General features: G+C 73.5%; 44 protein-coding genes and 2 tRNA genes (1 of these 46 only partly in view). 17 read left to right on the plus strand and 29 right to left on the minus strand.

The window, feature by feature from the left end:
* Positions 1-156: 156 nt before the first annotated feature.
* Positions 157-822 carry a snapalysin gene (gene snpA, locus ACH5AR_RS27760; RefSeq protein WP_396304249.1) on the minus strand — a complete coding sequence of 222 codons (666 nt, stop codon included), beginning with the start codon at positions 820-822 and terminating at the stop codon, positions 157-159.
* A 292-nt stretch (positions 823-1,114) separates the two neighbouring features.
* On the opposite strand from snpA, the gene ACH5AR_RS27765 reads away from it, so the two are divergent.
* Complete coding sequence (locus tag ACH5AR_RS27765; RefSeq protein ID WP_396304250.1) at positions 1,115-2,092, plus strand: LysR family transcriptional regulator; 978 nt, start codon at positions 1,115-1,117, stop codon at positions 2,090-2,092.
* Between the two features lie 90 nt (positions 2,093-2,182).
* On the opposite strand, the gene ACH5AR_RS27770 is transcribed toward ACH5AR_RS27765, so the two are convergent.
* A complete protein-coding gene (locus ACH5AR_RS27770; RefSeq protein WP_396304251.1) occupies positions 2,183-3,397 on the minus strand; it encodes a low temperature requirement protein A in 1,215 nt (404 codons plus the stop codon).
* Between the two features lie 484 nt (positions 3,398-3,881).
* On the minus strand, positions 3,882-5,588 hold the full coding sequence (locus ACH5AR_RS27775) for an ABC transporter family substrate-binding protein (protein ID WP_396304252.1): 1,707 nt from the start codon (positions 5,586-5,588) through the stop codon (positions 3,882-3,884).
* A 359-nt stretch (positions 5,589-5,947) separates the two neighbouring features.
* Between ACH5AR_RS27775 and ACH5AR_RS27780 the strand changes: the two genes are divergently transcribed.
* From ACH5AR_RS27780 to ACH5AR_RS27795, 4 genes are all read left to right on the plus strand, one after another.
* Positions 5,948-6,928: an ABC transporter permease gene (locus ACH5AR_RS27780; RefSeq protein ID WP_396304253.1), complete on the plus strand. Its 981-nt coding sequence runs from the start codon at positions 5,948-5,950 to the stop codon at positions 6,926-6,928.
* Between the two features lie 16 nt (positions 6,929-6,944).
* A complete protein-coding gene (locus ACH5AR_RS27785) occupies positions 6,945-7,961 on the plus strand; it encodes an ABC transporter permease (RefSeq protein ID WP_396304254.1) in 1,017 nt (338 codons plus the stop codon).
* Positions 7,958-10,042, plus strand: coding sequence for a dipeptide ABC transporter ATP-binding protein (locus tag ACH5AR_RS27790; protein ID WP_396304255.1), 2,085 nt, complete (start codon positions 7,958-7,960; stop codon positions 10,040-10,042). The genes ACH5AR_RS27785 and ACH5AR_RS27790 overlap by 4 nt, the downstream gene beginning before the upstream one ends.
* Positions 10,043-10,102: 60 nt before the next feature.
* Positions 10,103-10,176, plus strand: a tRNA-Lys gene (locus tag ACH5AR_RS27795).
* 139 nt (positions 10,177-10,315) lie between these two features.
* On the opposite strand, the gene ACH5AR_RS27800 is transcribed toward ACH5AR_RS27795, so the two are convergent.
* The gene (locus ACH5AR_RS27800; protein WP_396304256.1) at positions 10,316-11,200 is read right to left on the minus strand and encodes an alpha/beta fold hydrolase; all 885 of its coding nucleotides are present in this window, start codon (positions 11,198-11,200) and stop codon (positions 10,316-10,318) included.
* Positions 11,197-11,985 carry a DUF998 domain-containing protein gene (locus ACH5AR_RS27805; protein ID WP_396304257.1) on the minus strand — a complete coding sequence of 263 codons (789 nt, stop codon included), beginning with the start codon at positions 11,983-11,985 and terminating at the stop codon, positions 11,197-11,199. Before ACH5AR_RS27805 ends, ACH5AR_RS27800 begins: the two co-directional genes overlap by 4 nt.
* A 134-nt stretch (positions 11,986-12,119) precedes the next feature.
* Here ACH5AR_RS27805 and ACH5AR_RS27810 point away from each other — a divergent pair.
* The 3 genes from ACH5AR_RS27810 (at position 12,120) to ACH5AR_RS27820 (ending at position 16,088) form a co-directional block, all read left to right on the plus strand.
* Positions 12,120-12,193: transfer RNA gene (locus tag ACH5AR_RS27810), tRNA-Lys, on the plus strand.
* Between the two features lie 418 nt (positions 12,194-12,611).
* Positions 12,612-14,855, plus strand: a complete 2,244-nt coding sequence (locus ACH5AR_RS27815; protein ID WP_396304258.1) for a transglycosylase domain-containing protein — start codon at positions 12,612-12,614, stop codon at positions 14,853-14,855.
* A gap of 126 nt (positions 14,856-14,981) precedes the next feature.
* Entirely contained in the window at positions 14,982-16,088 is a 1,107-nt protein-coding gene (locus tag ACH5AR_RS27820) for an EamA family transporter (RefSeq protein WP_396304259.1), read from the plus strand.
* Here the strand turns inward: ACH5AR_RS27820 and lepB are convergent.
* Both lepB and ACH5AR_RS27830 read right to left on the minus strand, forming a co-directional pair.
* Positions 16,051-16,839, minus strand: coding sequence for a signal peptidase I (gene lepB / locus ACH5AR_RS27825; RefSeq protein WP_396304260.1), 789 nt, complete (start codon positions 16,837-16,839; stop codon positions 16,051-16,053). The genes ACH5AR_RS27820 and lepB overlap by 38 nt on opposite strands.
* A 385-nt stretch (positions 16,840-17,224) precedes the next feature.
* Positions 17,225-17,560, minus strand: coding sequence for a chorismate mutase (locus ACH5AR_RS27830; protein WP_396304261.1), 336 nt, complete (start codon positions 17,558-17,560; stop codon positions 17,225-17,227).
* A 281-nt stretch (positions 17,561-17,841) separates the two neighbouring features.
* Between ACH5AR_RS27830 and ACH5AR_RS27835 the strand changes: the two genes are divergently transcribed.
* Both ACH5AR_RS27835 and ACH5AR_RS27840 read left to right on the plus strand, forming a co-directional pair.
* Positions 17,842-18,270 (plus strand): OsmC family protein, encoded by a 429-nt coding sequence (locus tag ACH5AR_RS27835; protein ID WP_396304262.1) that lies wholly within the window; start codon positions 17,842-17,844, stop codon positions 18,268-18,270.
* A 411-nt stretch (positions 18,271-18,681) separates the two neighbouring features.
* Positions 18,682-20,784 carry a putative bifunctional diguanylate cyclase/phosphodiesterase gene (locus ACH5AR_RS27840; protein ID WP_396304263.1) on the plus strand — a complete coding sequence of 701 codons (2,103 nt, stop codon included), beginning with the start codon at positions 18,682-18,684 and terminating at the stop codon, positions 20,782-20,784.
* 64 nt (positions 20,785-20,848) lie between these two features.
* Here the strand turns inward: ACH5AR_RS27840 and ACH5AR_RS27845 are convergent, their stop codons facing one another.
* A complete protein-coding gene (locus ACH5AR_RS27845) occupies positions 20,849-21,958 on the minus strand; it encodes an LLM class flavin-dependent oxidoreductase (protein WP_396304264.1) in 1,110 nt (369 codons plus the stop codon).
* Positions 21,959-22,633: 675 nt separating this feature from the next.
* Here ACH5AR_RS27845 and ACH5AR_RS27850 point away from each other — a divergent pair.
* Complete coding sequence (locus ACH5AR_RS27850) at positions 22,634-23,221, plus strand: DedA family protein (protein WP_396304330.1); 588 nt, start codon at positions 22,634-22,636, stop codon at positions 23,219-23,221.
* Positions 23,222-23,655: 434 nt separating this feature from the next.
* The gene (locus ACH5AR_RS27855; protein ID WP_396304265.1) at positions 23,656-24,939 is read left to right on the plus strand and encodes a hypothetical protein; all 1,284 of its coding nucleotides are present in this window, start codon (positions 23,656-23,658) and stop codon (positions 24,937-24,939) included.
* Positions 24,940-25,007: 68 nt separating this feature from the next.
* Here the strand turns inward: ACH5AR_RS27855 and ACH5AR_RS27860 are convergent, their stop codons facing one another.
* The 6 genes from ACH5AR_RS27860 to ACH5AR_RS27885 form a co-directional block, all read right to left on the minus strand.
* The gene (locus tag ACH5AR_RS27860) at positions 25,008-25,913 is read right to left on the minus strand and encodes an alpha/beta fold hydrolase (protein ID WP_396304266.1); all 906 of its coding nucleotides are present in this window, start codon (positions 25,911-25,913) and stop codon (positions 25,008-25,010) included.
* On the minus strand, positions 25,910-26,995 hold the full coding sequence (locus tag ACH5AR_RS27865; protein ID WP_396304267.1) for a branched-chain amino acid ABC transporter permease: 1,086 nt from the start codon (positions 26,993-26,995) through the stop codon (positions 25,910-25,912). Before ACH5AR_RS27865 ends, ACH5AR_RS27860 begins: the two co-directional genes overlap by 4 nt.
* A 248-nt stretch (positions 26,996-27,243) precedes the next feature.
* A complete protein-coding gene (locus ACH5AR_RS27870) occupies positions 27,244-28,110 on the minus strand; it encodes a branched-chain amino acid ABC transporter permease (protein WP_396304268.1) in 867 nt (288 codons plus the stop codon).
* Positions 28,110-28,880: an ABC transporter ATP-binding protein gene (locus ACH5AR_RS27875; RefSeq protein ID WP_396304331.1), complete on the minus strand. Its 771-nt coding sequence runs from the start codon at positions 28,878-28,880 to the stop codon at positions 28,110-28,112. Before ACH5AR_RS27875 ends, ACH5AR_RS27870 begins: the two co-directional genes overlap by 1 nt.
* A 98-nt stretch (positions 28,881-28,978) precedes the next feature.
* On the minus strand, positions 28,979-29,812 hold the full coding sequence (locus ACH5AR_RS27880) for an ABC transporter ATP-binding protein (RefSeq protein ID WP_396304269.1): 834 nt from the start codon (positions 29,810-29,812) through the stop codon (positions 28,979-28,981).
* A gap of 5 nt (positions 29,813-29,817) precedes the next feature.
* Positions 29,818-31,089 carry a substrate-binding domain-containing protein gene (locus tag ACH5AR_RS27885; RefSeq protein WP_396304270.1) on the minus strand — a complete coding sequence of 424 codons (1,272 nt, stop codon included), beginning with the start codon at positions 31,087-31,089 and terminating at the stop codon, positions 29,818-29,820.
* A gap of 511 nt (positions 31,090-31,600) precedes the next feature.
* Here ACH5AR_RS27885 and ACH5AR_RS27890 point away from each other — a divergent pair.
* The 4 genes from ACH5AR_RS27890 to ACH5AR_RS27905 all read left to right on the plus strand — a co-directional run bounded on the left by ACH5AR_RS27890 (position 31,601) and on the right by ACH5AR_RS27905 (position 37,790).
* Positions 31,601-32,362 carry a CoA transferase subunit A gene (locus ACH5AR_RS27890; RefSeq protein ID WP_396304271.1) on the plus strand — a complete coding sequence of 254 codons (762 nt, stop codon included), beginning with the start codon at positions 31,601-31,603 and terminating at the stop codon, positions 32,360-32,362.
* 3 nt (positions 32,363-32,365) lie between these two features.
* On the plus strand, positions 32,366-33,058 hold the full coding sequence (locus ACH5AR_RS27895) for a 3-oxoacid CoA-transferase subunit B (RefSeq protein WP_396304272.1): 693 nt from the start codon (positions 32,366-32,368) through the stop codon (positions 33,056-33,058).
* Positions 33,059-33,556: 498 nt separating this feature from the next.
* The gene (locus ACH5AR_RS27900) at positions 33,557-35,743 is read left to right on the plus strand and encodes a glycosyltransferase family 2 protein (protein ID WP_396304273.1); all 2,187 of its coding nucleotides are present in this window, start codon (positions 33,557-33,559) and stop codon (positions 35,741-35,743) included.
* A gap of 115 nt (positions 35,744-35,858) precedes the next feature.
* Positions 35,859-37,790 (plus strand): galactose oxidase-like domain-containing protein, encoded by a 1,932-nt coding sequence (locus tag ACH5AR_RS27905; RefSeq protein WP_396304274.1) that lies wholly within the window; start codon positions 35,859-35,861, stop codon positions 37,788-37,790.
* Between the two features lie 150 nt (positions 37,791-37,940).
* Here the strand turns inward: ACH5AR_RS27905 and ACH5AR_RS27910 are convergent, their stop codons facing one another.
* The 3 genes from ACH5AR_RS27910 to ACH5AR_RS27920 form a co-directional block, all read right to left on the minus strand.
* Complete coding sequence (locus tag ACH5AR_RS27910; protein ID WP_396304275.1) at positions 37,941-38,960, minus strand: glycoside hydrolase family 6 protein; 1,020 nt, start codon at positions 38,958-38,960, stop codon at positions 37,941-37,943.
* A gap of 247 nt (positions 38,961-39,207) precedes the next feature.
* Positions 39,208-39,936, minus strand: a complete 729-nt coding sequence (locus ACH5AR_RS27915; protein ID WP_396304276.1) for a uracil-DNA glycosylase — start codon at positions 39,934-39,936, stop codon at positions 39,208-39,210.
* A 321-nt stretch (positions 39,937-40,257) separates the two neighbouring features.
* Positions 40,258-41,037 (minus strand): HAD-IIA family hydrolase, encoded by a 780-nt coding sequence (locus ACH5AR_RS27920; RefSeq protein WP_396304277.1) that lies wholly within the window; start codon positions 41,035-41,037, stop codon positions 40,258-40,260.
* Between the two features lie 1,024 nt (positions 41,038-42,061).
* On the opposite strand from ACH5AR_RS27920, the gene ACH5AR_RS27925 reads away from it, so the two are divergent.
* Complete coding sequence (locus ACH5AR_RS27925; protein WP_396304278.1) at positions 42,062-43,006, plus strand: helix-turn-helix domain-containing protein; 945 nt, start codon at positions 42,062-42,064, stop codon at positions 43,004-43,006.
* Between the two features lie 143 nt (positions 43,007-43,149).
* Here ACH5AR_RS27925 and ACH5AR_RS27930 read toward each other — a convergent pair whose 3' ends face one another.
* The 12 genes from ACH5AR_RS27930 to asnB all read right to left on the minus strand — a co-directional run.
* Positions 43,150-44,448 (minus strand): MFS transporter, encoded by a 1,299-nt coding sequence (locus ACH5AR_RS27930; RefSeq protein WP_396304279.1) that lies wholly within the window; start codon positions 44,446-44,448, stop codon positions 43,150-43,152.
* A gap of 170 nt (positions 44,449-44,618) precedes the next feature.
* On the minus strand, positions 44,619-46,001 hold the full coding sequence (locus ACH5AR_RS27935) for a M20/M25/M40 family metallo-hydrolase (RefSeq protein WP_396304280.1): 1,383 nt from the start codon (positions 45,999-46,001) through the stop codon (positions 44,619-44,621).
* Between the two features lie 2 nt (positions 46,002-46,003).
* Positions 46,004-47,200, minus strand: coding sequence for an aminotransferase class I/II-fold pyridoxal phosphate-dependent enzyme (locus ACH5AR_RS27940; RefSeq protein ID WP_396304281.1), 1,197 nt, complete (start codon positions 47,198-47,200; stop codon positions 46,004-46,006).
* A 3-nt stretch (positions 47,201-47,203) separates the two neighbouring features.
* On the minus strand, positions 47,204-48,034 hold the full coding sequence (locus ACH5AR_RS27945) for a 2,3,4,5-tetrahydropyridine-2,6-dicarboxylate N-succinyltransferase (protein ID WP_396304282.1): 831 nt from the start codon (positions 48,032-48,034) through the stop codon (positions 47,204-47,206).
* Positions 48,027-49,325 (minus strand): diaminopimelate decarboxylase, encoded by a 1,299-nt coding sequence (locus tag ACH5AR_RS27950; RefSeq protein ID WP_396304283.1) that lies wholly within the window; start codon positions 49,323-49,325, stop codon positions 48,027-48,029. The genes ACH5AR_RS27945 and ACH5AR_RS27950 overlap by 8 nt, the downstream gene beginning before the upstream one ends.
* A 33-nt stretch (positions 49,326-49,358) precedes the next feature.
* On the minus strand, positions 49,359-50,054 hold the full coding sequence (locus ACH5AR_RS27955) for a class I SAM-dependent methyltransferase (protein ID WP_396304284.1): 696 nt from the start codon (positions 50,052-50,054) through the stop codon (positions 49,359-49,361).
* 30 nt (positions 50,055-50,084) lie between these two features.
* Positions 50,085-51,467 (minus strand): hypothetical protein, encoded by a 1,383-nt coding sequence (locus tag ACH5AR_RS27960; RefSeq protein WP_396304285.1) that lies wholly within the window; start codon positions 51,465-51,467, stop codon positions 50,085-50,087.
* Between the two features lie 39 nt (positions 51,468-51,506).
* Positions 51,507-52,769 carry an ATP-grasp domain-containing protein gene (locus tag ACH5AR_RS27965; protein ID WP_396304286.1) on the minus strand — a complete coding sequence of 421 codons (1,263 nt, stop codon included), beginning with the start codon at positions 52,767-52,769 and terminating at the stop codon, positions 51,507-51,509.
* On the minus strand, positions 52,766-53,749 hold the full coding sequence (locus ACH5AR_RS27970; RefSeq protein ID WP_396304287.1) for an EamA family transporter: 984 nt from the start codon (positions 53,747-53,749) through the stop codon (positions 52,766-52,768). The genes ACH5AR_RS27965 and ACH5AR_RS27970 overlap by 4 nt, the downstream gene beginning before the upstream one ends.
* Positions 53,746-55,371, minus strand: coding sequence for a GMC family oxidoreductase (locus ACH5AR_RS27975; protein WP_396304288.1), 1,626 nt, complete (start codon positions 55,369-55,371; stop codon positions 53,746-53,748). The genes ACH5AR_RS27970 and ACH5AR_RS27975 overlap by 4 nt, the downstream gene beginning before the upstream one ends.
* Positions 55,368-56,228 carry a TauD/TfdA dioxygenase family protein gene (locus ACH5AR_RS27980; protein WP_396304289.1) on the minus strand — a complete coding sequence of 287 codons (861 nt, stop codon included), beginning with the start codon at positions 56,226-56,228 and terminating at the stop codon, positions 55,368-55,370. The genes ACH5AR_RS27975 and ACH5AR_RS27980 overlap by 4 nt, the downstream gene beginning before the upstream one ends.
* A 91-nt stretch (positions 56,229-56,319) precedes the next feature.
* Positions 56,320-57,671 carry the 3' portion of an asparagine synthase (glutamine-hydrolyzing) gene (asnB, locus tag ACH5AR_RS27985; protein WP_396304290.1) on the minus strand. It continues 490 nt past the right edge of the window, so the window shows 1,352 of its 1,842 coding nt (coding positions 491-1,842); the start codon falls outside the window, past its right edge; its stop codon occupies positions 56,320-56,322.

A 57,671-nucleotide genomic window follows, 5' to 3' on the forward strand; every position in this document is an offset into this window, starting at 1 on the left:
GGTTGTTTGGGGGTTTTTCCCCCGGGCTTCCCTAATGCGGCCCGGGGGTTTGCGGTCCCGGGGGGCCCTGGGCGCGGGCGGGCCTAGACCGGGGGGGGGGGGCCCCCCGGTTCCGGGCGGGGCGCCCCGCCACCCCGAACCCGGCTTCCGGTCGCGTCAGTTCCCCGCTGCGGGACCGTTCGCCGCGAGACCGTTCGCCCAGAGGTAGTCGACCTGGCCGCGCTCACTGCTGTTCGGGTACGGGTTGGTGCAGGACGGGCCGGGCCCGCCGCCGGACATCAGCTCGCTGCACGGGCCGGAGTAGTCGTCCGGCAGGCCGAGCACGTGACCGGTCTCGTGGGCCACCACGCGGAGCGAGCTGTACTGCTGGTTCTGCTGGTAGTCGAGGAAGACGTAGCCGCGCCCGTGGCCGTCGGTGCTGGCGTAGGAGCCGCGGCTGTCGCTGCCCTCGTAGTAGGAGAAGTCGCCGTTGCCGCTCGTCTCCTGGAGCCGCACGTTGCGCTCGGAGCTGTTCCAGATCTGCGCGGCCTGGGATATCTGACTGGTGAAGGAGGGCGCGTTCGCGGTGTCGTAGGTGACGGTGACGGTCGCCAGGCCCGGGTCGGCGGCCTGTTTGGCCCTGGCGGAGGCCATCACGGCCTGGAAGAAGGCCTGGTTGTTCGCGGCCTCCGCGGCCGAGCCGGCGTACGTCGAGGGGGTGTACCCCTGGACGGCCGGGGCGGTCGTGGCGGCGGGCGCCGCGGAGGCGGCGGTGGCGGGCAGCACGGCCGGGCCGGCCGCGAGGGCCAGGCCCAGGGCGGCGGACAGCACGGATCGCTTCATGTGGGGGCTCCGGTTTCGCGGCGCGCCGACCCTCCGGGGGCCGGTGGGGGCCGGGCCCGGCGGTGGCGCGCGGTGGGGGCCGTCCCGGTCGGCGACCGGGGCGGGTTGCTGCCCCCGAGCTTCGACCCGACCGGGCCCGTCGCGGATGATGCCAACCGGCGATAGCACCGGCGCATGGCGGCCCGGTCCCGCCGTGCGGTGCGCCGGTCGGTCCGCCGACCGGCTCGTCGGCATGCCTTGATTGCCTGTCATGTCCTTGGCGATACGGCCCGGCGGCGTCTATGCTCCCGACGTGGAGCTCGACGTGAGACACCTCCGGGTGCTGTGCGCGATCGCCGACACCGGCAGCCTCCGCAAGGCCGCGCTCCAGCTCGGCATGACCCAGCCCTCCCTCACCACCCAACTGCACCGCATCGAACGAGCCATCGGCGGCACCCTGTTCACCCGCGAACAGACCGGCAGCCGGCCCACCGCGCTCGGCCACTCGGTGCTGTCCCGGGCCCGGCCGGTGATCACCGAGATGGCCGCCCTGGTGGCCGCCGCCCGGCAGGAGGCGCGGGATGCGGCCGGGCCCGGCCGGCAGCGGCGGCTGCGGATCGGCAGCGTCGGCAGCCGGGCGGTCGCGGCCTGGCTGCGCCGGGTGCACGAGCGGCTGCCGGACACCGACACCACCATCCACGTGGACATCTCGGCCAGCGCGCTGCTGCGGATGGTCGCCGCCGACCAACTGGACGTGGCCTTCGTGCACGAGTGCGAGGGCTTCCCGCTGCGGGTGCCGCCGGACGCCGAGCACCGGGTGCTGATGGCCCGGGAGCCGCAGTTCGTCGCGCTCGCCGCCGGGCACCCGGCGGCCGCCCGCCCGGTCGTCCACCTGGCCGACCTCGCCGAGGACACCTGGATGGTCGACCCGACCGCCGACCACGAATACGCGGCCATGCGCCGGGTGTTCACCGAGGCCGGGCTCAACCCCCGGGTGGTGCAGGTGCGGGACAACGCCACCGCCGCGGAGTTGGTCGCCTCCGGCGAGGCCGTCCGCCCCTGCCAGCCGACCTCGCTGCCCGCACCCGGCACGGTCGTCCGCCCGGTGCACGGGGACCCGCTGGCCGTCCGACTGCTGTTCGCCTGGCGCCCGCGCGTGCTCAGCCCGCCCGCGCTGGACGCGCTGTACGGCGAGCTGCGCGCCGCCTACCTGGACCTGGCCAAGGTCAACCCGGCCTACCTGGACTGGCTGGCGCGGCACGAGCCGGTGCTGCTGGAGCGGGTGGGCTGAGCCACGGCCGGCCCGCGGCCGCGCCGCCCCGGGCACCGACCCGCGACCGACCCCGGGGCACCGGGTCCGCGGCCACCCCGCCGCGCCGCCCTAGCGGACGCCCGCCCGCCTGCTCTCCCGACCGTGGACCAGCACCCCCACCGCCACCGTCAGCGCGCAGACCAGCCCGGCCGCGAACACCCCCGGGCCGCCGAGCGCGGTGCAGGCCAGCACCAGCACGGCCCCGGTCGGCGCCACCGCCTGGGCCAGGACGCCCCGCTTGGTGTGCCGGGAGTGCAGGAACCAGACCGTGAACAGGTAGAGCGCCGTGGGCACGGTGACCGTCGCGGTGGCGGCGGTCTCGGAGATGTGCGCCTGGTGCACGGCCGACTCCACCGCCACCTCCAGCCCGGTGCCGATCGCCGCCGCCGCGCCGAACACCAGGTAGTGCCCGTACCCCCAGACCAGCGCCTGCCGGTTGGAGCGCAGGTGCTCGTGGACGGACCGGGCGAAGTAGATCCACCACGCCGCGAAGCAGATCAGCAGCCCGCCGGCCGCCACCGGCACCAGCCGGCCCAGCTCCTCGTGCTCGTCCACCGCCGACTGCACCGCGACGGTCGCCGCCGCCACCGTCTCGCCGAGCACGATCAGGGTGAACAGCCCGTACCGCTCGGCGATGTGGTGCGGGTGCCAGGAGGTCCGCATCCGCAGCTCGGCGACCGCCGGTACGGCCAGCTCGCACAGCACCCCGACGGGGATGACGTACGGCCGGACGTCGTGCGGCAGGAACAGCATCACCACCCAGCCGACCTGGCAGAGCGTGATCCCGGCCGCGTAGCCGAGCGCGACCCGCCGCGCCAGGCCCTGCTCGCTGGCTGCCGCGCGCAGCCACTGGGTGACCATCGCCAGGCGCATCACCACGTAGCCGGCGATCGCCAGCGACAGGTCCTGGGTCGCGAACAGCCGCGGCACCCCGGCGGCGAGGATCAGCACCCCGGCGATCTGCACCAGGGTGGTGACGCGGTACGGCACGTCGTCGACGTCGTAGGCGGAGGCGAACCAGGTGAAGTTCATCCAGGCCCACCAGATCGCGAAGAAGGCCAGCCCGTAGCCGCGCAGGCCCTCGCCGTAGTGCCCGGCCGCCAGGGAGTGCGCCAGCTCCCGCCCGGCCTGGCCGACCGCGACCACGAAGCAGAGGTCGAAGAAGAGCTCCAGCGGGGTGGCGACGCGGTGCGGCTCGTGCCGGTCGCGCGGGACCATCCGGCGCACCGGCGGCGGATCGACGGGGTGTCTGGGGAGTGCCGTCGCGGCGGGGTCACTGGCCATCGGGACTGCTCCGGGGGGGTCGGGAGGGGACCGTCCCGCGCATCCTGGCAGCGGCCCCGGCCCGGCGCACGCACCGGCGCGGCAGGTGTGCGCGCACCGGCCCGGCACTGTGCGCGCACGGGCACGAGCCGGGGACCCGGCGCACACGCGGGCACGACGACCCCTCGTATCCCCTTTTCCCCTTGCCGTCAGCCGTAGTTGACGGTCCGGTGCGCGAACCGGGTGACAGCGCGGCGGGTTTCCGGGCGCGCCCCGCGCGCTGCGCCGCGAGCGGCCGGAGCGCCGCTAGATTCTTCCCCGGTTGGAAGAGCGCGGGCCCTGCCGGGCCCCACGACACGGGCGGCCTGCGGGCAACGCGGAAGGTCAAGGCGGGTGGCGGGACAGCGGGGGCGGCACAGCCGATCCCCCCGTGTCCGCGCCGCCTGCCTCGTGATCACCGCGCTGCTCGCCAGCGCCTGCCGTGCGGCCCGCCCCCTGCCGGCGGCTACTTCTCCCAGCCGATCCTGCTGTAGTCCTCCTGGGCGAGGCCGAAGGCACCGTAGTTGGCCAGCCCCTTGCGGGTCGCCACCACGGCGGGCCGCTGGTAGAGCTCGACGGTGTGGCCGAGCTCCCAGATCCTCGCGTCCGCCTGGTTGTAGAGCTTCGCGGCCTCCACCGGGTCGACCGTCCCGGCCGCCTTCTTCAGCAGCGCGTCGATCTCCGGGGTGCCCAGCCGCGAGGGGTTGCTGAAGGTGTTGTCGCCCACCGGCAGACGGAAGTTGGCCAGGCTCTTGGAGTTCGGGAACGAGTCGGTGTTGCGCCAGCTCGCGATGTCGAACTTGCCCGGGGTGACGTACTTCGCGAAGTAGTCGTTGGCCGCCACCTTGTCCAGGTCGACCTTGACCCCGACCGCCTGCCACATCGCCGCCGCCGCGGTGGCGAGGTCGAGCTGGGCCTGCGTGGTGCCGTCGCTGAGCACCCAGTGCAGCTCCAGCGGCCGGCCGTCCCGGGTGCGCGGCTGGCCGGCGCCGGCGTCCTTCCAGCCGGCCTCGTCCAGCAGCTTCCTGGCCTCGGCCTGGTCGAACTTCGCCCAGTCGCCGGAGTTGTCCTGGTAGCCCGCCTGGTTGGGCATGATGATGTGGTTGCCGAGCGGCTTGAACTCCACCGGTACCCCGTTGTTGGCGATCCTGATCAGCGCCGAGCGGTCGATGGCCCGGCCGAGCGCCTGGCGGACCTTCCGGTCCGCCAGCGCACCGGTGCCGCCGAAGGAGATGTGCACCTCGTCCCACGGGCTGGCGGCCCGGATCACGGTGTCCTTGGCGTCCTTGAGCTGCCCGTACGCGGTGGCGGTGCCGGCCGAGGCGAAGTCGATCTCGTTGTTGAGGTACGCCTGGATGCTCGCGGCCTTGTCCATCACCCGGAAGGTGATCCGGTCGAGCTTGGCCCGGGTGCCCCACCACGCCGGGTCCGGCACCAGGCTGATGGTCTGCGCGGTCTTGTCCGCCACGCCGATCTTCAGCGGGCCCGCGGTGATCGGGACCTTCTCCACCCAGCCCTTGTTGAAGTCGTCCGGGGTGGAGATGCCGGCCGCCGGGATCAGCGGGCGGAACAGGTTCTGCCAGTCCGCGTACGGCTCCGAGAAGGTGACCTTGACCTCGCCCGGGTCGGCGCCCTGCTCGACCGCGGAGATCAGCTCGTAGCCGGACGGGTCGTAGATGTTGTACGCCGGGTCCTTGCCGCTGCTCGCCTGCCAGTCGGCCTTGAAGTCCAGGTAGCTCAGCGGCTTGCCGTCGGACCACTTGGCCTTGGGGTTCAGCCGGTACGTCACCACCTGCGGGGAGGTCGAGGTGACCTTGGCGTCCACCAGGTAGTCCGGGTCCGCCTGGAAGGCACCGGAGGCGTCGGTGCGGAAGAGCGAGGGCTCCACGGCCCGGATGAGGCTCACCGTGTCGGTGTAGGAACCGCCGTCCACCTGGAGCGGGTTCCACTGGGTGATCCACTGGTCCAGCTGGAAGCGCACCTCCCCGCCGTCCTTGATCTGCTCCAGCGGCTTGGGGTTGATGTCCTCGGAGTCCTGTCTCGGCGGCTCGCTCCTGGCCACCGCGTCGGCCGAACCGCCGCCGCCCGAGGTGCACGCGGTGGCGGCGAGCACGACGGCGACGGCGAGGGCGGCCGCCCGGCCGAGGCGGCGGGCCGTGGTGGAAGCGTCCATGAGGGTCCCCCTGGGATCGATGACGGGAGTTGGGGCGCGCGAGGTGTGACGGGGCTTGAGCGTGGGCAGCCAATTCGGCACCGAGCGAGCAGAACGTAACAGCGGATCAGATCCGCCACCAGGGGGAGGAGCGCACACCTGATCCAGACGTCACACGCGGCAACACGGGCGCAACACCGCCTCAGTGCCCGGATGCTTCACTCTGACCTGCCCGTTCCCAACCCGCCACTCCACAAGGCGACCTGACGCCACGACCTGTCAAGACGACCCGGGCTCCCCGACCGGGCCCGGACCGGAGGACCCCACCCGATGCCCACCAGACGCGTCGGCCCCACCCGCACCGCGACGGGCGGCCGCTGATGCTCCGCTACCTGGCCAAGCGGCTGAGCTACTACGCGGCGCTGCTGGTCGCCGCCGTCTTCCTGGCGTACGCGATCTCCGCGACCGCCCTCCAGCCGCGCACCTACTTCGAGGCCAAGGTCCCCCGGCCGTCCGTCGAATCGGTCGAGCGCCAGCTCACCGCGCTCAACCTGAACGACCGGACCCCGGTCGTCGAGCGCTTCGGCCACTGGGCCGCCGGGCTGGTCGAGGGCGACCTCGGCCGGACCATCCACGACACCCCGGTCACCGACGACTTCGGCCGCCGGGTCTGGGTCTCGCTGCGGCTGCTGCTGCTCGGCAGCCTGCTGGGCATGCTCCTGGGCGTCGCCGCCGGGGCGTGGAGCGCGGTGCGCCAGTACCGGATCTCCGACCGGCTGCTCACCGTGCTGTCCTTCGTCCTGCTCTCCACCCCGGTCTTCCTGGTCGCGCTGTTCCTCAAGAACGGCGCCATCGCCGCCAAGGACGCGGCCGGCCACGAGGTCGTCCCGTTCACCGGCTACGAGACCCCCGGGCTCACCGGCGGCCTCGGCACCCACCTCGCCGACTGGGCGCTGCACCTGCTGCTGCCCACCATCTCGCTGGCCCTCGGCGGCCTGGCCACCTACAGCCGCTACCAGCGCGGCACCATGCTCGACGTGCTCGGCTCCGACTACCTGCGCACCGCCGAGGCCAAGGGCCTGACCCGCGGCCGGGCGCTGCTCAAGCACGGGCTGCGGACCGCGGTGATCCCGATGTCGACCATGTTCGCCTACAGCTTCCTGGGCATCTTCACCGGCGCGATCTTCACCGAGACGATCTTCGGCTGGCACGGCATGGGCGAGTGGCTGATCAAGTCGATCAACGAACAGGACGTCAACTCCGTGGTGGCGATCAACCTGTTCACCGCCGTCGTCGTGCTCGTCTCCGGCTTCCTCGCCGACACCCTGCACGCCGCCCTCGACCCGCGCGTGCGGTCCTGACCGGAGGAGAGCCGAGATGACCACCGTCACCACCGCCGGGCCGGCCGAACCGGCGGACCCCACCGGCCCCGCCGGGCCCGCCGGCCCCGCCGGGCCCCCCGCATCGAGCGGCCGGCGCCGGGCCACCGGCCGCGGCCGGCTCGTGCTCTCCCGGCTGCTCGCGGCCCGCGGGGCCGTGGTCGGCGCCGTGCTGGTGCTGCTGCTGTTCGCGCTCGCCTTCGGCGGGCCGTACCTGACGCACTGGGACTACGCCACCCCCGACTTCTCCGCACTGCACCAACCCCCCTCCGCCGAGCACCTGTTCGGCACCAACGGGGTCGGCCAGGACGTCTTCGCGCAGACCGTCCGCGGCCTCCAGAAGTCGCTGGTCATCGGCCTGCTGGTGGCGCTGTTCTCCACCGTGCTGGCCTCCGTGGTCGGCGCCTGCGCCGGCTACTTCGGCGGCTGGGCCGACCGGGCGCTGATGTTCCTGGTCGACCTGCTGCTGGTGTTCCCCGCCTTCCTGGTGATCACCATCGTCTCGGCCCGGCTGAAGAGCGCCGGCTGGATCGCCTTCGTCCTGCTGCTCGCGCTGTTCAACTGGATGATCACCGCCCGGGTGGTCCGCTCGATGACCATCTCCCTGCGCGAACGCGAATTCGTCCGCGCCGCACGGTTCATGGGCGTCCGGCCGCTGCGGATCATCAGCCGGCACATCCTGCCGAACGTCGCCTCCTTCCTCATCATCGACGCCACCATCGCGGTCGGCGGCGCCGTCATGAGCGAGACCGCGCTCTCCTACTTCGGCTTCGGGGTCAAGCCGCCGGACGTCTCGCTCGGCACCCTGCTCGCCGCCGGGACGGGCGACGCCCCGGTGTTCCCCTGGCTGTTCTACTTCGCCGCGGCCCTGCTGGTGCTGTTCGTGCTCGCCGTCAACCTGATCGGGGACGGGCTGCGCGACGCCCTCGACCCGACCTCCGGGGCCGCGCCGCGCCGTTCCCGGTCCACCCGCCGTCCCGCCAGCCGTCCCGCCAGCCGTAGGAAGCAGCCGTGACCACCACCGTAGAGACCCCGCTGCTCGCCGTCCGGGACCTGCGGGTGGACTTCGCCGGGCCGCACGGCCCGGTCCCCGCGGTGCGCGGGGTGGACCTCACCCTGCGGCGCGGCGAGACCCTCGGCATCGTCGGCGAGTCCGGCTCCGGGAAGTCCGTCACCGCGCTGTCCGTGCTCGGGCTGCTGCCCGGCACCGCGCGCGTCAGCGGCTCGGTGCGGCTGGACGGCCGGGAGCTGGTCGGACTGCCGGGCCGGGAGCTCGCCGCGATCCGCGGCCGCCGGATCGCCATGGTCTTCCAGGACCCGCTCTCCGCCTTCACCCCGGTCTACCGGATCGGCGACCAGATCGCCGAGGCGGTCCGGGTCCACCAGCGGGTGGACCGGGCCGCCGCGCGCCGCCGGGCCGCCGAACTCCTCGACCTGGTCGGCATCCCCGCGCCCGACCGGGCCCTGGACAGCTTCCCGCACGAGTTCTCCGGCGGCATGCGCCAGCGCGCGATGATCGCCATGGCGGTCGCCAACGAGCCCGACATCCTGCTCGCCGACGAACCCACCACCGCGCTCGACGTCACCATCCAGGCCCAGGTGCTGGACGTGCTGCGCACCGCCCGCCAGGAGACCGGCGCGGCACTCGTCCTGGTCAGCCACGACCTCGGGGTGATCGCCGGGGCGGCCGACCGGGTCGCCGTGATGTACGCCGGACGGGTGGTCGAGACGGCCGGGGTGGACGAGCTCTTCGCCGCGCCGCACCACCCCTACTCGCTCGGGCTGATCGGCGCGCTGCCCCGGCTGGACGGGCGCGGCGGCCCGCTCGTGCCGATCCCCGGGGCCCCGGCACCGATGGCCGAACTGCCCCCGGGCTGCCCGTTCTCGGCACGTTGCCCGCTGGCGGAGGAGCGCTGCTCGACCGCCGAGCCCGCCCTGGCGGGGGCGGACGGCCACCTGTCGGCGTGCGTGCGCTCCGCGGAACTCGCCGAGCGGCGGCCCGCGCCGGCCGAGGTCTACCCCGTCCCGGAGCTGCCGGCCGCCGCCGGGCCCGCCGACCGCTCCGACCGGACGCCGGTGCTGACGGTGAGCGGCCTCGGAAAAACGTTCCCGCTCCTCAAGGGCACGGTGTTCAAGCGCAAGGTCGGCGAGGTGTACGCGGTGGACGGCGTCGACCTCGACCTTCGGGAGGGCGAGACCCTCGGTCTGGTCGGGGAGTCCGGCTCCGGCAAGTCCACCACTCTGTTCGAACTGCTGCGGCTCGGCGAGCCGGAGACCGGCCGGATCGAGCTGTTCGGCCGGGACACCGCCGCGCTCACCCGGGCCGAGGCCCACCGGCTCCGCGCCCGGGTGCAGATCGTCTTCCAGGACCCGATGGCCAGCCTCGACCCCCGGATGCCGATCGGCGACATCGTGGCCGAGCCGCTGCTCGCCCAGCGCGCCCCGCGCGAGGAGATCGCCCGCCGGGTGCCGGAGCTGCTGCGCCAGGTCGGCCTCGACCCGGAGCACGCGGCCCGCTACCCGCACCAGTTCTCCGGCGGCCAGCGCCAGCGCGTCTCGATCGCCCGGGCGCTCGCCGTCCGGCCCGGGCTGCTGGTGCTGGACGAACCCGTCTCCGCGCTGGACGTCTCCATCCAGGCCGGGGTGCTCAACCTGCTCCAGTCGCTCAAGGCCGAGCTGGGCCTGTCCTACCTGTTCGTCTCGCACGACCTCTCGGTGATCCGCCACCTCGCCGACCGGGTCAGCGTGATGTACCTCGGCCGGACGGTCGAGCAGGGCGAGGTCTCGGCCGTCTTCGACCGCCCCCGCCACCCGTACACCCGCGCCCTGCTCTCCGCCGTGCCGCTGCCCGACCCGGCCGCCGAGCGCGGCCGCGACCGCATCCTGCTGGCCGGCGACCCTCCCCCGCCCACCGAGCGCCGCAGCGGCTGCGTCTTCCGCACCCGCTGCCCGCGCTACGCCGGGCTCACCTCCCCCGCGGACCGGGCCCGCTGCGAGCAGGAGCGGCCGGCCCTGGTCGGCGGCGCCCCGGAGGCGGACCACCGGACGGCCTGCCACCACCCCGAGCCGACGCCCGGCGGCGGATGCGCAGAGTGACCGGCCGTCCACGATTCGGTGGATCCGCCCGGCGCCGTGTAGAGTCTTCGACGTCAGCAGGCGCCGCTAGCTCAGTTGGTTAGAGCAGCTGACTCTTAATCAGCGGGTCCGGGGTTCGAGTCCCTGGCGGCGCACATGGCAAGGTCTCAGGCCGTCCACTCCGGTGGGCGGCCTGAGGCGTTTGTGGCGGCCGTCTCCCGGCGGCCGTCTCCCGGCGGCCTTCGCTCGGTGGCCGCCTTCACTCGGCCGCCGCCGACCGCTCCCCGCGGCGTCTCAGCGGGTGTCGAGCACGGCCGAGGCCACCGCGTCCGGGCGGTCGAACATCACCAGGTGCCCGGCCGGGGCGGTGGTGCGGAAGTCCGCCCCGAGCAGCGCCGCCAGCTCCCGCTGCCGCGCCAGCCAGTCCTCGGTGCGGCGGGTCCGGCAGCCGTCGTCGGCGGCCAGCACGGTGACCGGCAGGTCCTCGGCCAGCGGCCGGGTGCGGCGCAGCTCGTCCAGCTCGGCGGCGGTGTCTAGGTAGCGGCCGTTCTCCCGCAGCAGCGCGCGCAGCGCCCGTCCGGTGCGGTAGCAGTGCCGGACCAGCGGCGCCGGGGCGAGGTCCTCGCGGCGGACGGTGGACATCCGGGCCGTGGCCCGCCGGACGGTGGGGCCCAGCAGGTAGGGCACCGCGAGGGCGGTGGCGGCCCCGGCCACCGCCCGGGCCGCCAGGTCGCGCGCGCCGGGCGCCGGGTACGGCCGGGCCGTCCGCTCCGTGCTGCCGTCCACCAGCACCAGCCCGGAGGTCCGCTCGGGGTGCAGCCGGGCGAAGGCCTCGACGTGGAAGCCCGCGAGCGAGTGCCCGACGACGGTGCAGGGCTCGCGCAGCCCGAGGCCGTCCAGCACCGCACGGATCCGCGCGGCCTCGCCGGCCGCCGTCGGCGCGGGGCGCCCGGTGGCGGGCTCGGCGGCGCTCAGCCCGTAACCGGGCCGGTCGAAGCGGACCACGGTGCGGTAGGGGGCGAGGAACGGGACGACCAGGTCCCAGTCGAACCAGCTGCTGCCGAGGCCGCCGGAGAGCAGGCAGACCGGGCCGCTGCCCTCGGCGCGGACGTGCAGCGGGACGCCGTCGATCCGCAGGAAGCGCATCCGGCCGTCGGCCGCCGACCCGGGGGTGCTCATGCCGGCCTCCGCTCCGGGCCCGGTCCGGCCTGCCGTCCTTCGGCCTGTCGCCCTTCGGCCTCTGCCGCGTCCGCCGGCCCCCCGGTACGGGCGGAGCGGGCGACGCCCAGTGCCAGCAGGCCGAGCCAGCAGGCGACCAGCAGCACCTGGAGCCGCTGCCCGGCCCCGAGCGCCCAGGTGCCGCGCCCGGCCTGGAAGGCGGCGATCGACGCGAGGCTCCAGCCGGTGGCGAGCAGCTCCGCGCCCAGCAGCCAGGGCCCGAACCGGCGCACCGGCGGCCACCAGCGGTACCGGCGGGCGGCGACGGTGAGCGAGACCAGCGCGGTGAGCGCCCCGGCCATGGCGAGGCTGCTGGTGACGGCGTGCGCGGTGTGGGTGGCGGGCACGAGGCCGGCGGTCTCCCGGGCGGCGCACATCTCGTCGCTGGTGGGGGCGCAGCTGAGCGGCAGCCGGGAGTCGGCGGCGGTCGCGGCGCCGAACAGGGCCAGCGCGGACCAGCCGGCCAGCGCCCAGCGGTGCCGTCGGGAGGCCCCGGCCCGCCCGGTGGCGAGGGCGGTGCCGGCCGCGGCGAGCAGGCAGAGGCCGGCGGCCAGGTCGGTGGCGCGGAACAGGCCGCCCAGCGGCTGGTCCTCGGCGGCGAGTTCGCTGACGTACGCCTGCACCGGGTCGAGCCCCGTGCTCAGCACCACCTCCAGCACCCAGGCGGTGTACGCCACGGCGCTGAGCAGCAGCAGGGTGGCGACCGTCGTCCGCGCGGCGCGGTGGCCTGGCTGGGGGCTGGGCACCGTTCCACCCTAACCAGCGGTGAACTCCGCCCCAACCGGAAGGAAAGGTACGGATCGGACGGCGGCCGGGCCGGCCGGGCCGGCGGTGGTTCGAGGCACCCCTCGGAAGCGTGTATTGTTTTCCGGGTCAGCAGGCGCCGCTAGCTCAGTTGGTTAGAGCAGCTGACTCTTAATCAGCGGGTCCGGGGTTCGAGTCCCTGGCGGCGCACAGACAGTTGGGGAGTCTCTCGCAGCAGCGAGAGGCTCCCCGATTTTTTGGCCTCCGACGTCCGTTTTGCGTGTGATGTCGGTCTCGATTGGCGATCCGCCGGAGCCATCCGGCCCGTTCTGCTCGTCCAGGGCAGTAAAACCGGAATCGGGACAAAGGTCCCCAACCGCCGATGTCCCCGTCCGTGCAGGCTGCCCGGTACGCCCGCAGGAAAGGCCGCGCTTTGTCCAGAAACGCCCAGAGCGGCCGTCGCACGCCGTCGATCAGTCTCCGGCCGGTCAAGCGGCTGAAGCGCCCCTCCGCCCCGGTCGGCGGGCCCGGCGGGTCCGGCGGGTCCGGCGGGTCCGGCGGGTCCGGCGGCAGGAAGCCGCGCCGTCCGAAGCGCACCGGCTGGCGTCGGCTGATACCCACCTGGCGGATGACCCTGCTGGGCCTCGGCTCGGCGCTGCTGCTCGGCATCGGCCTGTTCGCGCTCGGGATCGCCCTGGTGAAGGTGCCGGACGCGCACGCGGCGGCGACCGCCCAGAGCAACACCTGGCTCTACTCGGACGGCTCGGTGCTCACCCGCACCGGCCAGACCAACCGGCAGAACGTCGCGCTGGACAAGGTCTCCCCCGCCGCCCAGCACGCCGCGCTGGCCGCCGAGGACCGGAACTTCTACAACGAGGGCGCGATCAACGTCCAGGGCCTGGCCCGGGCCGCGATCAACACCGCCAAGGGCCAGGGCACCCAGGGCGGCTCCACCATCACCCAGCAGTACGTGAAGAACACGTACCTGAACCAGAAGCAGTCGATCACCCGCAAGGTGAAGGAACTGTTCATCGCCATCAAGGTGGACGCCACCCAGAGCAAGGACGACGTCCTCTCCGGCTACCTGAACACCTCGTACTACGGCCGCGGCGCGTACGGCATCCAGGCCGCCGCCCAGGCGTACTTCGGTGTCGACGCGTCCGCCCTCGACCCCGCCCAGGGCGCCTACCTGGCCACCCTGCTGAACGCCCCGAGCGCCTACGACGTCGCCACCGCGACCGCGGCGGGCAAGCAGAACGCCGTCAACCGCTGGAACTACGTGCTCGACGGCATGGTCAAGGAGGGCTGGCTCTCCGCGGAGGACCGGGCCAGGACCACCTTCCCGGACGTCCGGGACCCGCAGCCCAACCCGGGCCTGTCCGGCCAGGCCGGCTACCTGGTCGACGCGGCCACCCAGTACCTCACCTCCAGCGGCGTGATCAGCGAGACCGAGCTGGCCAAGGGCGGCTACACGATCAGGCTGAGCATCGACCCGGCCCGCCAGCAGGCCCTCCAGGACTCCGTCCAGGCCCAGCTGCACGACACCCTGAACCCGGACAAGCGGAAGAAGGACGCGGCCGCCCAGGCCGGCGCCGCCTCGGTGGACCCGAAGACCGGCGCGGTCGTCGCCCTGTACGGGGGCGTCGACTACGTGAAGCACTACGTCGACAACGCCACCCGGCGCGACTACCAGGCCGGCTCGACCTTCAAGGCGATCGCGCTGGCCGCCGCCTTCGAGAACGGCGCCAAGACCCAGGACGGGCGCAAGATCACGCCGAACACGGTCTACGACGGCACCAGCGGCCGCAAGGTCCGCGGCGGCAAGGGCACCCCGTACGCGCCGCCGAACGAGGGCGACAGGAGCTACGGCCAGATCAGCCTCCAGCAGGCCACCGACTGGTCGGTCAACTCGGCGTTCGCGCAGCTCGCGCAGGACACCGGGCTCCAGAAGGTCAAGGACACCGCCGTCGCGCTGGGCCTGCCCGGCGGCACCCCGGGCCTCGATCCGGTGCCGTCCATCCCGCTGGGCGCGGCCACCCCGAGCGTGCTCGACATGGCGGGCGTGTACGCCACGCTGGACAACGGCGGCAAGCAGGTCACCCCGTGGCTGGTGCAGGCGGTGGACCGCGAGGGCGAGAACGTCGCGCTGCCCGCGCACAAGTCCACCCAGGCGGTCAGCGAGGACACCGCCAACCAGGTCACCTCGATGCTCCAGGGCGTGGTGAGCGACCCGGGCGGCACCGGCTGGCGCGCCAAGGCGCTGGGGCGTCCGGCGGCGGGCAAGACGGGCACCACCGACGACCAGAAGTCGGTCTGGTTCGTGGGCTACACCCCCGAGCTGGTCACCTCGGTCGCCCTGTTCGGCCAGGACCCGGGCAACGGCTCCCAGGTCAGCCTGAGCGGCGTCGGCGGCATCGACGGCGCGGCCGGCGGCCAGTACCCGGCGCAGATCTGGACCAGCTACATGAAGGCGGCGCTCAAGGGCCAGCCGGTCTCCGACTTCCCGACCCCGGCCGGCGGCGCCTCCTCCGGCGCCACCGACCTGCCGACCGCCCCGAGCACCCCGAGCGGGACCCCGTCGACGAGCGCCCCGACCGGCGCTCCGAGCACCGGTCCGACCACGGCGCCGGACGAGGGCTCGACCTCGTCGGGCGGCGGCGGGGCGATCACCGCGCCGACGGCCCCGCCGACCAGCCAGCCCACCACCCAGCCCACCCGGCCGACCCGGCCCACCTCGAAGCCGACCCAGACCACCCAGCCGACCGCACCTCCGACCTCGCAGCCGACCGGTCCGTCCACGGGCGGGGCGGGTGGCTCGGGCGGCTCGGACGCGCTCGTGGGGGCGGGCGCCTCGTCCGGGTCCGGGGGCTGACGGGGGGCGGGCCGTACCGGCCGGTGCCGGGATCGGGTGATTGCGCCACTGCGCACAGTTGAGGGCAGGACCGAATGACGGAATGGCGCCTTACCCGATCACCGGTCTGACTGTCACAATGCGGCCGTGCACAGATCAACGGCCTCGCCCACCCTCCCTCCGGGCAGAACCCTCGGCCTCGGCCTCGCGCTGGTCTCCGCCTTCGCCTTCGGCGGCTCCGGCACCGCGGCCAAGCCGCTCATAGAGGCCGGGCTCTCCCCGCTGCACGTGGTGTGGCTCCGGGTCACCGGGGCCGCCGTGGCGCTCCTGCCGATCGCCTACCGGCACCGGGCGGCGGTACTGCGCCGGCCGGGCCTGCTGGTCGGCTTCGGCCTGCTCGCCGTCGCGGGCGTCCAGGCCTGCTACTTCGCGGCGATCTCCCGCATCCCGGTGGGCGTCGCCCTGCTCATCGAGTACCTCGGGCCGCCGCTGCTGATCGGCTACGTCCGGTTCGTCCAGCGCAAGCCGATCACCCGTGGCGCGGCCGTCGGCGCCGGCGTCGCGGTCACCGGGCTGGCCTGCGTGGTCGAGGTCTGGAACGGGCTGAGCTTCGACGCGCTGGGCGTGCTGTTCGCCCTCGGCGCGGCCTTCTGCCAGGTCGGCTACTTCGTGCTCGCCGACGCCGGCCGGCACGGCGACCGCCCGGTCGACCCGCTCGCCGTCAGCGCCTTCGGACTGCTCGTCGGCGCCGTGGTGCTCACCGTCCTCACCCGGCCGTGGCAGGCCGACTGGAGCCGGCTGGGCGGGTCGGTGGTGATGAACGGGCACACCCTGCCCGCGCTCCTCCCGGCCGCCTGGATGGTCCTGGTCGCGACCGTGCTCGCCTACCTGACCGGCGTGATCTCGGTCGGCTACCTCTCGCCGCCGATCGCCGGGGTGGTCGCCAACCTGGAGGCCGTGGTCGCCACCGTGACGGCCTGGGTGCTGCTCGGCGAGCACCTCGGGCTGCCGCAGATCGCGGGCGGGCTGCTGGTGCTGACCGGTGCCTTCGCTGCGCAGGCGAGCAAGCCCCCGGAGGCGGGAGCCGGCCGGGGGGCCGGGGAGTCCGCCGGGGCCGGGGCCGGTTCCGGGGGCGAGGCGGGTTCCGGTTCCGGTTCCGGAAGTGGAAGCGGAAGCGGAAGCGGAACCGGTGACCGGGTGGCCGCCGAGCGCGGGGTCAGCGGCCGGTCCAGCCGAACCAGTCGAGGTGGTTGAGCGGCCACACGACGGCCGAGACCGGGCCGACGACGTTGTCCACCGGCACGGCGCCGCCGCCCGGGCCGTGCTGGTGGTAGCGGGAGTCCGCGGAGTCGCTGCGGTGGTCGCCCTCGACCCAGACGTAGCCCGAGGGCACCTTCACCGGGCCGAAGTCCAGGCCCGCGCAGGAGTCGTCCCCGGGGTGCAGGTACGGCTCGTCGACCTTCCGCCCGTCGACGGTCAGCGTGGTGCCCTCGCACTGCACGGTCTGGCCGCCGGTCGCGATGACCCGCTTGACCAGGTAGTTGTCGTCCTTCGGCGGGACCAGGCCGACGAAGCTCAGCACCGAGCTCACGGTGTCGGTGACGGGGTTCGGGTCGGCGGGCTGCGGCGGCAGCCAGCCCCCCGGGTCCTTGAAGACCACCGGCTGGCCCGGCTCCGGCTCCCAGCCGGTCAGCGGCGCCAGCTTGTTCACCCCGACCCGGTCGCCGATCCGCAGCGTGTTCTCCATCGAGCCGGACGGGATGGTGAACACCTGGAGCAGGCAGGTCTTGATCAGCAGCGCGACCACCAATCCGACCACCACCATCACCGGCAGCTCGATCCACCACGGCCGGGGCCGCCGGCCCGGGCGGCGGGCCGACCGGCCGCGCGAACCGCGCGCCCGGCGGCGGGCCTCGGCGCGACCGCCGGACACCCCGCGGGCGTCGGGCGCGGAGCCGCTGGGGGCTCCGGGCCCGCTGGGCGTTTCGGGCAGGTTCACCGCCATCGTCGCTGCTCCACCTCTCCGGCCGGGAAGTCTGCACGCTACGCCAACCGGGGAGCCTGACGAAATCGGTCATTTAGCCGCCGCCGACACGGCCGGGCGCCCCGGGAGGCGCTCCGGGGGCCGCCGGCCCTTTCGCACCCGGGCCGGTCAGGCGCGGGCCGGTCAGGCCCGGGCGGTCGGGCGCGGGCCGGTCAGGCGCGGGCCGGTCAGGCGCCGGGCGGTCGGGCCCGGGCCGGTCAGGCGCCGGGCGGTCGGGCCCGGGCGGTCGGGCGCGGGCCGGTCAGGCGCCGGGCGGTCGGGCCCGGGCGGTCGGGCGCGGGGCCGGTCGTGCCCAGGCCGGTCGTGCCCAGGCCGAGCAGGCGCGGGGCGGTCGGGCGTGGGCCGGTCAGGCGCGGGCGATGGCCTCGTGGTGGCGGATGACCTCGGCGATGATGAAGTTCAGGAACTTCTCCGCGAAGACCGGGTCCAGCTTCGCCCCTGCGGCCAGCTCCCGCAGACGCCTGATCTGGTCCCGCTCGCGCGCCGGGTCGGCCGGCGGAAGCTTGTGCTCGGCCTTGAGCCGACCGACCCGCTGAGTCGCCTTGAAGCGCTCGGCCAGCATGTGGACCACCGCGGCGTCGATGTTGTCGATGCTCTCGCGCAGGCTGGTCAGCTCAGCCCGTACGGCGTCGTCGATCCCCTCGGGCAGACCGGCGTCGGGGGTCGTGGAGTGGTCCGTCATCGGGGCGGCTCCCGGTGTCTGGAGTGGGCGCCCGACCGTACGGCGGCCGGGCTCGGGCCCGGGCAAATCTAACAGGGCCCCGCTTCGGCCCCGCACCGTAGGACGGATCCGTCCAGGATCCGGACAACGGCCCTGACCGGCCGGACCGGCCCGGCACCCGCCGGACCCCGCCCGCACGCTGCGGCGCGACGTACCGGGGCGGAGCGGGCCCTGCCCGTAGGCTGGGCACGCATGACCGGAAGTGACCACTCGAACACTCCTTCAGCACTGGAGGCCTCATCGTGGCAACCACCCGCACCGCCACCACCGAGTGGGAGGGCAACCTCCTCGACGGAAAGGGGCTGGTGACCTTCCAGTCCTCCGGGATCGGCACGTACCCCGTCTCCTGGCCGTCCCGCGCCGAGCAGGCCAACGGCAGGACCAGCCCGGAGGAGCTGATCGCCGCCGCCCACTCCGCCTGCTTCTCGATGGCCCTCTCGCACGGCCTGACCGAGGCCGGCACCCCGCCCACCAAGCTGGACACCAGGGCCGACGTGACGTTCCAGCCCGGCACGGGCATCACCGGCATCCACCTGACCGTCATCGGCACCGTCCCCGGGCTGGACGAGGCCGGCTTCGTGAAGGCGGCCGAGGGCGCCAAGGCCAACTGCCCGGTCAGCCAGGCCCTGACCGGCACCACCATCACCCTGTCGGCCTCGCTGGCCGACTGAGCCGCTCCCCTTTCCCCTTTCTCCGCATCCTCTCCACCGCACCCTCCGGCGCCCGGTCGGCGCGCGACCGGTCCGCATGCGGCGCGCGACCGGCGCCCGGGGGCGCGACTTCAGCGCACACGCCCCTGGTACACATCATGTGATGTGCACCAGGGGCGTCTGCACGTACCGGCATTCATGATCACAAAGCGGGCGAATCACCCTGCCGGCGGTCACCGCGCGTTGCCGTCGCGGCCTATGATCGGCCGCAGCGCCCTGTCCTTCAGGCGGGTCCCCGCGCACCGGCGCCCCACGACGGGCGGCCCGCCGCGGACCGACTCCGAGGACCGCGACAGAGTGCGGAGCCGACCGCCGGGTCCCGACTGGCCGGCCGGACCATCGTCAAGCGTCAGCAGCGGACGGGAGCATGCCGTGCCGGGCCAGAACGAGGGGGCCGACGCACACCACCCGGGCGTGCGGCACGAGGAGTCGCCGCGCCGCCGCCACCTCTCCTGGCCGCTCCTGGAACCGGCCGTGGAATCCGCCGTGGGGTCCGTCACCGGGCCGGTCACCGGCGTCGCCGACGGCCTCAGCACCTGCGGCACGCTCGCCCAGCCGGAGCTGCTGCTCTGCCCCACCTGCGCGGCCCCGCTCACCGGCGCCCCCCACCGCGACCGGGGGCTCACCGGCACCGGGGGCCGGGAGGGCGGCGGGCACGGCGGCGGCCAGGAGGGGGTGGGCGCCGACCGGCTGCTGGCGGCGCTGCGGGCCAGCGAGTCCCGGTTCCGGGCCGCCTTCTGCGACGCCGTCATCGGCATGGCCCTGATCGACGCCGAGGACCGGATCATCGAGGTCAACCCCGCCTTCGCCGGTCTGATCGGCCGGAGCGTCGGCGAACTGGTCCGCACCCCCCTGCACGAGATCCTCGACCCGGAGGGCATGCCGGACCGGCTCTTCTCCGAGCTCGTCCGCGGGGAGCGGGAACGGTTCCGCGTGGAGAAACAGCTCAAGCACCGCGAGGGCCACACGGTCTGGAGCAAGGTCACCGTCTCGCTGATCCGGGACGGCGCCGGGGACCCGCTCTACACCCTCGCCCTGGTGGAGGACATCACCGAGCAGCGGCGGCTCGGCGACCGGCTGGAGTACCAGGCCCTGCACGACCCGCTGACCAGGCTGCCCAACCGGGCCTACTTCTTCGAACGGCTCGACGCCGCCTGCCTCGCCCCGACCGACCGGCCGGGCCCGGCCGGGGCCGCGCAGGAACGCCGGGTCGGGGTCTGCTACCTGGACCTCGACGGCTTCGCGGCGATCAACGAGGCGCTCGGCCACCACATCGGCGACCAGTTGCTGATCGCCGTCGCCACCCGGCTGCGGCGCGGCTTCGAAGGGCGCGACACCCACCTGGTGGCCCGGATGGGCGGAGACGAGTTCGCCGTCCTGGTCACCGACAGCCTGGGCAGCGAGCAGCTGACCGACCTGGCCGCCCGGATCCTGGAGATGCTGGAGCGCCCCTTCGACGTCGCCGGGCACCGGCTGGTGATCACCGCCAGCGTCGGCGTGGTCGAGCGGTCCGTGCACGAGACCACGCCGACCGACCTGGTCAAGGACGCCGACGCCACGCTCTACTGGTCCAAGGCCGACGGCCGCGCCCGCTGGACGCTCTACGACCCGGACCGCGGCGCCCACCAGCTCACCCGGCAGCTGCTCGCCACCTCGCTGCGTCCGGCCCTGGAGCGCGGCGAGTTCACGATCGAGTACCAGCCGCTGGTCGGCCTGGCCGACGGCACCGTGCACGGCGCGGAGGCCCTGGTCCGCTGGCGCCACCCCCGCTACGGGACGCTCTCCCCGGACCGCTTCATCCCGCTCGCCGAGGAGACCGGCGCGATCGTGCCGCTCGGGACCTGGGTGCTGGAGGAGTCCTGCCGCCAGGCCCGGCAGTGGCTCAGCGAGTTCCCCGAGACCGAGACCTTCGTGAGCGTCAACCTGGCCGCCCGCCAGATCTGGGACTCCGACATCGTCGCCGACGTCGCCCGGGCCCTCGACCGCACCGGCCTGCCGGCCCGGCTCCTCCAGCTGGAGATCACCGAGAGCGCCCTGCTCGGCCCCGGCGGCCGCCCCCTCCAGGCCCTCCAGGCGCTCGCCGACATGGGCGTGCGGATCGCGATCGACGACTTCGGCACCGGCTACTCCAACCTGGCCTACCTCTCCCGGCTGCCGGTGCACGTGCTCAAGCTCGACGGCACCTTCATCGAGGGCTTCCGCGAGCCCTCTCCGACGGACCGCCCCGGCCGCCCCGAACTCGGCTCCCGCCGCAGCGACGCGGACGAGCAGATCGTCGGCGCGATGGTGCAGCTGGCCCACACCCTCGGGCTGACCGTCACCGCCGAGGGGATCGAGAGCGCCGCCCAGGCCGAGCGCCTGCGGCTGACCGGCTGCGACACCGCCCAGGGCTGGTACTTCGCCCGCCCCGGCGAGGCCGAGCTGGTCGCGGCCATACTCCGCGAGGGCCGCCGCCCCGCCCTGCACGGCCGGTAGCCGCGGGGCGGGGGGAGACCGCCCCGGGCGGGCAGGCCAGGGCCGACCACTGCGCCGCCGTCGGTCAGGCCCCGGGGCCGGCCACTGCGCCGTCGGTCAGGCCGTAGGCCTCGGCGATCAGGCCGTACGAGCGCAGCCGGGCCTCGTGGCCGTGGATGTGCGAGGTGACCATCAGCTCGTCCACCCCGGTCCGCTTGCGCAGGGCCTCCAGCCCGTCGGCGACCCGGCCCGGGGCACCGAGCACCACGTTGTCGAGCCAGCTGTCGATGAAGTCCGCCTCGGCCGGGGCGTACGGGTACTCCTCGGCCTCCTCGGGGGTGGGGATCGGACCGGGGTTGCCGCGCCGCAGCCGGAGCATGCCGAGGGCGGCGGAGCGGGCGAGGCGCCGGGCCGAGGGCTCGTCGTCGGCGGCGACGGCACTCACGCCGATCAGCGCGTACGGCTCTTCGAGGACCGCGGAGGGGCGGAAGGACGACCGGTAGAGGTCCAGCGCGGGGACGGTGTTGGCGCTGCTGAAGTGGTGGGCGAAGGCGAACGGGAGGCCGAGGCGCCCCGCCAGCTGGGCGCTGAAGCCGGAGGAGCCGAGCAGCCAGACCGGCGGGCGGCCCTCGCCCTTGGGGACGGCCGTCAACCGGGCGTACGGGTGGCCGGCCGGGAAGTCCCCGTCGAGGAAGTGGGTCAGCTCTGCGAGCTGCTGCGGGAAGTCGTCCGCGCCCTCGGCGAGACCGCGGCGCAGCGCCCGGGCGGTGGCCGGGTCGGTGCCGGGGGCGCGGCCGAGCCCGAGGTCGATCCGCCCGGGGTGCAGGGCCTCCAGCAGGCCGAACTGCTCGGCGATGGCCAGCGGGGCGTGGTTGGGGAGCATGACGCCGCCGGAGCCGAGCCGCAGCGTCGTGGTGTTGGCCCCGAGGTGGGCGAGCAGGACGGCGGGGGTGGAGCTGGCCACGCCGGGCATGCCGTGGTGCTCGGCCACCCAGAAGCGGTGGTAGCCCCACTGCTCGGCCCGGCGGGCCAGTTCGGTGGTGGCGGCGAGGGCCTCGGCGGGCGTGTACCCGACGCCGACGGTCGCCAGGTCGAGGATGGAGAGCGGTGCGGGTGCCGTTCCCCGGGCGGTGCCCCGGACCGCCGTGTCGGTCGTCGGCTCCGCCGCGTGCCCCTGCTGCTCCTCGGTGGTCATCCCGTCCGCCCTCCTGGCCGTTGTCCTCGAACCGGCCGCTCGTGGGTGACCGCGTGGCCCCGGTCGGGCCGCCGGTCGCTGTCGCCGACCGGGGTCAACCACGACCGGGGGCCGGCTGTTCCCGCCACCGGGAGATCGTCCGGCCACGGTACGAGCAGGTTTCGGCCAATGCGCACGGTCGGCCGCCCGGCCGTTCCGGCTGACGGAGAGCCAGCGGCCGAACACGGCTGGCGACTTCCCGCCAGCGCCGGAAGTCGCCAGCGTCGACTCTCGCGGCGGGCGGCCGACGTCCGGCAGGCTGGGGTCAGGAGCGGGTCGCCGGAGCGGGGATCCGCACTCCACCAGCAAGATCGTCGGGCTGGACCAGCACCGGACGATCACTGCGAGCCCTCGGCGCGGCACCCCGCCCCGGGGGCTCGTTCCAGTTCCGGCGCCCTCCGGCGCCCGCCGGCGCCCGCCGACGACCGGCCCGCGGCCGGCCGGCACCCGGGCGTTCCTCCTCCTGACCAGCCCGGACGTGCGGCCCGCCGAGCCCGGGACACGGCCGGAATCAGCAGCCGTGATCCATGCCATACCGGGGTGCTTCATGGCATGAAAGGTCGAGGCGCTAGCGTTGACCCCTGCAGCCACCTGCTCCCCCGGGAGGCATGGAGGGAGTAAAGGGCCTTGAACTTCGTGGCGGCGATCGGATCCTCGTGGATCTGCGCGCTGGCGCTCGTCGCCGTACTCGGGGACGCCCTCCTTCCGTTCATCCCCAGCGGAACGCTGGTCATCCTGGCCGTACTCAAGACCGCGCAGATCAACGGTGCGCCCGTGATGCTCGGACTGGGCGTGGCGGTGGCCTCCTTCCTCGGCGACCTCCTGCTGCTCAACCTGGCCCGGCGGGGCGCCCCGGGCCTGCACCGTCGGCTCGCCCGGCGCCCGAAGCTGGCGGCCAGCGTGACCCGGGTCCAGGAGGCCCTGATCGAACGCCCGCACGGCGCGGCCGCCGCGATGGTGGTGGTCGCACGGTTCGTCCCGGCCGGGCGGACCGTTCTGGACCTGGCCATCGGCCACTCCCCCGCCCATCCGCACCGCTTCCTGCACTGGTCGGCGCTGGCGGCACTGGTCTGGGCCGCCTACATCGTGACGCTGGGCTGGCTGAACAGCCACTGGTTCGACACCGCCTGGCTGAGCCTCGTGGTCTCCTGCGTGGCGGCGACCGCCATCAGCACCGCGATCGCGCGCATGGTGCGCCGCACCCGGCGGCTCGCCGCCCTCTGACGGCCGGTCCGCCCGGCGCGGCCGGCCGGTCCGCCCCGACCGGGGCGGGGCGGGGCGGCTGGTTCGCTCCGCCCGCCCGGGCTTCGCCGCAGTGCCCTCCGACGGCCGCCGGGCCCCGGAAGGGGCAAAAGTTTTCCCAAAAGGGCGACCAACCGGGCCGAACGCCGACGAACTCCACCGGGCAGCGGGCAGGCCGGCGGTAGCGTACTGACCGGGCCGCACGGGGCAGGGAGCGTCACAGGACGGCAACAGTCGGGACATCCCCGCAGCCCAGCGGGACGCACCGGACGTGTGGAGAGTTGTCGGCGCTCGACGGCCTTGGTGGCCGTCGCGGCGACATGACATGCTAACGGCGGAATACTCATCAATTGCCCGATTTGACCGGTGCGGCTGCGGACCGCCCTCACCACCGGCATCGGCACCCAGGGGAGACCATGACCAGCATCTCGCGCAGGACGGTGCTCAGTGCGACCGCCGCGACCGCGGCCCTCGGCGCGGTCTCGGCATGCTCCAGCGGCGGATCCGGGTCGGGCCGTGCCTCCACATCCCCCGGCGGCGGCGCCGGCAGCGCGAGCGCCACCCAGGGCGGCACCGGCGACCCCACCCAGGCGGTGGTGCCCAAGGGCACCCCGATCGGCGACGGCTCCAACGCGGACACCGGCCCGCAGCCCAACCAGCCCAAGCCCGAGAAGCTCAAGCCGGGCGAGCGCCCGCCGCAGTTCGTGGTCTTCTCCTGGGACGGCGCCGGCGGCACCGAGGACGGCCAGTTCCCCCGCTTCCTGAAGCTGGCGGAGCAGTACAAGGCCACGATGACCTTCTTCCTCTCGGGCATCTACGCCCTGCCCAAGAGCAAGGCGGACCTGTACCACCCGCCGAAGCACTCGGTCGGCGCCTCCGACATCCCGTACCTGTCGGACGGCGCGGTGAAGAGCACCCTCAAGCTCGTCAGCCAGGCCTGGCTGGCCGGGCACGAGATCGGCACCCACTTCAACGGGCACTTCTGCTCCAGCCGGCCGGACAAGAACGGGGTCAACATGTGGACCCCGGAGGACTGGCAGAGCGAGATCGACCAGGCCATCGCCTTCGTCACCCAGTGGCGGACCAACACCGGCTTCACCGACGTCGACCCGCTCCCCTTCGACTACAAGAAGGAGCTCATCGGCGGCCGCACCCCGTGCCTGGAGGGCCAGAAGGCGCTGCTGCCGACCATCGCCAAGCTGGGCTGGAAGTACGACGCCAGCTCCTCGGGCGGTCTGCAGATATGGCCGCAGAAGGTGCAGGACGGCAAGGTCTGGGACTTCCCGCTGCAGTCCATCCCGTTCCCCGGGCACACCTTCCAGGTCCTGTCGATGGACTACAACATCCTGGCCAACCAGTCCAACGGCAGCACCAAGGGCGACCCGGCCAAGTACGGCGAGTGGCGCACCCAGGCCGCCGGCTCCTACCTGGCGGGCTTCGAGCGCGCGTACAACGGCAACCGGGCACCGTTCTTCATCGGGAACCACTTCGAGCAGTGGAACGGCGGCATCTACATGGACGCCGTCGAGGAGACCCTCAAGAACATCGCGGGCAAGCCCGAGGTCCGGCTGGTCTCCTTCAAGCAGCTCGTCGAGTGGCTGGAGGTGCAGGACCAGTCCACCCTGCGCAAGCTGCGCTCGCTCAACGTCGGCCAGGCTCCGGCGGGCGGCTGGGAGAGCTTCCTCGGCACGGCGGGCTGACCCGCCGCGGAGGCGGGAGCGAGGCGCCGGCGACGGCCGACGGGACCCCGTCGGCCGTCGCCGGTCTGCTATCCGGCGGGGACGGCGTCCGCGAGCAGGATGCGCACGATGCGGTCCGCCCCGGCCTCGCCCCAGAGGATCGAGTAGTGGTTGGTGCCCGGCACCGGAACGGCGGGCACCCGCTCCGGGTCCAGTCCGGCCAGGCCGATCCGCTCGTGGTCGTAGAGGCCCTGCGGTTCGTCGAGCAGCCCGCGCTCCGCCCAGATCAGGTCGGCCGGGCAGGGCAGCCGGTGGACGGCGGCGGCCGCGTCCGCGTCCAGCAGGACCTGGGCGCCGTCGGTCCGCACCGCCTCCAGCACGCAGGAGGAGCGCAGTTCCGGCTCGGTACCGACGAGGTCGCGCTGGGTGTAGGCGTCGATCCCCTCGGTCCACTCCCCGGCGAAGGCGGGGTGTCCTCGCCAGAACTCCCGGTAGGCGCCCCGGTCCGGGAAGGTCGTGGACAACCGGGCCAGCGCGGGCCCGAGCACCGCGGCCAGGGCGTCCTGCTCGCGGACGCCCGGCGGCAGCGGGAAGGTCACCGCGCCGTCGACCAGCAGGACGCGGCGGACCAGTTCAGGGTGCCGGACGGCGGTCAGCGCGGTGACCCAGGCCCCCATCGAGTGGCCGACCACCGTGACCGGCCCCGCGCCGAGCGCGCCGATCAGCGCGGCCACGTCGTCGGCGTGCCGCGCCAGGCCGTACGGCCCGGCGACCGAGCTGCTGGCGCCGCGGCCCCGCAGGTCGGGCGCGAGCAGGGTGACCCGGCCGGCGAGCCGGCGGGCGACCTCGTACCAGGCGAGGCCGTTGGCGGTGATGCCGTGCACCGCCACGACCGTCGGGGCCTGCGGATCCTCGGCGGGCCAGCGCAGGACGGCGAGGTCCCCGCCGGGCACGGGGACGGCCAACTCCTCTGGCTTCAGCGGCGACTGGCTCACGCGGGGGTACCTCCGGTGGGGTGGGCGGTTCCGAGGCCGACCGGTGCCGGCCCGGACCGGGCGGACCGGGCGGCCCGGATGCGGGCAGGCAGTCTAGCCAGGCCTCCGGGCAGCAGGTACACCACGGCGACGAACAGGGCCCCCAGCAGGAAGAGGGGCTGGGAGAGCGGCACCCGCAGCGCCGTCGGCAGGTCGGCGATGGTCGACGAGTTGGCGAGGTCGCCGAGCCGGTGGCTCGCCCAGGTGTACAGGACACCGCCGAGCAGCGGCCCCCAGCGCGTGCCGGAGCCGCCCAGGACGACCATGACCAGGAGCGCGAGCGTGGCGTCCGAGGTGGCGGCCTGCGGGGTGGCGCCGCCGGCCAGCAGCAGGTAGACCACCCCGCCCAGCCCGGCGAGCCCGCCGGCCAGTACGAAGGCGACCAACTTGTAGCCGTAGGGCCGCAGCCCGAGCACCTCGACCCGGCGCTCGTTCTCCCTGATGCCCTCCCAGACGCGCCCGATCGGGGACCTGACGGCCCAGTGGACCGCGGCGACCGTCAGCACCAGGTAACCGACGGCGATCCAGTAGAGGTTGGCGGTGTTCTCGATCCCGAGCAGGCCGGAGGGCAGCAGGTCGGCCGGGGCGGAGCGGCCCTCCTCGCCGCCGGTGACGCCACCGGGGTTGCGCTGGACGAGGATCGAGCCGGCCTGGGCGAAGGCGAGGGTGACCATGGAGAAGCCGATGCCGGTGACCCGCAGGCTGACCGTGCCGAGCAGCAGGGCCAGCAGCACGGAGCAGGCGACGCCGAACACCGCGGCGGCGGCGAACGGCAGTCGCAGCTCCAGCATGCCGAGGTCGGTGGCGTAGAGGCCGGTCGCGAAGTAGAGCGCGTGGCCGAAGGAGAGCAGGCCCGTCCGCCCGAGCAGGAGGTCGTAACCGGTGGCGAGCGCCCCGTAGAGCAGGCACAGGGCGAGCAGTTGGAGGCTTCCGGGGCTGCCGAGCGGGCCGTCGAGCAGTCCCGGGAGGGGAAGCGCACTATAGGGGGCGACAAGGAGCGTGATCAGCAGAGCGATCGGCCACCAGCGTAGCGCTCTGTGCACCACAGTCCAGCGATTAGTGACTGAATCACCTGTTCGAGGGATGGCGCCGGACTCGCCCTTGTGTTCACAATGGGTCTCGGCAAGGCCGGTGTCAGTCCCCCTTGCCACAGTGACGGTGTCGGCGGAGCTGGTGTCAGTCCCCTCCTCCGGCATGGTGGTCACGGCAGGGCTGGTGTCAGTCCCCCCTGCCGGAGCGGCGCTTCGGCCGGCCGCGCGGCCACCGGTGCTCGTGATCGGTGTTTCGGCGCTCACGCGAGCCTCCCGGTGAGTCCACGGGGTCGGACGAGAAGCAGCACGGCGAGCAGGACGACGACCGAGAGGTCGCCGAGCCCGGCGCCGGTGTAGTAGTTGGCGAACTGCTGGACGAGGCCGACGCCCGCCGAGGCGACGGCGGCTCCGGTCACGGAGCCCATGCCCCCCATCACCACGACGACGAAGGCGAAGATGAGCAGGCCGGTCCCCTGGCCGGGATTGACCGAACCGAAGTAGAGGCCGCCGAGGGCGCCGCCGAGCGCGGCGGCCGCCCCACCGAGGGCGAAGACGAGGGTGAACGCCCTCCGGACGTCGATGCCGAGCGCCGTGACCATCGCCCGGTCCTCGACGCCGGCCCGGACGATCAGCCCGTAGCGGGTACGGGCGAGGAACAACCGAAGAGCGAGCAACAGGAGGGCGGCAGCGGCCACCAGCACGAAGCGGTTGACCGGGACGGTCGCACCGAGCAGGTGCCAGGTGCCGGACAGCAGGTCCGGCTGGGGGAAGGGGCGGGAGTCCGCGCCCCAGATCCCCATCAACAGGGCGGGTACGGCGAGCCCGACCCCGACGGTGGCAAGGATCTGGTCGCGCGGCCGGCTGTAGAGCGGCCGGATCAGGAAGAGCTCCAGCAGGACGGCGGCGGCCGTTCCGACCAGGGTGCCGAACGGCACCGCCAGCCAGAAGGAGAACCCGGCCTCGACGCCGGCCCACCAGGTGGCATAGGCGCCGATCGAGAGCAGGGCGCCGTGCGCGAAGTTGAGCACGTCCATCAGACCGAAGATCAGTGACAGACCGGAGGCGACCAGGAAGTACAGCGCACCGAGACCGAGCCCGGTACAGGAGAGGAGGACGACGGTGTCCATCAGGGCTTCACCTCGGCGGTGACGACAGTGGCGGCCGGAGAGGCGGCGGGTCGGGGCCCGCCGGCGAGCGGGTGACGGGAGCCGACGCCGAGCAGGCGGCGGGCGGCTTCCTCGTCGGCCAACAGCTCGGCGGTGTCTCCGCGGTGGGCGGTACGGCCGTCGGCCAGGACGGCACAGGTGCCGGCCAGTCGGCGGACGAGGGCGAGGTTCTGCTCGACCAGCAGGACGGGCACGGCCTCGGCCGCGCGCGCCAGCACCTCGGCCACCTCGGCGACGATCTTCGGGGCCAGGCCCTTGGTGGGCTCGTCGGCGATGATCAACCGGTTGCGGTTGAGCAGCGTCCGGCCGATCGCCACCATCTGCTGCTGGCCACCGGAGAGCGTCCCGGCCAACTGTCCGGCCCGCTGCTTGAGTTCGGGGAAGAGCTCGTGGACGAGCGCGTAGTCCGGCTCACCGGCCTCGCTTCCGGTGGCGCGCCCGGCGGCCCGCTCGGCGAGGCGGAGGTTCTCGGCGACCGTCAGGCCGGCGAAGATTCCCCGGTCCTCCGGCGCGTAGCCGATGCCATGGCGAACGACCAGATGCGTGGGAAGGGAGGAGAGTTCGGAACCGGAGAACCTCGTGCTGCCGGTGCGCGGCACCAGGCCCATGACGGCCTTGACGGTGGTGGTCTTCCCGGCGCCGTTGCGGCCGAGGAGAGCGGTCACCCCGGCGGGGGCCACGTCGAAGTCGACGCCGTGCAGGATGTGCAGCCCGTCGATGACCACCCGCAGATCGCGGACGGAGAGGAGGGGTTCGGCGGCGGAGGACGGCGAAGAGGCGGAGCAGCCCGCAGGAGGGAGCTGCTGGGCGGGAAACGGAGAGGAGGTGGTCACAGCGCCTCACCCAGGTAGGCCTGTTGCACGGTCGGGTCGGCCATCACGGCCTCGGGGGTGTCCAGGGCAAGCAGGGTGCCGTGGTGCATCACCGCGAGCCGGTCGGCCAGGCCGAGCAGGACATCCATGTGGTGCTCGACCATCAGGACGGTCCGGCCCAGGTCGCGGTGCACGGAACGGATCAGCTCGGTGAGGGCGGGCACCTCTTCCGCGCTGACACCGGCCATCGGCTCGTCCAGCAGGATCAGTCGGGGCTCGGAGACCAGCAGGACGGCCAGCTCCAGCTTGCGCTTCTCCCCGTGCGAGAGCGCACTGGCCAGGGCGTCCGCGCGGTGGGTGAGGTCGGTGCGCTCCAGGGTCGCGGCCAGCTGCTGCTCGTAGCGGTCGGCGCGGCGCCAGAGCCGGTACGAGGCACGCGGCCCGGCCGCCGCCTGGGCGGCCAGGCGGACGTGGTCGGCGACCGTCATCCCCGGCCAGAGGGAGGAGGTCTGGAAGGTACGGCCGAGCCCGCGACGGGCCCGGGTGTCCACCGTCTCGGCGGTGATGTCCGCACCGTCGAGGTGGAGGCTGCCGTGGGTCGCCGGGTAGATGCCGGAGATCAGGTTGAAGAGGGAGGTCTTGCCGGCGCCGTTGGGCCCGATGAAGGCGATGAACTCGCCTTCGCCGACCGAGAAGGAGACGTCCTCGACGATCGGCACCCCGCGGACGGCCCAGCCGAGCCCGTCCAGGCGGAGGACCGGAGAGGAGGAGGCGGAGGACCGCGCGGACGGCGCGGAGGAAACGGAGGCGGCCGAGGGAGCGGAAGGAGTCGAAGCGGTACGGGCGGACATCGGGATCAGCCCGCCATCGGGGCGACCGGCGGCGCCGCCTCGTCGGCGGTCAGGGTCCTCTCCACCGAGGGCTTGGCAGCGGCACCGCTGCCGGTCAGCCGCACCTGGAACATCGGCTGGAGCAGGGCGTGGTCCTCGGCGCGGACCGTGGTCTTCCCCTTCACCCCGTCGAAGGTCCAGCCCTCCAGGGCCTTGACCAGGGCCGACGTGTCGTCCGCGGAGCCGCGGTTGGACTCCACGGCGTGCACGATCATCTGGGCGGCGGTGAAGCCGTCCGGGGTGAAGATGTCCGTCTTCCCTCCGGCGGCGGTGACGGCCTCGGTCATCGCCTTCTCCACCGGGGTGCCCGCGGCGCCGTCGAAGTAGTGGTTCAGGAAGGAGATCTTCTCGGCGGCCGGGCCGAACAGCGGATAGGAGGCGGCCAGGTCGAGGCCGGTCACGACCTTGGTGTCGGCGAACACGTCCTGCTGGTTGAGCGCCGTCCACAGGGCGGAGGCGGTGTCACCGGCCCAGGCGACGAACAGCAGGTCGGGCTTGGCGGCCTTGGCCTGGGTGGCGAAGGGGGTGAGATCGGTGGCGCTCGGCGGGGCGAGCACCTGGTCGACCGTCGCGCCCTCGGCACCGAGCACCGCCTTCACGGCGGCCACGTTGGCCTGGCCGAAGGCGTTGTCCTGGGCGAGCACGGTGACCTTCCTGCCCTTGGCGTCCCCGGCGAACGCGGCCGCGGTCTTGATGTCCTGGTAGGACTGGCGGCCGGAACGGAAGGTGTACTTGTTCAGGCCGGTGGCCTTGTCGGCGGCGGCCGGGCCGCTGATGAAGAGCACCTTGTTCTGGGCCGCGATCGGGCCGACCTGGAGGGCCACGCCGGAGGCGGTGGAGCCGGCCAGCACCTTGTAGCCCTTGCCGATCAGGTCCTTGGCGGCGGACACCGCCTTGGCCGGGTCACCGGCGTCGTCCTGCTCCTCGAACTCGATCTTGTGCCCGTCGACCGCGCCGGTGCCCTTGGTCGCGTAGCTCAGGCCCGCCTTGAAGCCCTCCAGGTACTGCTTGCCGTAGGCGGCCAGCGGTCCGGTCTTGGAGTACACCAGGCCGACCTTGACCGGGCCCTTGGACCCACCGTCCGCCGCGCTCGTCCCGGCGGTGCCGGCCTTGGCGCAGCCCGAGGCGAGCAGGACGCAGGCCGCGAGGGCGGCGAGCTTACGGGCCGGGCCGCCGGTCAGGGAGTCACCAGGGCGGGCGCCGGAGGCGGTCCTGGTGGGGGCTGTCGAGCTGCGCATGGTGACCGACTCCTGAGGTGCGGCGGGGTGGATGCGGGAACCGTAGGTGTGCGGTGGGAGCGGCGACATGTGCCCGGCCGACGCATCAGCCGGTCATGATGTGGCTTCGGCCGACATACCGTCGGCCCGGCCCCGTCCTCCGGGCACGTGGGTGTGGCCTGCCGACACGGCTCCACCTCCACCCATGGGGGCGGCCGCCATGGCTGCGGCAGCCCCCGCCCGGTGACGGTGGAGGGGCGCGGAGCCCGTCCGACGGCAGCCACCCCAGCGGCGTGCCCGACCCGGCCCCGGCCGGGCAGGACCCCAGCCCTGCCCGGTGCGGCCATGGGCTCCGCGCGGTTCCCGAGCCCGCCGGCCACCCCTCCCAGCTGCCCGATCCCCTCTCGACCTCCCTCCCGACCTCCCCCATCCCTCCGGCCTTCCCGACGGGCCCGCCGCCGCCCGCGCCCGACCGGCCCTCACTGCCCGCTCTCTCCCTCCCCTTCTCCCTTCTCCCTCCTGAGGTGACCCCTTGGACAAGGTCCTGGACTCCCCCGCCGGCGCCGTCGGGGACGTTCCCGACGGCGCGGTGCTGGCCGTCGGCGGCTTCGGCCTCTGCGGCATCCCGAGCACGCTGATCGGCGCCCTGGTCGACAGCGGTGCCACCGGACTGCGGGTGGTCTCGAACAACTGCGGGGTGGACGACTGGGGGCTGGGCCTGCTGCTGCGGGCGGGCCGGATCGCCCGGATGACCTCCTCGTACGTCGGCGAGAACAAGGAGTTCGCCCGGCAGTACCTCTCCGGCGAGCTGGAGGTGGAGCTGACCCCGCAGGGCACCCTGGCCGAGCGGCTGCGGGCGGGCGGCGCCGGCATCCCGGCGTTCTTCACCCCCGCCGGGGTCGGCACCCAGGTCGAGGAGGGCGGGCTGCCCTGGCGGTACGCGGCCGACGGCTCGGTGGCCCTGGCCTCCCCGCCGAAGGAGGTCCGGGAGTTCGGCGGCCGCCGGTACCTGCTGGAGGAGGCGATCACGGCGGACTTCGCGCTGGTCCGGGCCGAGGTGGCGGACCGGCACGGCAACTGCGTGTTCCATGCCGCCGCCCGGAACTTCAACCCGCTCTGCGCGGCGGCGGGCCGGATCACCCTGGTCGAGGCCGACCGGATCGTCGAACCGGGCGAGCTCCCTCCGGACGCGGTGCACCTGCCCGGGGTGTACGTGGACCGGGTGGTGGCCGCCGACCCCGCGGACCGCCGCATCGAACGCCGGACCGTCCGCCCCGCCCTCCAGGAGGCCTGACCGATGCCCATCGACACCGCCGCGCCCGCCACGGCCACCCCCGCACCCGCCACCACCGGCACCCTCGACCCCCGCAACGCCCTGGCGGCCCGCGCCGCCCGCGAGTTGCGCGACGGCCAGTACGTGAACCTGGGCATCGGCCTGCCGACGCTGATCCCCAACCACCTCCCGCCGGGCGTCGAGGTGGTGCTGCACTCGGAGAACGGCATCCTCGGCGTCGGCCCGTACCCGGCGGAGGGCGCCGAGCACGCGGACCTGATCAACGCGGGGAAGGAGACGGTGACGGTCGCCCCCGGCGCCTCCTACTTCGACTCCGCCTTCTCCTTCGGCATGATCCGGGCCGGGCGGATCGACGTCTCGGTGCTCGGGGCGATGCAGGTGTCGGTCGCCGGGGACCTCGCCAACTGGATGATCCCCGGCAAGATGGTCAAGGGCATGGGCGGCGCGATGGACCTGGTGCACGGGGCCCGTCGACTGATCGTGGTGATGGAGCACACCGCCCGGGACGGCTCGCCGAAGATCGTCGAGGAGCTGACGCTTCCGGCCACCGGCCGCGGAGTCGTGGACCGGATCGTCACCGACCTCGCGGTGGTCGACGTGACCCCGGAGGGCCTGCGGGTGGTGGAGACGGCACCGGGGGTGGACTTCGCCGAGGTCCAGGCCGCGACCGGCGCCCCTCTGCTGCCCCCGCTCTGACCACCCCGACCCCGCTCCCGGCCCCGGGCCCGCTCCCGACCCTGCTCCCAGTCCGGGGCCCGCTCCCGGACGGAACGGCCGCTCCTTCGAACCGCTCCCGCGAACCCCCTCCGGGGCGAATTCCCCGCAATAGCATCAACACCCGCCATTGCGGCCGAGAACGACGGCAACTTCATGCCCGAGCCGCGGCGATCTCCCGGACTGGTTGCGATCACCGTTGCGCTCAGGGAGAGTTGGGGAGTCCAAGGATCCCGGAGCGCCCGGAGGGGAAACGGGAAAGCGCCTCGGGATCCGGGGATTCGACGCCGCCGTACCGACCGATGACCGAACCGGTCGCACACACTGGATCCACCGGACAGCCCGGTCGATTCCAGCGGATGCCGACCGGTTCCACCCCGCCCTGTTCCACCCGGACGGCTCCGAGTCGAGGCAGACCCACGCACGAGCCGAGCGAGTCGAGCGAGCCGTACCAGGCGCGAACTCCGGGGGGAAGCAGCTATGACCACGCCGCCGTTCTCACGACGCAAGGGCGTCGGAACGGCCCACGGGCGAGGCGGCGGGCGGCTGGACGAGGACGCCCTGACCTCCCTTCCGATACCCGAAGCCCCCTACGACTACGGCCACTTCAGCCGACTGGCGGGCCCGGCCCACGACCCGGACGAGGACGACGACCTCGGCGCCGGCGTCTACTGGCCCGAGCCCGCCATGCCGGGGGCGACGGTGCCGGGAACAGCCACGCCGGGAACAGCGACGCGGGGGACAGAAGCACCGGGGGCGACGGCGCCGGGAACAGAAGCGCCGGGAACGACGGTGCCGGAGCCGCCCCCCGCCGCCCCCTACCGCGTCCGGTACCGCAGCCTGCTGCGCCGCGAGCCGCACCGGATCCGGGCCGCACTGCTGCTGCTGGCCGCCCCCGTGGTGGAGGCGGTGCTGCTGGTGTGGCTGCTGCTGCCGGAGCACTGGCCCGAGCGACTGGACGAGACGAACCCGCTGGTGCTGCTCGGCGACAAGGTGATGATCGGCATCATCGCCGTCGTCGAGGTGTTCCGGCTGGTCAACGTCGTCTCCAACACCCACGCCACGCTGGTCGCCCGCGATCCCGTCCCGGTGACGCCGGAGCCCGGCACCCGGGTCGCCTTCCTCACCACCTGCGTGCCGGGCAAGGAGCCGCCGGAGATGGTCCGGGCCACACTGACCGCGGCGCGCGTCGTGCGACACAACGGGCCGTACGACGTCTGGCTGTTGGACGAGGGAAACGATCCTGCGATGCGGGAGCTCTGCGCCGAGCTGGGCGTGCACCACTTCAGCCGGGCCGGCCGGCCGCACTGGAACCGCCCGAAGGGCCGCTTCCGCGCCGGGACCAAGCACGGCAACTACAACGCCTGGCTCCAGGCGCACGGCGACGACTACGAGTTCTGGGTGTCCGTGGACACCGACCACGTTCCGCTGCCGGACTTCTGCGAGCGGATGCTCGGCTACTTCCGCGACCCCGACGTGGCATTCGTCGTCGGCCCCCAGGTGTACGGGAACTACCGCAGCTCGGGTTCGGCCGTCACGAAATTCTCCGAGAGCCAGCAGTACCTCTTCCACGCCCTCATCCAACGCGCCGGAAACCGTTACGGCGCGCCCATGTTCGTGGGCACCAACAACGCCGTCAGAATCCGCGCACTCCGGTCGATCGGCGGGTTGTACGACTCCATCACCGAGGACATGGCGACCGGTCTGGAGTTCCACCGGAGCCGGAACCCGCAGACCGGGGACCGCTGGAAGTCCGTGTACACCCCGGACGTGCTCGCGGTCGGCGAAGGCCCGTCCTCCTGGACCGACTTCTTCTCCCAGCAGCTGCGCTGGAGCCGCGGCACCTACGAGACCCTGTTCACCCAGTACTGGCGGGTGCTCTGGCGGCTGTCGCCCGGGCGGCTGCTCAACTACACGCTGATGGTGGGCTTCTACCCGATGGCGGCGCTCACCTGGCTGCTCGGCGGCCTGTCCAGCGTGCTCTACCTGGGGTTCGGCGCCTCCGGGGTGCACGTCTCCTCGGAGATCTGGATGATGCTCTACAGCGACGCCGCCGCGCTGCAACTCCTGCTCTACACCTGGAACCGCAAGCACAACGTGAGCCCGCACGAACCGGCCGGCTCCTCCGGCGTCGCCGGCATGGTGATGTCGGCGCTCTGCGGCCCGGTCTACGCGGCCTCGCTGCTCCAGGCACTCGTCCGCCGCCGCAGCCGCTTCGTGGTGACGCCCAAGGGCCGCTCGGCCAGTACCGACCGGCTCGGCACCTTCCGCTTCCACCTGTTCTGGACGCTGGTGTTCGGCGGCGCGATCACCGCCTCGTACCACACCGGCTACGACCACGTCGCGATGCGCACCTGGGCATGGATCGCCCTCCTGCTCACCCTCCTGCCGGTCCTGATCAGCGCCGGCGACGCCGTGCGCCGCCGGCGGACCCGCCCCACCGCCACCCTCACCGTCACCGGCGACCCGACGGCGGCCCCGAGGGTCGTGCTGGAGAAGCGCCGCCCGCGTCACGCCCGCCCCGCCCGCGACCGCCGGGCGGGGCCGGACCCGCGCGCCGCCTGGGCGGCGCAGCCCGTACGCCCCGCCCTCTCCCCCGACCACGACCCCGACCCCGACCACGCCGGCACCGGCACCGGCACCGGCACCGGCACGCCCGCCCGCTGACAGCACCCCGTCGATCCCCCGAACACCCCGCCCCGAACACCCCGCCCCCCGGCCACGTGAACAGCGCCGCCCGCCGAACCGCCGCCCCGACCGCCTCCCGAGGGGAGCACCCACCGTGAAGATCCACAAGGCCGGCCGCACCAAGCGCCTCGCCCTCGGCAGCACCGTCGCGCTGACCGTGGCCGGGATGAACGCACCGGCCGTCCTCGGCTTCGCCTCCGCGCAGTACCACCACTACGTGATCAACCGCCCCGAGTACAAGGCGCAGTACGGCCACTGGCAGACCCTGTCGCTGCCCGCCGAGTTCCGGGTCAACGCCGTGCACGCGACCCTGCTGCGCACGGGCAAGGTCCTGATCGTGGCCGGCTCCGGCAACGACGAGAAGCAGTTCAACGCGGGCACCTTCAAGAGCCTGCTCTGGGATCCGGCCAGGAACACCTACAAGCTCGTCCCCACCCCCGCCGACATGTTCTGCGGCGGCCACACCTCACTGCCGGACGGCCGCGTCCTGGTGGCCGGCGGCACCCAGCGCTACGAGAAGCTGGCCGGCGCGGTGAAGAAGGCCGCCGGCGTCATGCGGGTGCGCAACGAGAGCCCGGACCGCGCCCGGACCTTTCCCCGGGGCACCGTGTTCGTCTCCCCGGACGGCCACGAGTACGCGAGCACCGCCCCGGTGACCGTCCCGGCCGCGACCAAGAGCGGCTCCGGCCGGCAGACCGTGGTGACCGCCGGCGAGCAGCACGTGTACGTGGAGGCGGTCGCCCCGGGCCAGGCCTACGTCGCCGACTCCCCCGCCCAGTACCGGATCAAGGGACTGAGCGGCGCCGACGCCCACAACCTGTACGGGCAGAACGAGAAGCTGACCCTGGACAAGCAGGAGTACCAGGGCATCCGGGCCGCCTTCGAGTTCAACCCGGACACCGAGCTGTACGAGCCGGTCACCGACATGGCCCACGCCCGCTGGTACCCGACGCTGACCGGGCTGGGCGACGGCCGGGTGGTCACCGTCTCCGGGCTGGACGACACCGGGGAGATCCTCAACGGCAACGACAACGAGATCTACGACCCGGCGACCAAGTCCTGGTCCAAGGGCCCCGACCACTACTTCCCGACCTACCCGGCGATCTTCCTGACCGCCTCCGGCAGGCTCTTCTACTCCGGCTCCAACGGCGGCTACGGCCCCGGCGACAAGGGCCGCGAACCCGGCCTGTGGGACCTGTCCAACGGGGCCTTCCAGCCCGTCCCGGGCCTGCGCGACCCGGGCCTCACCGAGACCTCCGCCTCGGTGCTGCTGCCGCCCGCCCAGGCCCAGAAGGTCATGGTGCTCGGCGGTGGCGGCGTCGGCGAGTCGCCGCTGTCCACGGCCCGCACCGACATCGCGGACCTCTCCGCCCCCGCGCCCGCCTTCACCCCGGGCCCGGACCTGCCGGCCGGCGGCACCCGCTACCTGAACAGCGTGATCCTCCCGGACGACACCGTCTTCACCACCGGCGGCTCCAGCGGCTACCGCGGCCGCGGCGACAGCGACCTGCTCAAGGCGCAGGTGTACCACCCGGACTCCAACAGCTTCACCACCGCCGCCGAGCCGACCGTCGGCCGCAACTACCACTCCGAGGCGCTGCTGCTGCCGGACGGCCGGGTCGCCGTGCTCGGCTCCAACCCGCTCTTCGCGGACAAGGCCGAGACCCAGCCGGGCGGCTTCGAGCAGCGCATCGAGATCTACACCCCGCCGTACCTGTACCACGGCGACCGCCCGCAGGTCGGTGCCGTCCCGGAGGCGGCCAGGCTCGGCAGCACCCTCACCGTCGGGGCGGCCCGGCCGGAGGCGGTCGCCACCGCCAAGCTCATCCGGCCGAGTTCGGTCACCCACGTGACGGACGTCGAGCAGCGCTCGGTCGCCCTGGACGTCACCGGGCGGACGGCGGACGGCGTCTCGCTCGCCCTGCCCGGCAACCCCAACCTGCTGCCGCCGGGCTGGTACATGCTGTTCCTGACGGACGCCGCCGGGACCCCGTCGGTCGCCCGCTGGATCCAGGTGACCGGCTGACGCCCGGGCGCCCCGGGGCACCGGGTGCCGAGCCCCGTCCACCGAACCCCGGACACCGGCGCCCCGTCCACCGAGCACCGGCCACGGCACACGCCCCGGACACCGGCCCCGCCCCACCGGGCCCGCGGCCGGGCCCCGGCGCAGGCGGCCTCAGCGCGCCGCCTGCGCCAGCCCGAGCGCGTACGGCAGCCAGAACTCGCCCGCCCGGGGCTCGCCCCGGCCGCAGTCGCCGTCCGACTCCCCCGGGTTCTTGATCCACAGGTAGGCGTCCACCCCGGGCCGGCCGGTCTCGGTGGTCGGCCGCTCGCCGAGCGCGCGCCCCGGCGGGTTGCACCAGGCGTCGCCGCCCAGCGCCCCGTTGCCGCTGCGGCTGGTGTCGATGACGAAGTTCTTCCCGCCCAGGGCCGCGGAGAGCCTGGCGCCGTACGCCGCGTTCCGCTCGGTGTCGTAGAAGTTGGCGACGTTCACGGCGAAGCCGTCCGCCGCCGCGATGCCCGACTTGCGCAGGGCGGTGGCCAGTGCCTCCGGGTCCTGTGCCCAGCCGGGGTTGCCCGCGTCCAGGTAGACCCGCGCGTTCGGGTTCTTCTTCAGCTCCTGCACGGCGAAGGCCAGCAGGCCGTACCGCTCGGCGGCCAGGTCGCCCTTGATCCCGCAGGTGTCCAGGGTGTGCGCGACGGCGTCCGGCTCCAGCACCACCCAGGCCTTCCGGTCGCCGAGGGCCTGGGCGACGCCGGTGATCCAGGCCCGGTACGCGGCCGCGTCGGGGGCGCCGCCGGCCGAGTACTGGCCGCAGTCGCGGTGCGGGATGTCGTACGCGACGAAGACCGCCGTCCGGCCCGCCTCGGCGGCCCGCCGGCTGACCTGCTCGGCGATCTGCTGGGCGCCCTGCTCGCCGAGCCACTGCGAGGAGGGCTGGGCGGCGATCCGCAGCAGCGCGTCGGCCTCCGCCGTCCGGCCCTGGCCGCGCAGCGCGGCCACCTGGAGGGCGGCGTTGGTGCGGTCGGAGACGTAGAACGCCTGCCCGGGGAGCTGGGCGAGGCCCGCGCCCGGGCCCGTCCCCGCGCCCGCACCCGTGGCGGGGGGCGCGGAGCGGGCCTGCGGCCCGCCGCCGTCCGAACCGCCGCAGCCAGCGACAGCCGCCAGCAGCACCCCGGCGAGCGCCGCCCCCACGGCCCCCCGCGACCGCCCTGTCCACCCCAGACCGTGCACGTACCGCCCCTCCCCGGGACCGGTCCGGCGACCGGTCGGGCACCAGCTAAGCACACCCGGCCCCGGCCGACGCCCACCGCCGGTGAACGCCAAGTGGCCGTGGGCGGACGGGACATCGAACCCGTCCGGACCACGGCCACCACCGCTCGGAGCCGCTCGGAGCCGCTCAGAACCCCTCCGGCGGGCTCAAGCGCGTGCGAGCGCGCGCTCAGGCCTCCTTCAGGTTCGGCACCCGCCAGTCGATCGCCCCGCTGCCGAAGGACTCCAGCGCGGCGTTGATCTGCGAGAACGGCCGGCTGCCGAAGAACAGCTTCGCGGACAGCGGCGACGGGTGCGCCCCCTGCACCACCACGTGCCGGTCGGTGTCGATCAGCGGCAGCTTCTTCTTCGCGTAGTTGCCCCACAGCACGAAGACCACCGGCTCCTCGCGCGCGCTCACCGCCTTGATCACCGCGTCGGTGAACTTCTCCCAGCCCTTGGCCTTGTGCGAGTTGGCCTCGTGCGCACGGACCGTGAGCACCGCGTTGAGCAGCAGGACGCCCTGCTCGGCCCAGTGCATCAGGTAGCCGTTGTCCGGGGCGGGGATGCCGAGGTCGGCGTCCAGCTCCTTGAAGATGTTGCGCAGCGACGGCGGCGTCCTGGTGCCCGGCAGCACCGAGAAGCTCATGCCGTGGGCCTGGCCGTTGTCGTGGTACGGGTCCTGGCCGAGCACGAGCACCCGGACCTTGTCGTACGGGGTGGCCTCCAGCGCGGCGAACTCCTGGCCGCTCGGCGGGAACACCTCGTGCTCCGCGCGCTCGGCCGCCACGAAGGCCGCCAGCTCGGCGAAGTACGGCTTCTCCGTCTCGGCGCCCAGCACCCCGCGCCAGGACTCGGGCAGCTCCAGCCCGCCGGCCCCGCCGGCCTCGACCACGCCCGCCTCGACCGTGTCCGTCACGCCAATCCACCTCTCACCCCGCGGCTGCTGCGCCGCACGCCCTCTTGCACCCCGAACGCTACACAGCCCCACCGACAACCCGCCCTCCCGGAGCGGAAGTCCGCCGCGCCACCGACGGACCGGAAGGCCGGGTGATGGCCGGGTGATGACCGGCGGACGGCCGGGGAACGACCGAGGGGCTACCGAGAGGGCGGCCGCAAGGACGGCCGGAAAGCGGCCCGGGAGCGACGGCGGCCCCGCCCCGGCGACAGCCGGAACGGGGCCACAACGACCACAGCGACCTCAGCAGCCACAGCGCGCCCTCGCGCGCCCTCGCGCCGCCTAGACCAGCTCGACCAGGTCCGCGATCGACTGGACCACGCGGCTCGGCCGGTACGGGAAGCGCTCCACGTCGGCGGCCGAGGTCAGCCCGGTGAGCACCAGGATGGTCTCCATGCCGGCCTCCATGCCCGCGACGATGTCGGTGTCCATCCGGTCGCCGATCATCACCGCCGTCTCGGAGTGGGCCCCCGCGGTGTTCAGCGCCTCGCGCATCATCAGCGGGTTGGGCTTGCCGACGAAGTACGGCTCGACCCCGGTCGCCTTGGTGATCAGGGCCGCGACCGAGCCGGTGGCCGGCAGCACGCCCTCGGTGGAGGGGCCGGTCTCGTCCGGGTTGGTGCAGATGAACCGGGCGCCCTGGTTGATCAGGCGGATCGCCTTGGTGAGCGCCTCGAAGGAGTACGTGCGGGTCTCCCCGAGCACCACGTAGTCGGGGCTGTTGTCGGTCAGCACGTAGCCGGCCTGGTACAGCGCGGTGGTGAGGCCCGCCTCACCGATCACGTACGCGGTCCCGTTCGGCCGCTGGCTCTTGAGGAAACTGGCCGTCGCCAGGGCGGAGGTCCAGATGCACTCCTCGGGCACCTCCAGCCCCATCCCGGCCAGCCGGGCGCTGAGGTCGCGCGGGGTGTAGATGGAGTTGTTGGTGAGGACCAGGAAGGGCTTGCCGGACTCCCGCAGCTTGCGCAGGAACTCCTCCGCCCCGGGGATCGGGGTGCCCTCGTGGATGAGGACCCCGTCCATGTCGGTCAGCCAGGACTCGATGGGCTTGCGGTCTGCCACGCAGGTGTCTCCTCGGTCTTGCGAAGGTCTGGACGTTCTCGCACAGGCCCGGACCGGACACCCTCGGCCGGTCGGGCGCCACAGGCTGCCCCAACACCGACTAGCGTAGCCGTGCCCGTCGGCGGCAGCCCCGCCGCACACCCGTCGGTGCCCCCTGACCACCCGGTTCCCGGCCCCCGGGTGCCGGGCGGGCGAGGACGGAAGCCACCCCCGGGTGCCGGGCGCGCGAGGACGGAGACCACCCCCGGGTGCCGGGCGCGCGAGGACGGAGACCACCCCCGGGTGCCGGGCGGGCCAGGACGGAAGCCACCCCCGCGCCCGGCCGCGGGCAGGGCTCGGAACCGGCCAGGACGGGGCCCGCGAAGGCGGCTCACCACGGGCCCGTCAAGGGGCTGACAATCACGAAACCGCGTGCACCCAGCGTGAGTCGGGATAGGATCGGCTCGCCGGGAGAGCGGTCGCGGGGGACGAGCGCGGCCCGGGATCCACAGGTCCGATCCGGACTCCCGAGGGGACACCATGGCGCCACGCCGGGAACCGAACCACCGCCGCGCCCGGCTCAAGGACGGGTTCGACACGGCCCGGCGGCAGGGACCGCCGGAGCGGGGCAGAGGCGGGGGCTGTACCGGCCCGGCCGCTGCCCGGCCCGAGGCAGCGCGGTAGGCCGCTTCGAGCGCAGCCCCCGGAGCCGGTCACGGACCGGACGGGGCCGGGGAGCGCCACCAGGCCTCCTGCACACGGGAGTTGTCCTCCACCGCAGCCGCAGACCACAGCCCGCGCCCCGCTCGGCGCCCGCACGACGGCGGCCGCCCACCATGCGGACCACCCATGCGGCCCCGGCCGCAATATGTCATGATCACGGCAATGTCACCCTCCTCCGTCCTCGACGGCGCGGACGGCTCCACCTTCCGGACTCATCCTCCAATCTCGTCTTCTCAGCCCCACAACAGGGCCACCATTCTTCGGAGTTGGTATGGATACGGGGAAAGTCAGCCGCGAACCGGCATTCCAGGTGTACAGCCACGTGCTGAACCACGAGGTGGACCACGGCGCCCCGGCCGAGCTCGCCGGGGAACTCGGGCTCTCCCGCCAGGCGGTCGAGGCCGCGGTCGAGTACCTGCTCGCCAGCGGGCTGCTCCGGGTCCGCTCCGGCGGCCGGCTCGTCGCGGTCGCGCCGGACGAGGCGGCCTCCGAGGTCCTCGGCCCCCTGGAACGGGAGATCCGCACGCGGCGGGCCACCATGGACCGCACGCGCAGGGACCTCATGTCCTTCATGCCCGCCTTCGAGGCGAGCATCTCCGCCCAGCAGCACCGCAACCAGTTCCAGCTGATCCGGCACCTCGCCGACGTCCGGTCGGTCATCGCCGACCTCGCCGACCACTGCCAGGAGGAGATCCTCACCGCGCAACCCGGCGGGGGGCACGAGGTGAGCGCCCTCGCGGAGGCGGCTCCCCGGGACGAGGACCTCCTGCGGCGGGACGTCCGGATGAAGGTCCTGTACCAGCACACGGCCGGACTGCGCCCGGACATCAGCGGCTACATCGAGCGGATCACCAAGCTCGGCGCCCAGGTCCGCACCCTGGACGACCGGTTCACCCGCATGCTGGTCTTCGACCGGAAGGCCGCGGTCATCGCGGTGCCGGGCAACCCGCACGCCGCGGCCCTCGTCCGGGAGCCGCACATGGTCGCGGTGATGGTGGAGGTCCACGAGCGGCTGTGGCTGGCCGCCGAGCCGTTCACGGTCGGCACCTCGCCGCGGGCGGAGATCACGGACGACCTCCGGCGGGTCATCGTCCGGCTGCTGATCGAGGGCATGACGGACGCCTCCATCGCCACCCGCCTGGGCATCTCCGTACGCACCTGCCGCCGCCACATCGCCGAGATCATGGCCGCCATGGGCGCCCAGAGCCGTCTGCAGGCCGGCTACCTGCTGGCCGCCCAGGAGCGCGCGGGGGGCCTGGCACGCTGAGGACGGGTGCGGCGGGGCCTGGCACGCCGAGGACAGGCGCGGTGCGGCCTGCCACGCGGAGCACCGGCACGTGCGGCACGTGCGGCACGTGCGGCCCCCGCACGCCCGGCCGCGCCCCCCGACGGACCCCACCGCCCCCGCCCTCACCGGTCGAGCTGCTTGAACGCGCCCTCCGGCAACCGCAGGTACACGACCCCGGACAGCAGGCAGAGCCCGGCCACGTACCAGGGGAAGGCGCCGACGAGCCCCTGGTCCTTGAGGAGCGTGCCCACGTACGGAGCCGTCCCTCCGAACAGCGCCACGGTGAGGGAGTAGGGGAAGCCGACCCCCGCGGCGCGCACCCGGGCCGGGAAGACCTCCGCGTGGACGGCCGCGGCGATGGAGGTGTACCCGGTCAGCAGCAGCAGGCCGGTGCACTGGACTAGCAGCAGCGACCAGAAGGAGTCGTCGATCATGTGCAGCAGCGGTACGCACAGCACCGCGAAGCCGCCCGCGAAGCCGAGCAGCAGCGGGCGCCGCCCGACGCGGTCCGACAGGAGGCCGCCGAGCGGCTGGACCAGGCCGAAGAAGATCAGCGAGACGGTGCCCACCAGCAGTGAGCGGCCCTTGTCGAAGCCGGCGTTCACCTGCGCGTACGTGGGCAGGTAGGTGGTCCACGTGTAGAAGGCGATGGTGCCGCCCACGGTGATGCCGCAGATCAGCAGGGACGCCCGGGGCTGCGTGCGCAGCCCCTCGAACAGCCCGGTACGGCGCTCGGGCCGCTCTCCGTCGAGCGTCTCCTGGGCCGCGTACCTCACCCACAGGCCGAGGAGGCTCAGCAGCGCGCCGACGAGGAATGGCACCCGCCAGCCCCAGGTGTGCATGGCACCGTCGTCGAGGACGAGGACGAGCAGCGCGGCCGTTCCGGAGGCCAGGACCTGCCCGGCGGTGGCGGCCACGTAGTGGAAGCTGGAGAACAGGCCGCGCCTGCCCGGCCCCGCCGACTCCGCCAGGAGGGTGGTGCTGGCGGCGAACTCCCCTCCCGCGGAGAGCCCTTGGAGGAGCCGCGCCAGCACCAGGACGACCGGTCCGACCGGACCGGCGGCCGCGAACGTGGGGGTGAGCGCGACCACGAAGCAGCTCGCTCCCATCAGGAGCACGGTCACGGTGAGGGCGGCACGGCGGCCGCGGCGGTCGGCGACCGCGCCGAGCAGGAGGCTGCCCAGGGGACGGGCGAAGAAGCCGACCGCGAAGACGGCGAACGTCGACAGGAGCGGCAGCAGGGAGTTGCCCGATCCCTTCGGGAAGACCGCGGCCGCGATGTACGTGGCCAGGAACGTGTAGACGTGCCAGTCGTACCACTCCACGATGTTGCCGACGGAGGCCACGAGGATCTGTCTGCTGCCGCCCTTGCGGGACGGCGCGGACACGGACGTGTCCTCCACCGCCAGCCAGTGGGTCATGTTCGCTCCCCGGTGAGTGGGTGGGAGGTGGGGGGTCGGAATCGGCGCGCGGCGCGGAGGCGGCGGCGCCCCCGGAGCCGGCCGGGTGGCCGGGTGGCCGGGTGGCCGGGGCGGCGGCCACGACGGGAGCCGTCGGGCCGCGGGTGCGGTCGCGTCCTCGACGGCAGCCGTCAGGCCGCGGGTGCCGTCCCGTCCTCGACGGGCGGCGCCGACAGCAGCGCGTGGAAGCAGTCCGCGCCGAACTCCAGCGCCGACACCGCGATGCGTTCGTCGGGGCAGTGCAGCCGGTCCCGGTAGACCGTGTCCGGGCCGTGCCGCAGCGGGAGCCAGCCGAAGCACTGGATGCCGAGCTGGCTGAACACCCGGGCGTCGGTGGAGGCGGTGGTCACCACGGGCAGCGGCACCCCGTCCGGATCCATGGACCTGAGCACCGCCGCGAGCCGCTCGTAGAAGCCGTCGAGGCGGGGAGGCGGCGTCAACTCGCCCTCCACGAACAGGTCGAGCTCCACGTCGTCGCCGACCCGCTCGCGCAGCCGGGCGAGGAAGTCCGCGGTGCTGAAGTCGCCCGGGAGCACCCGGCCGTCGAGCTCCACGGTGATCTCCGAGGGGTGCACGTTGGTGCCGGTGCCGCCGTGCAGCACCGTCGCGCTGACCGTGTGCTGGACGACCGACCGCAGGTACCCCACGAAGGTGTCGTCGAGACCGGCGAGCGTGGCCGGGTCGGCGGGGTCGGCCCGGAACGCCGCGACCCGTTCCCCGACCGAGGGCGGCAGCGCGTCCGCCAGCTCCCTGAGCATGCGGTCGACGACGGGGGTGAGCTCCACGCCGAGCCCGCCGTCGGAGATGCTGGTGAGCAGCCGGACGAGCTTGTGGACGGCCCCGTGCTCGCCGACCACCCGCGAGGCGTGCCCGGCCGTCCCGCGCAGCCGCGCCCGCACCCAGCAGGTGCGCTTCTCCGCGACGACGACGGGGTGCACCCGGGCGTACCGGCCGAGCCGGAGCTCGGCGCCGCCGTCCTCGCCGATCGCGTACCTGACGCCCTCGAACAGCTCGGGGTGCCGCTCCACCAGGAAGCGGGCCCCCACCGTGCTGCCCGCCTCCTCGTCCGGGACGACCACGAGGAGGACGTCGCCCGCGGGCACCTCCCCGGCGGCCCGCATCCGCAGCATCGCCGCCAGCATCATGGCCAGGTGGCCCTTCATGTCGACGGCCCCGCGCCCCCACAGCTCACCGTCGACGATCTCACCGTCGAACGGCGGGCGGGTCCAGCGCTGCCCCTCGACGGAGACGACGTCCACATGGGCGTGGAGGAGCAGCGGCGGTTCGAGGCCGCGGCCGGGCAGCCGGGCGATGAGGTTGGGGCGGTCCGGGGTGGCGGCAACGATCTTCGTCTCGATTCCGGCGCGGTCCAGCAGGCGCTGGATCCACTCGACGCACCGGGCCTCGTCGCCGGGGGGATTCACCGTGTCGAACCTGATCAGCTGCTGGGCTATCCCGACCGGCGACGTGGGGAACACGGTGTCCCCGGTGGTTCCCGATCCGTTGGCCGACATGGTCACTCCTCCCCGTCCGGCGATGGCGACAGCGCGCTCCCGAGCCGGGCCAGCGCCTCGCGCATCGGCCCCTCGTCGTGCACCAGGGCGATGCGCAGGTGTCCTGCCCCTGGGTTCACCCCGTCCTCCTCCTCGGCGGCCAGGTACCGGCCCGGCATGACGGACAGGGCCCGGGAGCGCCAGAGCCGCCGGGCCGCCTCCTCGTCGTCGGGCACCGGGAGCCAGAGGAAGAACCCCGCCTCGGCCCGGCGGTACCCCGGGACGTCCCCCAGGGCGGCGTCCGCCAGCTCCCAGTTGCGCGCCAGTGCGCTCCGGGCCCGTGCGACGTGGGCGTCGTCCGACCAGAGCGCGGCGGCGACGGCGTTGACCGGCGCGGGCGTCGAGACCCCGCACTGGCGGTTGTAGTCGGCGTACGCGGCGACGGTCGCGGGATCGCCGGCGGCGAAGCCGCTGCGCAGCCCGGGGGCGCCGGAGCGCTTGGACAGGCTGTGCAGGACCAGGAACGGGCCGGGCGCACCGCCGTCCGCCTCCACCGACGACAGGTAGCCGGCGGCGGGTCGGCCGAGGGTCAGGTCGGTGTAGCACTCGTCCACCACGAACAGCGCCCCCGCCTCGGCGGCGGCCTTGGCCGCCTCGCGCAGGGCGTCCGCCGAGAGGATCCGGCCCTGCGGGTTCCCCGGGTTGCAGACGATGACGACGGCGGCCCGGCCGCCCGCCGCACCGACCGCCGCCACGACGGGGGCGGCGTCCGCGGCGGCGTCCGGGCGGTAGAAGACCGGCCGGGCGCCGACCGCCGCCGCCCCGGCCCGGTAGGTCGGGTAGTAGGGGTTCGGCATGACCACGGCGGGTGGACCGCCGTGCGGGGGCCCGGCCCGGCGGGCGCCCAGGGCGATGGCCACCGCCACCGCCTGCTTGGTGCCCGGGGTGGGCTCGACGGCGATCCTCCCCTCGGGCAGGGCGCGCTCCACGCCGAAGCGGCGGGCCAGCCAGTGGCCGTACGCCGCCCGGAGCCCGGCGCTGCCGCCGAGCTCCGGGTAGCGGGTCCAGTCCGCCGCGGCCGCGAGCGGCGTCAGGTCGACCCCGGGGGCGGCCAGCCGGGACTCGCCCAGGTGCAGCTGGATCGGGTCGAGCCCCGGTGGCGCACAGCTGTCGGCGAGCAGGGTGCGCAGACGGGCGAAAGCACTGTGGGCCTGGTTCACCGGTCAGTCTCGCACCAGGTCGTTCAGCGCCGTCTTGCCCCGGGTCCGCTCGTCCGCGTACTTCACGATGACCGCGGCGTAGACGGAGAGGTCGGGCCGGTGGCGGTCGGTGCGCGAGCCGGGCACCACGACGGCGTTCTCGGGCACCTCCCCGTAGTGCACCTCGCCCGTGGCCCGGTCCACGACCGGGGTCGACCGGCCGAGGTAGACGCCCATGCCGATCACCGCGCCGCGCCGCACCCGCACGCCCTCGGCGATCTCGCTGCGCGCGCCGACGAACACGTCGTCCTCGATGACGACGGGGTCGTCGCCGATCGGTTCGAGGACGCCGCCGAGGCCGGCGCCGCCGGAGATGTGGCAGCGCGCCCCGACCTGGGCGCAGGAGCCCACCGTGGCCCAGGTGTCGATCATGGTGCCGGGCCCGATGTACGCGCCGATGTTCACGAACGAGGGCATCAGGACCGCACCCGGGGCGACGTGGGCGCCGCGCCGGACGACGGCGCCCGGCACGACGCGGATCCGCGCCTTCTGGAAGTCGCTCTCCTGCCAGTCCTCGAACTTGAGCGGCACCTTGTCGAAGGACCTGGGCTGCCCCGCGCCGGACTGCGCGGGCCTGTTGTCGTGGGTCAGGAACGACAGCAGGATCAGCTTCTTGACGAAGGTGTCCGTGACCCACGCGCCGTCCACGGGGTTGGCGGCGCGCAGCTCGCCGCGGTCGAGGGCCGCGAGCCCGGACTCGACGTGCGGTGCGAGCGCGGCCAGTTCGTCCCGGGTCAGCTCCGTACGGCGCTCGAAGGCGGCTTCGGTCAGCGCCCTGTCGTGCACGCTACTCACCTCGGTTCTCCTGCTCGTCGTGGTGCCGTGCGGCACGGGGGGTCGCGCCCAGGACGGGCACGGGCTGCGGGCGTACGGTGGCCAGGTAGTCCCCGATCTCCTCGGCCCGCCGGATCTCGACGACGTCGCCGTCGGCGGTGAGGAGCAGTTCGGCCGGCCGGAGCCGTCCGTTGTAGGTGAACCCCATGGCGTGCCCGTGGGCGCCGGTGTCGTGGATGACCGCGAGGTCGCCTTCGCGCGGGTCGGGCAGCGGGCGCTCGACGGCGAACTTGTCCATGTTCTCGCAGAGCGCGCCGACCACGTCGTACGTGCCCTCGGGCCGCCCGGTGACGAACGGCAGGGTCAGGTGGTGGTAGGCCCCGTAGAACCCGGGCCGCATCAGCGCCGACATCGAGGCGTCGAGGCCGACGATGTCGCGGGCCTTGCGGGCGCGGTTGATCACGCTGGTGACGAGGACCCCGTGCGGCCCGGTGACGTAGCGCCCGCACTCCATCAGGATCCTGGGGCCCGCCTGCCCGGGGAAGCTCCGGCGCCTGGCGGCGACGATGGCGTCCGCGTAGACCCGGAAGTCGAGCGGTCGGTCGTCGGGCCGGTAGGGGATGCCGAGGCCGCCGCCCACGTTGACGTACTCGAACCGGACGCCGGTCGCGTCGGCGACGTGCGCGGCCAGTTCGACCACGGCCACGGCGGCCTGGATCGCCCGGTCCACGTCGAGTTCGTTCGCGCAGGCCATCCCGTGGATGCCGAACCTGGTCGCGCCCCGGCGCCGGGCCTCGCCGTAGGCGTCCGCCAGCTGGTCCACCGGCACGCCGAACTTGGTCTGCGTGGCGTCCCCCATCAGGACCGACCCGGCGGCCAGGCCGTGCGGGGACACCCGGAAGGAGACGACGTCCGGCAGGGTGCCGGCCCGGTCGAGCAGCGACCGGTCGTCGAAGGTGATCAACGCGCCCGCCTTCAGGGCGAGTTCGTACTCCGGGACCGACGTGTTGTTGGACGTGAAGACCACGTCGTCCCCGGTCGCACCGACGCGCTCCGCGATCTCCAGCTCGACCGACGAGGCGCAGTCCAGGCCGCTGCCCTCGCCGTGGAGCAGCTCGAGGACGTGCGGGTTGGGCAGGGCCTTCACCGCGAAGTACTCGCGGAACGGCTCGCCCCGGAAGGCGTCGACCATGCTCCGGTACGTGTCCGTGATGCCCTGCGCGTCGTAGATGTGGAACGGCGTCCCGTACGCGGCGACGACGTCGTCCAGGACGGGCAGCAGCCGGCGGGCGAACCCGGCGGGTATCGGCATCTCTCCCCCCTCCTTCTGCGGGTGCGGCTCGGGTCAGGGGACGCGGACGACGCAGACCGTGCGGTTGCGCGGTCCGCTGAGCGGGCGGTCGTAGGGGAAGTAGTAGCTCTCGACGGGGACGAACCCGTGCTCGACCAGGCGCTCCTGGAGGTAGTCCTTGGCGATGAACCAGAAGTCGGCCACCCGCTCGTGCGGCGCGAAGCCCACCGCCGGGTCCTGCGGCGCGTCGTTGGAGAACACCAGGTGGGCGCCGGGCTTGAGGCCCAGCCCGGCCAGCTTGCCGAGGGCGGGCCCGAGGTGGTCGTCGGCGTCGAAGAGGTGGCCGAGGAAGCCGTCCGCGTAGACGAGGTCGACGTCGCCCACGTCCTGCGGGTCGAGCGTGAAGTAGTCCGCGGCGAAGGCGTCGACGCCCTTGCGGCGGGCCAGTTCCACCGCCTCCTCGTTGAAGTCGATCGCGCGGACCTTGCGGTTCTCGCCGACGAGGACGCCCTCCACCGCGGCGTTGCCGCAGCCGAGCGAGAAGACGGTCGCCCCGTCCCTGGTCAGCGAGAGGATCGCGTGCACCATGTGGGAGCGGTACTCGGGAACGTAGGTGGACGGCGTGATGGAGTCGTTGAACGCCCCGCCGTTCTCCCATATCTCGTAGATGCTGGTGGTCTCCTCGCCGACGGACCGCTGCGACGTGTAGTAGTCGCGGACGAGTTCGAGGTTCTGCGCCCTTTGAGTCATCTCTGTCTTTCCGGGGTCGTGGAACGGGAGTCAGGCAGCGGGGTGGCCGGCGGCGTACAGGTGCTCCTGGGTGTACTCGACCGACTTGGCGGGCAGGCGGCGCAGTTCGTCGACGAGCGGCCGCAGCGGTGCGGTGACGGCCGGCCCGAAGGCGCGGTGCAGCGCGACGGCGGGCGCCCCCCGGCCGCCGAGCAGCGCGTCCGCGAGGACCCGCGCCAGCGAGCGGAGCCCCGCGAGGACGACCTGGGAGTCGCCGGTGAGCCGGGGGCCGTCCTTCTCCGTCAGGGCGAGCGCCCCCAGCTGGACGTAGTAGGAGATCTGCAGGAACATGCCGTCGCTGTCCGGGAAGTGGCCCAGGCCCCGGTCGGCGTAGCGCAGGCACTCCGCCAGGTAGTAAGCGACGACGTCGGCCTGGGCGATGCCGAACCGCTCCGCCCAGACGTCGGCGAGGATCAGGGCGCCGAAGACGTCGGCGGCGACCTCCTGGAGCACCACGGAGGCCCACCGGTCGGCCTCGTTGAGCTCCTTGAAGTCGGTGGCGGGGCGGTGCACGAAGTGCCCGAGCTCGTGGCTGAGGACGCCGAGGGTGGGGATGGCCTCGAAGCGCGCGTCGCTCGGATCGAACTTGGCGTCGATGTCCAGGAAGCGTGCGGCCAGCGGGGCGGAGATGTTCTCCAGGACCGCGCGGTGGGTGTTGCCGAAGTAGTACGTCTTCTTGAAGGGCGAGTACTTGACGCCCTCGTCCTCCGGCAGGAAGTAGGCGATGTGCTTGGGGTGCAGGTTGCCCTCCCCGGCCATGAAGAACAGCCGGGCCGCACCGAAGGCGGGCAGGTCGCCGACGCGCAGGTCGGCGTGGAGGCGGCGCAGGTGGGCGGCGACCTCGTCGCCGGCCTGCAGCGCCTCCGTCACCAGCGCCTGGTGGGTCTCGTCGGTGCGGCAGGCGAAGGCGGTCGGCAGGCCCTTGACCTCCTTGCCGTACCAGGTCGACACCTGCCCGGCGACGACGGTGAACTCCTCCTGGAGCCCGGCGAGTTCCCGCAGGATGTCGTCGTCGTAGCCGTCCTGGACGGCCTGCGCCCGCAGGGTGAGGGCACGGCGGTCCGCCTCGCCCGGGAGGTACCCGGCCAGCGCCCGCATCGCGTCGGCGACGGGCTGCGGGGCGTTGAAGCGGCGCCTGGCGGGCACCCCGACCTCCTTGACGCGCTTCCACTCCGCGTCGATCTCGTCCTTGAGGAGGGCGAGCCCGGAGAGGAAGCCGTCGCCCAGGTCGGGCGTGGCGCCGGCGAGGTTCAGGCAGGAGACCTCGTACGTACCGGCCGGCGGCCAGAAGGCGCTCCGGTGGCTGCGGTACGAACCGGCCCGGCCGAGGTTGGACTCGTAGTCGAAGCGGTCGGCGGAGGATGCTGCGGACACGCTGGTTCCCCTCGTGTGAAGGTGGCGGGTGACTGGTCGTCAGGCGTCGACGGTGAACAGCCGGTTGTCGCGCTCCCAGGCGCGCACGGTGGCGTGGTCCGCCCGGAGGACGTCCTCGTCGGGGTGGCTCATGAAGACGATGCCGGGGCTGGAGAAGAGGTCGGTGGTCCGGGTGACCGCGTCGCCGGGCCGGGGCGCCTTCTGGAGCCAGGTCCTGCTGCGGAGGGTCTCCACGAGCTCGCCGTAGTGGGACCGCGTCACCACGCCGGACTGGTTCGAGATGAACTGCACCTGCCACAGCGGGTTGCGGTGGCGCTCCCGGGTGTCCGCGAGGCGCTCGGCGAAGCCCTCGCCCTCGGCCACCAGGCGCCCCACCAGGTCGAGCATGCTGCTGCCGACGGCGTAGTTCGCCGCGGGCCGGTTGAGCCCGCCGGACAGCCGGGAGGCGCACTCGATGAGGGTGGGGCCCTCCTCGGTGACCATCACCTCGGTGTGGTGCGCGCCGTAGCGGACGCCCAGGGCGTCGAGCACCCCGTGGACGTAGCCGACCAGTTCCGCCATCTCCGGCGCGGTGGGGTCGAGCAGCACGCTCCGGTCGTAGATCAGCCCGGCGCCCGGCACCCGGGTCTTGTCGGTGCGCCAGACCTCCGTGACGACGTGGCGGCCGTTGCCGCTGATCCCGTTGATGAAGTACTCCTGGCCGGCCAGGAAGCGCTGGGCGAGCACCGCCTCGTTCCGCTCGCCGTACGGGGTCGTGGTGCCGAGCAGCAGGTCGAACGCCCGGCGGAGCTCCTCGGGGTCCTTGCAGAAGGTCACCGAGTCGGTGCCCGCGCTGGCCTGCGGCTTGAGGACCACGGGCCAGGCGCCCCGCGCCGCCCAGGCGAGCAGCGCGTCGAAGTCCCGCGCGAGGTAGTGGTCCATGCTGCGCAGGCCCGCCTCCTTGAGGCGGTTGTGCATCTCGTACTTGTTCCGCCGGGCGGTGCTGGTCGACGGATCGTTGCCGGGCAGTCCGAGCGCGTCGGCGAGGAGGTCGGCGACGACGACGCCGCTCTCCGTTCCCGGCAGCACGGCGGAGGGCCGGTGCGCCCGCAGCTCCCGCACCAGGCCGGCGAGGTCGCCGTCGTACGGGAACGAGTCGACGTACTCGTCGGCGCGGAACGCCGAGGCGTAGTAGGCCGGGAGCTCCTGGAGCGTGTTCACGTGGACGCAGGCCCAGCCGTGCTCCTTGAGGACGGCGGGCAGCTGCGCCCCGGACGAATAGCCGTCGACCACGACGAGAACCTTCTCCGACACCGCGTTCACGGGCGACCTCTCCTGCTGATGATCCGTGTGCTGTAGATGGTGAATGCGGCCACGACCACGCAGCCCGCCGCGGACACGGCCGACCACTCCATGCGGTTGTCGAAGCCCTGGAACAGGTACGTGAGGATCGGGGCCAGGGCGAGCAGCGCGGCCACCGTGAAGGGCTCGGAGAGGATGATCCCGCGCTGGAGCGGCCACAGGGGCGCGATGACCCCCAGGACGGTGGCGATCGCGACCAGGCCGGTCTGGGCGGGCCCGTCGAGCGAGAGGCCGGGGCCCGTCAGCGCGAGTCCGGCCGCCACCGCGAGGAGCAGGTAGAAGCGGTGGGTCATGATCCGCGTGGCCGACCAGCCGCGGTCTCCGAGCTGCTTGGTGGCCACGGTGTTGAGCGCCTGGGTGACCCCGCCGACGGCGGAGGCCGCCAGGCCGGTGACCGTCGCCGCGACGCTCGCGCCCGTGATGCCGGAGTGCCCGGTGAGGGAGCCCCAGGCCAGCAGGGCGGTGCCGGACAGCACCCCGAGGGCCGCCGGGTAGACCCGGGCCGGGAAGCGCCGCCCCCGGATGACCCGCTCCAGGGCGATCGTCACGAGCGGCCCGAGGCCGCCCAGGATGGCGCTGACGATGGCCGGCTCGATGAACCGGAGGGCGAAGTAGTAGCCGATCCAATTGAAGGCACTGGTCGCGTTCAGCGTCAAGAGCGGGCCGACGGAGTCCCGGCCCACCCGCAGCCCTCCCCAGCCCTTCTGCAGGACCTGGACGGCCCCGTAGAAGAGGCTGCAGGCGAAGAAGCTCCAGAACAGGAAGGCGAAGGGGTGCACGCTCTGCAGGAGGTTTCCCGAGAACACCGCGTTGGCGTTCGCGAGCACGAGGAACGCCGAGACGTAACCGACCCCGAGGAGCGGGCTGTTCGGGGCTTCCGGTACGTCCCGGACCGCCCCCCGGGGGCCGGCGGCGGTGTCCTCGGCCCGTGGCGCGGTCATGCCCGGGACTCCTTCTGGTGGTCCTCGAGCACGAGCGCGGCCCCCTTCTCGCCGATCATCATGCTCGCCGCGTTGGTGTTCCCGGAGACCATCGTCGGCATGACCGACGCGTCGATCACCCGCAGCCCGTGCACGCCGTGGACGCGCAGCCGCTCGTCCACCACGGCCATCGGGTCGTCGCCCATCCGGCAGGTGCCGACCGGGTGGTAGGAGGTGTCGCCGTGCGAGCGGGCGTAGGCGAGGAGTTCGTCGTCCGTGCGCACCTCGCTGCCGGGCAGCAGCTCGAAGTCCCGGTAGTGGTCGATGGCCGGCTGCTCGACGATGCGGCGTGCGATCCGCATGCCCTCGACGAGCTTGGCGCGGTCGTGCTCGGTGTCCAGGAAGCGCGGCCTGATCGCCGGCGGGGTCAGCGGGTTGCGCGAACGGATGTGGACGGAGCCCCGGGACTCCGGGCGCAGCGCGTACACGCCCACGGTCATGCCGGGGCGGGTGTCGAGGCGCCGGCTGGCGCCCTCCCCGTAGCTCGCCGGAGCGAAGTGGAACTGGATGTCGGGCCGTTCCTCGCGCTCCGAGCTGCGGACGAAGCCGAAGCCGAGCGCGATGGGCAGGCTCAGCAGGCCGCGCCGGGTGCGGGCGTACTCCACCACCTCGCGGGCCAGGGCGAGCCCCCGGGAGCGCTCGTTGAACGTGATCGGCTGGCGCACCCGCCACCTCAGCCGGGCCGCGTAGTGGTCCATGAAGTTCTCGCCGACGCCCGGGAGGTGGTGCACCACCGGCACCCCGGCGTCGCCGAGCACCTTCCGCGAGCCGATGCCCGAGAGCTCCAGGAGCTGCGGGGACTGGACGGTCCCCGCGCTCACGATCACCTCGCGGCCGCAGCCGGCCCGGCACTCGGCCCCCTTGTACCGGAAGCTCACGCCGACGCAGCGGGTGCCGTCGAACCGCAGCCCGGTGACGTGCGCGTCGGTGAGCAGGGTGAGGTTGGGGCGCTTGCGCGCCTCCTTCAGGTAGGTGCGCCCCGCCGAGGAGCGGCGGCCCTCCTCGTGGTTGACCTGGTAGTAGCCGAAGCCCTCCTGGTCGCCGGAGTTGTAGTCCGGGTTCTCCTGGTAGCCGGCCTTGGCGGCGGCGGCGAGGAAGGCGTCGCACAGCTCGTCCCGCTCGCGCGGCAGCGCCACGTTGATCGGCCCGCTCCGGCCGCGGCTCTCCCCGCCGATGCCCGGGGCGCGCTCCATGCTCCGGAAGTACGGCAGGACGCCCTCCCAGGACCAGCCGGGGTTGCCGAGGCGCTCCCAGTCGTCGTAGTCCTGGCGCTGGCCGCGGACGAAGATCATCCCGTTGATCGCGTTCGAGCCGCCGAGCAGCCGTCCGCGCGGGATGCTGACGCTGCGGCCCTCGATGGTGGGGTCCGCGTCCGTCTCGAAGCACCAGTCGTAGCGCGGGTTGCCCATCAGCACGGTCTCGGCGGCGGGGACGGCGAGCAGCGGGCTGTGCCGCTCCCGCCCGGATTCGAGCAGGAGCACGCTCACGTTCGGGTTCTCGGTGAGCCGCCCGGCCAGCACGGAGCCCGCGGCCCCCGAGCCGACGATGACGTAGTCGTGGTCGCGCACCGTGGGCGGGGTCACGAGGCCGTCCCGGCACCGACGGTCGACGGCAGCGAGGAGATGGTGGTGCGGTGCATCAGGCGGCGGTGCGCCACGTGGTCGTAGTACGTCGCCCGGTGCATGGCGCTGCGGTTGTCCCACAGGATGATGTCGCCCGGCTGCCACTGGTGGCGGTAGGTGAACCGCGGCTGGACGGAGAACTCCTGGATGAAGGTGACGAGCGGCGCGCTCTGCTCCTCCGGCATGCCCTCGATGCGCCAGGGCACGTTGCCGCCCGCGTAGATCGCCTTGCGGCCGCTGACCTCGTGGACGCGCACGAGGGGCTGGGACACGTCGACCCACTCGGCCCGCTCCTCGGCGGTGGGCGCCGGGCGGTCCGGGTAGTTGTAGGGCCGGGACTGCACCCGGCTGATGATCACCTTGAGGTCGTCGATGCGCTCCTTCACCGCCTCCGGCAGCGCGTCGTAGGCGGCCGTCATGTTGGCGAACCAGGTGTCGCCGCCGACGGGCGGCACCTCGCGGGCGTACAGCATCGACCCGACCGGCGGCTGGGTGAGGTAGTGGCCGTCGGTGTGCCAGACCCGGCCGCTGTAGGCCGAGCCGATCGGCTTACCGTCCTTCGAGATGTTCGACAGGATGAGGATCTCGGGGTGGTCCTCGTGGTTGAACTGGGAGCGGGTGTACGTGTAGATCCCGCCGAACCGTTCGGTGAAGGCGATGTGCTGCTCCGGAGTCATGTCCTGGCCGCGGAACAGCAGCACCGTGGTGTCGATCCAGGCCTGGTAGACGCGTTCGAAGTCCCGGTCCGACAACTCACCGACACCGACGCCGCGGACTTCCGTTCCGATGCCGTCCGTGATGGGTATCAGCTCGAGCATGAACGAACTCCCTTGAGTTTCAGGAACTGTCGAGGTGAAGGGTGGCGTGCACGGGGGGGGGATTCCTCCGCTCCGCCGGCGGAGGAGGGGCTCAGCCGAGCGAGACCTTGTACTCGTCGACCCAGTGGTGCATCTCCACGAGCTGGATCAGCATGGCCGCCTGGTTGGACCCGCCGGGCAGTTCCGACCGCAGCTCGTTGGCGTCGATCTGCCGGATGAGGCCGTTCATCCGTTCCGTGTCGAACAAGGAGGCCAGCGGCGAGGCCGCGTCGTTGACGATCCACGACGCCTCGCGGACGAGCGTCCGGTCGTACTCCGGGTTCTGTACGTGCGGATAGGCGCTCTTCTTCCGGTTGACCGTGCTCGACGGCAGGACGTCGGCCATGGCCGCCTTGAGGAGTCCCTTCACGCCGCCCCGGGACTTGAGCGCCCACGGCACGTTCCAGACGTACTCGACCAGCCGGTGGTCGCAGAACGGGACGCGCACGTCGAGGCCGAGCGACATGCTCATGCGCTCCTTGCGGTCGAGGATCACCGCGAGCGGACCGGACAGGCCGAGGAAGAAGACCTCCCGCATCCGCGCGTCCCGGGCGTCCTCGCCGGCGAGCCTCGGCACCTCGGACAGCAGCTGGGAGTACCGGGCCCGCTCGTCCTCCTGCGGGTCGACCAGCCGCGTGACCTCCGGGGAGAGGTAGTCCGAGAGCTTCGGGCCGTTCCCCATCCACGGGAAGCGGCTCGCGCCGAGGACGTCCTCCTTGAAGAAGTAGGGATACCCGCCGAAGACCTCGTCGGCCGCCTCGCCCGTCAGGGCCACGGTGCAGTCGCGCCGCATCCGCTGGAACAGGAGGTACATCGACGCGTCGAACTGGCCCCAGCCCGGCAGGTCGCGGGCGCGGCGGGTGGCGGGGATGACGTCGAGCAGCTGCTGGGTGGTGGCGGTGAGCGTGGTGTGCCGGGTGCCGAGGAACTCGGCCGCGGCGGCGGCGTACGGGGCGTCGATGTCCGGCCGCAGCTCGGTCGCCACCCAGTGCGCGGGGTCGCTCTCGAACTGCACGCAGAAGGTGCCCAGCACGCTGTCCGGGGCCTGCTCGCGCAGTGCCCGCACGGCGAGCGCGGCCACCGACGTGGAGTCGATGCCGCCCGACAGCATGGCGCCCGACGGCACCGACGCCGCCAGCTGGCGGCTGACCGTGTCCTCCAGCAACTCCCGGACGTGGCGCGCGGTTTCGTCGAAGGTGTGGTGGTGCGGCTCACTGGTCAGACGCCAGTAGCGCTCCTGGGTCGAGCCGGCCTGCGACCAGGTGACGACCGTGGCCGGCGGGACTTCCGCCAGGCCCGCCAGGGGGGTCTCGCCCGGCAGCGCGAGCCGCGGCTGGAGCACGACGGGCAGCGAGGTGACGTCCAGCCGCGCCTCGAAGAGGGGGTTGGCCATGATGCCCTTGG

Origin of the sequence: Kitasatospora sp. NPDC018619 (assembly GCF_044391605.1) — a bacterium.
Taxonomy (GTDB): Bacteria; Actinomycetota; Actinomycetes; order Streptomycetales; family Streptomycetaceae; genus Kitasatospora.

Coding starts and splice junctions, on each gene's coding strand:
- ACH5AR_RS27775 (WP_396304252.1), bottom strand. CDS start 5,588: ATGGACGCTTCCACCACGGCCCGCCGCCTCGGCCGGGCGGCCGCCCTC.
- ACH5AR_RS27885 (WP_396304270.1), bottom strand. CDS start 31,089: ATGCGCAGCTCGACAGCCCCCACCAGGACCGCCTCCGGCGCCCGCCCT.
- ACH5AR_RS27950 (WP_396304283.1), bottom strand. CDS start 49,325: ATGCCGATACCCGCCGGGTTCGCCCGCCGGCTGCTGCCCGTCCTGGAC.
- ACH5AR_RS27900 (WP_396304273.1), top strand. CDS start 33,557: ATGACCACGCCGCCGTTCTCACGACGCAAGGGCGTCGGAACGGCCCAC.
- ACH5AR_RS27930 (WP_396304279.1), bottom strand. CDS start 44,448: ATGACCCACTGGCTGGCGGTGGAGGACACGTCCGTGTCCGCGCCGTCC.
- lepB (WP_396304260.1), bottom strand. CDS start 16,839: ATGGCGGTGAACCTGCCCGAAACGCCCAGCGGGCCCGGAGCCCCCAGC.
- ACH5AR_RS27800 (WP_396304256.1), bottom strand. CDS start 11,200: ATGAGCACCCCCGGGTCGGCGGCCGACGGCCGGATGCGCTTCCTGCGG.
- snpA (WP_396304249.1), bottom strand. CDS start 822: ATGAAGCGATCCGTGCTGTCCGCCGCCCTGGGCCTGGCCCTCGCGGCC.
- ACH5AR_RS27935 (WP_396304280.1), bottom strand. CDS start 46,001: ATGTCGGCCAACGGATCGGGAACCACCGGGGACACCGTGTTCCCCACG.
- ACH5AR_RS27855 (WP_396304265.1), top strand. CDS start 23,656: ATGACCAGCATCTCGCGCAGGACGGTGCTCAGTGCGACCGCCGCGACC.
- ACH5AR_RS27955 (WP_396304284.1), bottom strand. CDS start 50,054: ATGACTCAAAGGGCGCAGAACCTCGAACTCGTCCGCGACTACTACACG.
- ACH5AR_RS27830 (WP_396304261.1), bottom strand. CDS start 17,560: ATGACGGACCACTCCACGACCCCCGACGCCGGTCTGCCCGAGGGGATC.
- ACH5AR_RS27785 (WP_396304254.1), top strand. CDS start 6,945: ATGACCACCGTCACCACCGCCGGGCCGGCCGAACCGGCGGACCCCACC.
- ACH5AR_RS27815 (WP_396304258.1), top strand. CDS start 12,612: ATGACCCTGCTGGGCCTCGGCTCGGCGCTGCTGCTCGGCATCGGCCTG.
- ACH5AR_RS27870 (WP_396304268.1), bottom strand. CDS start 28,110: ATGGACACCGTCGTCCTCCTCTCCTGTACCGGGCTCGGTCTCGGTGCG.
- ACH5AR_RS27880 (WP_396304269.1), bottom strand. CDS start 29,812: ATGTCCGCCCGTACCGCTTCGACTCCTTCCGCTCCCTCGGCCGCCTCC.
- ACH5AR_RS27770 (WP_396304251.1), bottom strand. CDS start 3,397: ATGGCCAGTGACCCCGCCGCGACGGCACTCCCCAGACACCCCGTCGAT.
- ACH5AR_RS27980 (WP_396304289.1), bottom strand. CDS start 56,228: ATGCTCGAGCTGATACCCATCACGGACGGCATCGGAACGGAAGTCCGC.
- ACH5AR_RS27970 (WP_396304287.1), bottom strand. CDS start 53,749: ATGACCGCGCCACGGGCCGAGGACACCGCCGCCGGCCCCCGGGGGGCG.
- ACH5AR_RS27780 (WP_396304253.1), top strand. CDS start 5,948: ATGCTCCGCTACCTGGCCAAGCGGCTGAGCTACTACGCGGCGCTGCTG.
- ACH5AR_RS27895 (WP_396304272.1), top strand. CDS start 32,366: ATGCCCATCGACACCGCCGCGCCCGCCACGGCCACCCCCGCACCCGCC.
- ACH5AR_RS27845 (WP_396304264.1), bottom strand. CDS start 21,958: ATGACCACCGAGGAGCAGCAGGGGCACGCGGCGGAGCCGACGACCGAC.